Source organism: Aureisphaera galaxeae (genome assembly GCF_028561275.1).
In the GTDB taxonomy this organism is placed as follows: domain Bacteria; phylum Bacteroidota; class Bacteroidia; order Flavobacteriales; family Flavobacteriaceae; genus Aureisphaera; species Aureisphaera galaxeae.
This window is the reverse complement of the sequence record NZ_JAQQTF010000006.1, coordinates 576,714-634,384: the sequence shown is the minus strand read 5'-3', so window position 1 is coordinate 634,384 and position 57,671 is coordinate 576,714. Positions and strand designations below refer to the sequence as shown.

54 protein-coding genes (2 of these 54 cut by a window edge) are annotated in these 57,671 nt (G+C 42.5%); 29 read left to right on the top strand and 25 right to left on the bottom strand.

Annotated elements, in window-relative coordinates; translation table 11 throughout:
- A protein-coding gene (locus POV27_RS13215; RefSeq protein ID WP_272863250.1) for a DUF819 family protein crosses the window boundary here: on the top strand, positions 1-291 show its end. It extends 843 nt beyond the left edge of the window; 291 of the gene's 1,134 nt are visible here — the last part of the coding sequence; the start codon falls outside the window, past its left edge; it ends in the stop codon at positions 289-291.
- Here POV27_RS13215 and POV27_RS13210 read toward each other — a convergent pair.
- From POV27_RS13210 to POV27_RS13145, 14 genes are all read right to left on the bottom strand, one after another.
- Entirely contained in the window at positions 288-536 is a 249-nt protein-coding gene (locus POV27_RS13210; protein ID WP_272863249.1) for a DUF6095 family protein, read from the bottom strand. The genes POV27_RS13215 and POV27_RS13210 overlap by 4 nt on opposite strands.
- On the bottom strand, positions 517-1,332 hold the full coding sequence (gene murQ / locus POV27_RS13205; protein ID WP_272863248.1) for an N-acetylmuramic acid 6-phosphate etherase: 816 nt from the start codon (positions 1,330-1,332) through the stop codon (positions 517-519). The genes POV27_RS13210 and murQ overlap by 20 nt, the downstream gene beginning before the upstream one ends.
- Positions 1,333-1,433: 101 nt before the next feature.
- Positions 1,434-2,294: a DUF4249 family protein gene (locus tag POV27_RS13200; protein WP_272863247.1), complete on the bottom strand. Its 861-nt coding sequence runs from the start codon at positions 2,292-2,294 to the stop codon at positions 1,434-1,436.
- Positions 2,294-3,145 carry a DUF4249 family protein gene (locus POV27_RS13195; RefSeq protein ID WP_272863246.1) on the bottom strand — a complete coding sequence of 284 codons (852 nt, stop codon included), beginning with the start codon at positions 3,143-3,145 and terminating at the stop codon, positions 2,294-2,296. The genes POV27_RS13200 and POV27_RS13195 overlap by 1 nt, the downstream gene beginning before the upstream one ends.
- A 3-nt stretch (positions 3,146-3,148) precedes the next feature.
- Entirely contained in the window at positions 3,149-5,515 is a 2,367-nt protein-coding gene (locus POV27_RS13190; protein ID WP_272863245.1) for a TonB-dependent receptor, read from the bottom strand.
- Positions 5,516-5,598: 83 nt separating this feature from the next.
- Positions 5,599-7,827 (bottom strand): NADP-dependent isocitrate dehydrogenase, encoded by a 2,229-nt coding sequence (locus POV27_RS13185; RefSeq protein ID WP_272863244.1) that lies wholly within the window; start codon positions 7,825-7,827, stop codon positions 5,599-5,601.
- Positions 7,828-8,416: 589 nt separating this feature from the next.
- Positions 8,417-8,767, bottom strand: a complete 351-nt coding sequence (gene rplS, locus POV27_RS13180) for a 50S ribosomal protein L19 (protein ID WP_272863243.1) — start codon at positions 8,765-8,767, stop codon at positions 8,417-8,419.
- Positions 8,768-9,046: 279 nt separating this feature from the next.
- Positions 9,047-9,943 carry an RluA family pseudouridine synthase gene (locus POV27_RS13175; protein ID WP_272863242.1) on the bottom strand — a complete coding sequence of 299 codons (897 nt, stop codon included), beginning with the start codon at positions 9,941-9,943 and terminating at the stop codon, positions 9,047-9,049.
- Between the two features lie 21 nt (positions 9,944-9,964).
- Positions 9,965-10,405, bottom strand: coding sequence for a hypothetical protein (locus POV27_RS13170; RefSeq protein WP_272863241.1), 441 nt, complete (start codon positions 10,403-10,405; stop codon positions 9,965-9,967).
- A 21-nt stretch (positions 10,406-10,426) separates the two neighbouring features.
- Entirely contained in the window at positions 10,427-11,104 is a 678-nt protein-coding gene (gene trmD, locus POV27_RS13165) for a tRNA (guanosine(37)-N1)-methyltransferase TrmD (protein WP_272863240.1), read from the bottom strand.
- Positions 11,104-11,598 (bottom strand): hypothetical protein, encoded by a 495-nt coding sequence (locus tag POV27_RS13160; protein WP_272863239.1) that lies wholly within the window; start codon positions 11,596-11,598, stop codon positions 11,104-11,106. Before POV27_RS13160 ends, trmD begins: the two co-directional genes overlap by 1 nt.
- A 7-nt stretch (positions 11,599-11,605) precedes the next feature.
- The gene (locus tag POV27_RS13155) at positions 11,606-12,094 is read right to left on the bottom strand and encodes a hypothetical protein (RefSeq protein WP_272863238.1); all 489 of its coding nucleotides are present in this window, start codon (positions 12,092-12,094) and stop codon (positions 11,606-11,608) included.
- 43 nt (positions 12,095-12,137) lie between these two features.
- Entirely contained in the window at positions 12,138-12,578 is a 441-nt protein-coding gene (locus POV27_RS13150; RefSeq protein ID WP_272863237.1) for a GNAT family N-acetyltransferase, read from the bottom strand.
- 8 nt (positions 12,579-12,586) lie between these two features.
- Positions 12,587-13,858, bottom strand: a complete 1,272-nt coding sequence (locus POV27_RS13145) for a putative periplasmic lipoprotein (RefSeq protein WP_272863236.1) — start codon at positions 13,856-13,858, stop codon at positions 12,587-12,589.
- A gap of 138 nt (positions 13,859-13,996) precedes the next feature.
- Between POV27_RS13145 and POV27_RS13140 the strand changes: the two genes are divergently transcribed.
- Positions 13,997-15,409 (top strand): Gfo/Idh/MocA family oxidoreductase, encoded by a 1,413-nt coding sequence (locus POV27_RS13140; RefSeq protein WP_272863235.1) that lies wholly within the window; start codon positions 13,997-13,999, stop codon positions 15,407-15,409.
- 136 nt (positions 15,410-15,545) lie between these two features.
- Positions 15,546-17,360, top strand: a complete 1,815-nt coding sequence (locus POV27_RS13135) for a restriction endonuclease (RefSeq protein ID WP_272863234.1) — start codon at positions 15,546-15,548, stop codon at positions 17,358-17,360.
- A gap of 99 nt (positions 17,361-17,459) precedes the next feature.
- Here POV27_RS13135 and fusA read toward each other — a convergent pair whose 3' ends face one another.
- The gene (gene fusA, locus POV27_RS13130) at positions 17,460-19,532 is read right to left on the bottom strand and encodes an elongation factor G (RefSeq protein WP_272863233.1); all 2,073 of its coding nucleotides are present in this window, start codon (positions 19,530-19,532) and stop codon (positions 17,460-17,462) included.
- A 522-nt stretch (positions 19,533-20,054) separates the two neighbouring features.
- Here fusA and POV27_RS13125 point away from each other — a divergent pair.
- The 4 genes from POV27_RS13125 to POV27_RS13110 are packed head-to-tail and all read left to right on the top strand — an operon-like array spanning position 20,055 to position 21,881.
- The gene (locus POV27_RS13125) at positions 20,055-20,591 is read left to right on the top strand and encodes an RNA polymerase sigma factor (RefSeq protein WP_272863232.1); all 537 of its coding nucleotides are present in this window, start codon (positions 20,055-20,057) and stop codon (positions 20,589-20,591) included.
- 7 nt (positions 20,592-20,598) lie between these two features.
- On the top strand, positions 20,599-21,042 hold the full coding sequence (locus POV27_RS13120) for a hypothetical protein (protein WP_272863231.1): 444 nt from the start codon (positions 20,599-20,601) through the stop codon (positions 21,040-21,042).
- Between the two features lie 6 nt (positions 21,043-21,048).
- Positions 21,049-21,267: a hypothetical protein gene (locus POV27_RS13115; RefSeq protein WP_272863230.1), complete on the top strand. Its 219-nt coding sequence runs from the start codon at positions 21,049-21,051 to the stop codon at positions 21,265-21,267.
- A gap of 47 nt (positions 21,268-21,314) precedes the next feature.
- A complete protein-coding gene (locus POV27_RS13110) occupies positions 21,315-21,881 on the top strand; it encodes a PAS domain-containing protein (RefSeq protein ID WP_272863229.1) in 567 nt (188 codons plus the stop codon).
- A gap of 253 nt (positions 21,882-22,134) precedes the next feature.
- On the opposite strand, the gene POV27_RS13105 is transcribed toward POV27_RS13110, so the two are convergent.
- The 3 genes from POV27_RS13105 to POV27_RS13095 all read right to left on the bottom strand — a co-directional run bounded on the left by POV27_RS13105 (position 22,135) and on the right by POV27_RS13095 (position 26,182).
- Positions 22,135-23,097, bottom strand: a complete 963-nt coding sequence (locus POV27_RS13105) for a T9SS type A sorting domain-containing protein (protein WP_272863228.1) — start codon at positions 23,095-23,097, stop codon at positions 22,135-22,137.
- Between the two features lie 77 nt (positions 23,098-23,174).
- Complete coding sequence (locus tag POV27_RS13100) at positions 23,175-24,620, bottom strand: glyceraldehyde-3-phosphate dehydrogenase (protein ID WP_272863227.1); 1,446 nt, start codon at positions 24,618-24,620, stop codon at positions 23,175-23,177.
- A gap of 164 nt (positions 24,621-24,784) precedes the next feature.
- Entirely contained in the window at positions 24,785-26,182 is a 1,398-nt protein-coding gene (locus POV27_RS13095; RefSeq protein ID WP_272863226.1) for a S1C family serine protease, read from the bottom strand.
- Positions 26,183-26,320: 138 nt separating this feature from the next.
- On the opposite strand from POV27_RS13095, the gene dapF reads away from it, so the two are divergent.
- The 4 genes from dapF (at position 26,321) to POV27_RS13075 (ending at position 29,558) form a co-directional block, all read left to right on the top strand.
- Positions 26,321-27,091, top strand: coding sequence for a diaminopimelate epimerase (dapF, locus tag POV27_RS13090; RefSeq protein WP_272863225.1), 771 nt, complete (start codon positions 26,321-26,323; stop codon positions 27,089-27,091).
- Positions 27,088-27,624, top strand: a complete 537-nt coding sequence (locus tag POV27_RS13085) for a GNAT family N-acetyltransferase (RefSeq protein ID WP_272863224.1) — start codon at positions 27,088-27,090, stop codon at positions 27,622-27,624. Before dapF ends, POV27_RS13085 begins: the two co-directional genes overlap by 4 nt.
- Positions 27,608-28,657 carry an endolytic transglycosylase MltG gene (gene mltG, locus POV27_RS13080; RefSeq protein ID WP_272863223.1) on the top strand — a complete coding sequence of 350 codons (1,050 nt, stop codon included), beginning with the start codon at positions 27,608-27,610 and terminating at the stop codon, positions 28,655-28,657. Before POV27_RS13085 ends, mltG begins: the two co-directional genes overlap by 17 nt.
- Before the next feature lie 259 nt (positions 28,658-28,916).
- Positions 28,917-29,558: a peptidoglycan-binding protein LysM gene (locus POV27_RS13075; RefSeq protein ID WP_272863222.1), complete on the top strand. Its 642-nt coding sequence runs from the start codon at positions 28,917-28,919 to the stop codon at positions 29,556-29,558.
- 2 nt (positions 29,559-29,560) lie between these two features.
- Here POV27_RS13075 and POV27_RS13070 read toward each other — a convergent pair whose 3' ends face one another.
- The 4 genes from POV27_RS13070 to dnaA are packed head-to-tail and all read right to left on the bottom strand — an operon-like array spanning position 29,561 to position 33,647.
- Positions 29,561-30,277 (bottom strand): SAM-dependent methyltransferase, encoded by a 717-nt coding sequence (locus POV27_RS13070; RefSeq protein WP_272863221.1) that lies wholly within the window; start codon positions 30,275-30,277, stop codon positions 29,561-29,563.
- 6 nt (positions 30,278-30,283) lie between these two features.
- Complete coding sequence (locus tag POV27_RS13065; protein ID WP_272863220.1) at positions 30,284-31,675, bottom strand: PQQ-dependent sugar dehydrogenase; 1,392 nt, start codon at positions 31,673-31,675, stop codon at positions 30,284-30,286.
- A 48-nt stretch (positions 31,676-31,723) separates the two neighbouring features.
- Positions 31,724-32,176 (bottom strand): low molecular weight protein-tyrosine-phosphatase, encoded by a 453-nt coding sequence (locus tag POV27_RS13060; RefSeq protein ID WP_272863219.1) that lies wholly within the window; start codon positions 32,174-32,176, stop codon positions 31,724-31,726.
- 43 nt (positions 32,177-32,219) lie between these two features.
- On the bottom strand, positions 32,220-33,647 hold the full coding sequence (gene dnaA, locus POV27_RS13055) for a chromosomal replication initiator protein DnaA (RefSeq protein WP_272863218.1): 1,428 nt from the start codon (positions 33,645-33,647) through the stop codon (positions 32,220-32,222).
- 206 nt (positions 33,648-33,853) lie between these two features.
- Between dnaA and POV27_RS13050 the strand changes: the two genes are divergently transcribed.
- Complete coding sequence (locus POV27_RS13050; RefSeq protein ID WP_272863217.1) at positions 33,854-34,255, top strand: acyl-CoA thioesterase; 402 nt, start codon at positions 33,854-33,856, stop codon at positions 34,253-34,255.
- Between the two features lie 7 nt (positions 34,256-34,262).
- On the opposite strand, the gene POV27_RS13045 is transcribed toward POV27_RS13050, so the two are convergent.
- The 3 genes from POV27_RS13045 to ribD are packed head-to-tail and all read right to left on the bottom strand — an operon-like array spanning position 34,263 to position 36,789.
- A complete protein-coding gene (locus tag POV27_RS13045) occupies positions 34,263-34,874 on the bottom strand; it encodes an IMPACT family protein (protein ID WP_272863216.1) in 612 nt (203 codons plus the stop codon).
- Positions 34,874-35,746 carry an EamA family transporter gene (locus tag POV27_RS13040; RefSeq protein WP_272863215.1) on the bottom strand — a complete coding sequence of 291 codons (873 nt, stop codon included), beginning with the start codon at positions 35,744-35,746 and terminating at the stop codon, positions 34,874-34,876. The genes POV27_RS13045 and POV27_RS13040 overlap by 1 nt, the downstream gene beginning before the upstream one ends.
- A complete protein-coding gene (ribD, locus tag POV27_RS13035) occupies positions 35,743-36,789 on the bottom strand; it encodes a bifunctional diaminohydroxyphosphoribosylaminopyrimidine deaminase/5-amino-6-(5-phosphoribosylamino)uracil reductase RibD (RefSeq protein WP_272863214.1) in 1,047 nt (348 codons plus the stop codon). The genes POV27_RS13040 and ribD overlap by 4 nt, the downstream gene beginning before the upstream one ends.
- Positions 36,790-36,901: 112 nt before the next feature.
- On the opposite strand from ribD, the gene POV27_RS13030 reads away from it, so the two are divergent.
- The 17 genes from POV27_RS13030 to POV27_RS12950 all read left to right on the top strand — a co-directional run.
- Entirely contained in the window at positions 36,902-37,387 is a 486-nt protein-coding gene (locus POV27_RS13030; RefSeq protein ID WP_272863213.1) for a GNAT family N-acetyltransferase, read from the top strand.
- 2 nt (positions 37,388-37,389) lie between these two features.
- Positions 37,390-38,241, top strand: coding sequence for a peptide chain release factor N(5)-glutamine methyltransferase (gene prmC, locus POV27_RS13025; RefSeq protein WP_272863212.1), 852 nt, complete (start codon positions 37,390-37,392; stop codon positions 38,239-38,241).
- Entirely contained in the window at positions 38,234-38,824 is a 591-nt protein-coding gene (locus POV27_RS13020) for an LOG family protein (protein WP_272863211.1), read from the top strand. Before prmC ends, POV27_RS13020 begins: the two co-directional genes overlap by 8 nt.
- Before the next feature lie 98 nt (positions 38,825-38,922).
- Entirely contained in the window at positions 38,923-39,624 is a 702-nt protein-coding gene (aqpZ, locus tag POV27_RS13015; RefSeq protein WP_272863210.1) for an aquaporin Z, read from the top strand.
- Between the two features lie 189 nt (positions 39,625-39,813).
- Entirely contained in the window at positions 39,814-43,143 is a 3,330-nt protein-coding gene (locus POV27_RS13010) for a fibronectin type III domain-containing protein (RefSeq protein ID WP_272863209.1), read from the top strand.
- A gap of 130 nt (positions 43,144-43,273) precedes the next feature.
- On the top strand, positions 43,274-45,268 hold the full coding sequence (gene ligA, locus POV27_RS13005; protein ID WP_272863208.1) for an NAD-dependent DNA ligase LigA: 1,995 nt from the start codon (positions 43,274-43,276) through the stop codon (positions 45,266-45,268).
- Between the two features lie 70 nt (positions 45,269-45,338).
- A complete protein-coding gene (locus tag POV27_RS13000) occupies positions 45,339-45,845 on the top strand; it encodes a DUF6913 domain-containing protein (RefSeq protein WP_272863207.1) in 507 nt (168 codons plus the stop codon).
- Positions 45,842-46,717, top strand: a complete 876-nt coding sequence (gene dapA / locus POV27_RS12995; RefSeq protein ID WP_272863206.1) for a 4-hydroxy-tetrahydrodipicolinate synthase — start codon at positions 45,842-45,844, stop codon at positions 46,715-46,717. Before POV27_RS13000 ends, dapA begins: the two co-directional genes overlap by 4 nt.
- Positions 46,718-46,851: 134 nt before the next feature.
- Entirely contained in the window at positions 46,852-47,661 is an 810-nt protein-coding gene (locus POV27_RS12990; protein ID WP_272863205.1) for an outer membrane protein assembly factor BamD, read from the top strand.
- Positions 47,662-47,666: 5 nt separating this feature from the next.
- The gene (locus POV27_RS12985) at positions 47,667-47,996 is read left to right on the top strand and encodes a DNA-directed RNA polymerase subunit omega (protein ID WP_272863204.1); all 330 of its coding nucleotides are present in this window, start codon (positions 47,667-47,669) and stop codon (positions 47,994-47,996) included.
- A gap of 9 nt (positions 47,997-48,005) precedes the next feature.
- Entirely contained in the window at positions 48,006-49,217 is a 1,212-nt protein-coding gene (gene coaBC, locus POV27_RS12980; RefSeq protein WP_272863203.1) for a bifunctional phosphopantothenoylcysteine decarboxylase/phosphopantothenate--cysteine ligase CoaBC, read from the top strand.
- Entirely contained in the window at positions 49,210-50,100 is an 891-nt protein-coding gene (gene porD, locus POV27_RS12975; RefSeq protein ID WP_272863202.1) for a type IX secretion system protein PorD, read from the top strand. Before coaBC ends, porD begins: the two co-directional genes overlap by 8 nt.
- Before the next feature lie 72 nt (positions 50,101-50,172).
- Positions 50,173-51,825: a DNA repair protein RecN gene (gene recN / locus POV27_RS12970; protein ID WP_272863201.1), complete on the top strand. Its 1,653-nt coding sequence runs from the start codon at positions 50,173-50,175 to the stop codon at positions 51,823-51,825.
- 60 nt (positions 51,826-51,885) lie between these two features.
- Positions 51,886-52,701: an enoyl-ACP reductase FabI gene (locus tag POV27_RS12965; protein WP_272863200.1), complete on the top strand. Its 816-nt coding sequence runs from the start codon at positions 51,886-51,888 to the stop codon at positions 52,699-52,701.
- A 174-nt stretch (positions 52,702-52,875) separates the two neighbouring features.
- On the top strand, positions 52,876-56,571 hold the full coding sequence (locus POV27_RS12960; RefSeq protein WP_272863199.1) for a T9SS type A sorting domain-containing protein: 3,696 nt from the start codon (positions 52,876-52,878) through the stop codon (positions 56,569-56,571).
- Positions 56,572-56,644: 73 nt separating this feature from the next.
- A complete protein-coding gene (locus POV27_RS12955; RefSeq protein ID WP_272863198.1) occupies positions 56,645-57,646 on the top strand; it encodes a glycosyltransferase family 2 protein in 1,002 nt (333 codons plus the stop codon).
- Positions 57,647-57,655: 9 nt separating this feature from the next.
- Positions 57,656-57,671, top strand: the 5' end (the start) of a protein-coding gene (locus tag POV27_RS12950; RefSeq protein ID WP_272863197.1) for a YbbR-like domain-containing protein. It continues 932 nt past the right edge of the window; the window shows 16 of its 948 coding nt (coding positions 1-16); the start codon lies at positions 57,656-57,658; its stop codon lies beyond the right edge, outside the window.

The following is a 57,671-nucleotide window of genomic DNA, read 5'->3' as shown; positions in this document are numbered from 1 at the left end:
GAAATAAGTTCCGTTATTGAGCTTAAAAGCATAGGAGCTACACTGCTTGTTTTTGCTTCACTTACGGTATTCATACACGGAATTATCCTTATTCTATTAGGAAGTCTTTTTTACAAGGATTGGGAAATGATCTCCATAGCTAGCCAAGCAAATATAGGAGGCGGGACTACAGCCATTGCTTTAGCAGAAACCTTTCAAAGAAAGGAATTGATACTTCCAGCGATTTTGGTAGGGACATTGGGCAATGCACTGGGAACCTATCTAGGATTTTTGGTGATAGGTATCCTCTAACCAAATACAGATTTCAGAATAATCTTAATCCCACCAAACATTAGGAATACCGTGGCAACGACGCCAATAATCCCCAAGGGCAATACGATGTATAAAGGAAGGACTTCCTTATTCAAAAAGGCAAAGGTGAGGGCATAGGTAGTAAGCACCAAAACGGGAATGGAAAGCGCCAAACGTTTTAATCCCTTTACCAGTAATTTCTTATCCGTGAATCTCTGATTTGTTTCATCCATTTTTATAGGCATCTATAGCTTTTCGAACACTGCCATATTGTTTCAGTAAAAACTCGGCTTCATCTTCTTTAATTTCCAACGCATCCATGACCATGCGTGTTCCACGATCGACAAGCTTGTTATTACTAAGCTGCATGTCCACCATTTTATTTCCTTTCACCCTTCCCAATTGAATCATGGCCGTGGTACTGATCATATTCAATACCAATTTCTGGGCGGTTCCTGCCTTCATTCGGGAGCTGCCCGTTACAAATTCCGGTCCTACGACGACGACGACCGGATACTGTGCGGTATTGGCCAGTGGACTGTTTTCATTACAGGTAATACATCCCGTGGCAATTCCCGCTTCATTACAAGCTTCTAAAGCGCCAATTACGTAGGGAGTAGTTCCCGAAGCGGCAATACCAATAACGATATCATTTTCGGAAATGTCATATCCCATAAGGTCTTGCCAGCCTTGATCTTTAGAATCTTCAGCAAATTCTACAGCTTTTCGAATGGCAGAATCCCCTCCGGCAATCAATCCAATAACCAAATCATGGGGTACTCCGAAAGTGGGAGGGCATTCACTGGCGTCCACAATTCCTAAACGGCCACTGGTTCCAGCACCCATATAAAAAAGGCGTCCTCCATTTTTTAAAGCTTCGGATACTTTCTCTGCTAAAATTTCAATTTGAGGGAGTGCACGTTCAACCGCCAAGGGCACCGTTTTGTCCTCACGGTTCATATTTTCCAATAAATCCCGAACACTCATGTTTTCGAGATTGTCGTAATGGGAATCCTGTTCTGTGGTCTTTGTGAACGACAAGGGTCTATTTTTTAGGTTTTTCAAAAGTACGCATTAATACTGCATCCCTTGGCATCTTGATTTCAAAAAAACAAAGATTTATAGTGTATTGAAAGGTCAATTTACTCAACCACAAAAGTCGTTTTATATTCTTCGGCAATGGCGAAATAACCCAAGGCAAAATTGTTCGGATCGCCTACATTGTTGAAGGTTCCGTCGTTATCGATATCGGTCGCATTAATGAAATTGCCCCGTACCGTAACCACAGGGGTCTCAAAAGGACCAAAATCACCTTCGCTCTGCTCAATAAGGGTAGTCATATAATTGAAAAACTCTTGGTCTATTCCCAATATGCTGATTTCTGCTTGCTCACCCACTTCCAATTCCTCATCGTAGAAATAGGAAAACTGAAAGGTTTGTCCCTGATAAAATTCATCTTCAGTGGCCAGAAAATTTCCGAAATCGAAATCGAATAGATAGAAATCATTACGTTGTTCTTCGTCCGTAAACGTGACGATGACTTCCGTATCATCTTCATCGAATATGGATCCGTCACCCTGCTCAACACCGTCTATAGGTACAGAGGGGACAAACTCTGCAAAAGCAACATAAATATCACCTTGATAATTTACTTGCAACAACCACCGATCTTGAGAAATCTCTGCGGTAGTGAAAAACTTGGAGTATACTCCGGGAGCAACTTCATTAAGAACGCCCGAGTCGGGACCCGAAGATCCTGGATTGTCCACATTCAACATCGTGATTTGGTCTACGGAGACTGGGGTAGGACTTTCAAAGAAAGAGCTTGTCAGGGTAATGAATACCCTAGCTTCTGTAAATTGTTCCGTGTTATCTACTCGAATTAAGGCATCGATGATAAGCCGTGGTTCTTCGGTAGGGGGATCCACTTCGATAACGTCCTCGCAGGAGGTAAACCCGAGGCTCATAGCTAATAGGAGTAGGAAGACAAAAGGTCTTTTCATTATTCTTGAATGGTAAATGTTTGTTTGTGTTCTTGTACTATGGCAAAGTAGCCCAAAGCAAAATTGTCGGGGGAGTTGACATTATTGAAAATTTCAATATTGTCTATATCCGTCGCATTAACGAAGTTTCCACGTACGGTAGCTGCAGGTGTTTCAAACAACCCAAAGCCACGATCACTTTGTTCTATCAGTTTATCCATGTAATTATATAGCTCTTGATCCACTCCCATGATGCTTATTTCAACTTCATCGCCCGGATTCAATTCTTCTTCATAGAAGTAGGAGAACTCAAAATTCTGTCCTTGGTAAAACTCGTCTTCCGTTACCAGGTAATTTCCAAAGTCGAAATCGAACAAATAGAAATCGGCCCGGTCACCATTGTCGGTAAACGATACGATTACCTCGGTGTCATCTTCGTCGAAAACACTGCCGTCTCCTTGCGTAATACTTTCAATAGGAGAGGTAGGTTGGAAGGTGGCAAAGGCCACAAAAATGATCCTATCGAAATTGATCTGTAATACCCAAGTATCTTGCATAAGGGTTTCTGTGGAAATAGTGGTCGCATACAAACCAGGTTCTACCTCACCAAAGAAAATGGCTGGCATAGGATTGTCCATATTGAGTAAGGTCATCTGAGACAATTCGGTAGGAGGCAAGGCCTCGAAAAAGGAATTGGTCTCAGCCACCCTCACGAACATTTGTGTGTTCGCCTCACTGGTATCTACCCGAACCAAAGCATCGATAATTAATCGGGGTTCTTCGGTGGTAATATCTACATCCACAACATCTTCACAGGAGCTGAAAACCAACAATCCCGTAAAAATGAAGATGGAGAGGAGTAACTTTTTCATCTCCTAAAATTTAAAATTATAGGTTACCGCAGGTACGATTCCGAAGATGGAGGTACGTACGGCTTCATTAATTCCGGTATCCGCATTTTCCCTAAAGTTGATGGAAGCGGCATTTCTTCTGTTGTACACATTGTATACGCTAAATACCCATTCACTTTGCCAATTACGGCCTTTGTTTTTTCTGGGTTTTAGTACGGCTGAAATATCAATACGATGATAGCTCGGTAAGCGTTCAACATTTCGTAAACCAAAATAAGGCACAACTACGCCTTGAAATTCAAATTGCCCAATGGGGTAATTGGTCGGGCGTCCTGTTTGAAAGACAAAATTGGTGTTGAAACTCCATTTGTCGTCCAGTTCGTAATTGGCGTACATGGAAATATCATGGGGTTTGTCGTACGGTGTATTGTACCATTCCCCAAAGTTGATCCCTGTTTCATTCTCATTTCTCGGGAGCGTTCGTTGTTCGGATTTGGAAAGGGTGTAGGCCAACCAACCCTGCAGTCTTCCTGTGTTTTTCCGAAGGAGGAACTCGAATCCATAGGCTCTAGCTTCTCCGTTAAGGATGACCTGCTCAATAGCGTTGTTGGCGATAAGGTCGGCTCCGTCTATATAATCGATTCGGTTTTGAATGTCTTTATAGTACACTTCAGTTTCTATGGTGAAATCCCCATCGCTCAGATTTTTAAAAACCCCAAAGGCATACTGATCCAACAGTTGTGGTTTTACAAAGGGTCCACTAGGCGTCCAAACATCCAAAGGAGTAGGGGAGCTGGTATTGGAAAGCAAATGCAGGTATTGGGACAATCGCGTATAACTTCCTTTGATCGAGAAATCGTCATTAAAAGCGTAGGATGCCGATATCCTAGGCTCGAAATTCGTAAAGGACTCTAACTGATCGCTTCTACTGGATGCTACTACATCTATAGGTTCGGCTTCTTGATAAATTAGTAGGAAAGGATCGAATTCTACTGGATTGTTATCACGGTATACATTCAGTTCATCTTGTCCCAATCGAATAAAATGACTCAAACGCAAGCCATATTGTACACTAAGTTTATCGGTGATGTCATGCTCTACGTCTACATAGATAGCTGACTCATTCGCATACTTCTTAATAAGTTGCTCTTCCACTATCCCCGAATCGGGGTTATTCGGTTCAATCTTTCCGGGATTGAAACTGTAGTAAATGTTATTGGCTCCGTAATTGATCTGAAGCTTATCGGTTAAGTAGTGCTTAAGGTCGTATTTCAGGTTGAAATTCTGAATGCCCGAATTCCATTCGAAGCCTACGAAATCGAGTTCCAATCCGTAGAAATAATCGGAATAGATTAAGGAGAGGTTGGAGAATAATTTATCGGAAAAGATATGGTTCCATCTAAAGTTACCTACCGCATTTCCATAGATATTGGTGAAGCTGTCGTTAATATCGAATAAGTCCCTACCAAAGTAACCTGAAAGGAAAATACTGTTCCTATCGTTGATGCGGTAATTGATCTTGGTGTTGAGATCGTAGAAATAGGCGCTGTTGTCTATATCGAACAAGGGGAGAAATAAATGGGCATACGAAGCACGACCTCCTACCAAGAAAGCCGATTTGTCCTTTACAATGGGGCCTTCGGCCAAGAGTCGGCTGGCTACGGCTCCAATTCCACCATTGATCTTAAGTTCTTTCATATTCCCTTCTTTCTGAAAGATTTCGAGTACTGAAGAAACCCTACCCCCATATCGGGAAGGAATTCCTCCTTTGTACAGTTTTACGTCTTTAATGGCGTCTGGATTAAACACGGAAAAGAAACCGAAAAGGTGGGAGGAATTGAAGATGGTTGCTTCATCCAATAAGATAAGATTCTGGTCTGCTGCCCCTCCACGCACATTGAATCCCGAGGAACCTTCCCCAGCATTGGTGACTCCCGGTAGAAGCAAGATGGATTTTATCACGTCGGCCTCTCCCAGTACCACAGGAATGCTTTTTATGGTTCCTGCGGTAAGCGTATTGACACTCATTTGTGGTGCTTTGATATTGGCCCGTTCCACATCGGCACTAATTACGACCTCGTCCAATTGTTCGGTGTCGTTGTTCAAGGAAATATTCTGGGTAATATTTTCCGTAAGCGATATGTTGAGTCGTTCTGCAACAAAGCCTAGGCTGCTGAATACCACCTCATAATTCCCTTGTGGCAAGGTGATAGAATAGAAGCCGTATTCGTTGGTGATGGCTCCGGTTTGCAATGCAGGAATAATAACACTAACACCGATGAGGGTTTCTCCGGTAGCAGCTTCAGTTACAGTTCCATTAATTGTGTATTTCTGTTGGGCGGTAACGGCGAATGTTACCAACACGAAAGCGAGGGTAAAAATTCTTTTCAAATGGCAAAAGTTTTTATAAAGATAAGTTACAAAAAAAAGCCCACCAATACGGTGGGCTTTGATTTAACATATATTTTGGAATATTATTGGATACTTTCCAAGATCGAGTTGAACGTTTCGCTGGGTCGCATCTGACTGGAAGCCAGGGTTTCAACAGGATCGTAATATCCTCCAATATCGACAGCGTCTCCCTGAGCGGCATTCAATTCGTCCATGATTTTGGTCTCGTTTTCTAAGAGTTGAGAAGCTACAGGAGCAAAACGCTCTTTAAGGGCAGCATCTTTATCTTGATTGGCCAAAGCCTCCGCCCAATACAAAGCCAAATAGAAATGACTTCCGCGGTTGTCAATTTCATTTACCTTACGGGAAGGTCCTTTTTTGTTTTCCAACAATTTCTCTGTGGCATCATCCAAGGCTTCCCCTAGAACGATGGCTTTATCGTTATTGAAAGTTTCTCCCAAATGATCCAAGGAAACGGCCAAGGCTAAGAATTCACCTAAGGAATCCCAACGTAAATGCCCTTCTTCGTTAAATTGTTGTACGTGCTTTGGAGCCGATCCTCCTGCGCCCGTTTCGAACAATCCACCACCATTCATTAATGGAACGATGGAAAGCATCTTCGCGCTGGTTCCCAGTTCTAGAATTGGGAAAAGGTCGGTTAGGTAATCCCTTAGTACATTTCCGGTAACGGAAATCGTGTTTTCCCCATTCTTAACACGTGCTAGGGTATAGTGCGTGGCTTTTTCAGGGGATAGTATTTTAATCTCCAATCCAGCGGTATCGTGATTGGGTAAATAGGCATTTACTTTTTGAATAAGTTGCGCATCGTGGGCACGGTCTTCGTTCAGCCAGAATACTGCGGGCCATCCAGTAGCTTTGGCGCGACTAATGGCCAACTTCACCCAATCCTGAATAGGAAGGTCCTTTACTTGACACATACGCCAGATGTCTCCGGTTTCAACATTGTGCTCCATCAAAACCGTTCCATCCTGGTCGATTACGGATACGGTTCCATTTTCTGGAATTTCGAAGGTCTTATCGTGGGATCCGTATTCTTCTGCTTTTTGAGCCATCAATCCTACGTTAGGCACGGTACCCATGGTAGAAGGATCGAAAGCGCCATTCTCTCTACAGAAATCGATGGTAGCTTGGTATAAAGCAGCATAACTGCTATCGGGAATAACGGCTTTGGTGTCTTGCTGATTTCCCTCAGCATTCCACATTTGTCCCGAAGTACGTATCATAGCAGGCATAGAAGCATCGATGATTACATCACTTGGTACGTGCAGATTGGTAATCCCTTTGTCGCTATTTACCATGGCCAGGTCGGGACCGTTTTCGAAAGCACTTGTTATATCGGCTTCTACTTCTGCTTTTTTATCGGCAGGAAGCTCGTCCAATTTGGAGATCAGATCCCCAAATCCATTATTTACATCCACTCCGATTTCTTCGAAAGTAGCTGCATGTTTATCGAACAAGTCGGCGAAGAATACACGAACGGCATGCCCAAAAATAATGGGGTCGCTCACCTTCATCATGGTCGCCTTCATGTGTAGGGAGAACAAAATCCCTTGGTCTTTGGCACTTTTCACTTGCTCTTTAAGGAAAGCCAATAGTGCATTTTTACTCATGTAAGTAGCATCTACAATTTCTCCTTCCAATACAGGAACGCTTTCCTTTAATACAGTTTTATTTCCTCCAGCGGACGTCAATACAATTTGCAAACTACCTGCCTTGGCAATGGTAACCGACTTTTCGTTGCTTCGGAAATCCCCGGAAGACATGGTCGCCACGTGTGATATAGAATCGGAACTCCAAGCACCCATTCTGTGTGGGTTTTTCTTGGCATAGTTTTTTACCGCTTTAGGAGCACGACGATCACTGTTTCCTTCGCGAAGGACAGGGTTTACAGCACTCCCTTTTATTTTATCATATTTCGCCTTGATTGCTTTTTCCTCGTCATTTTCTGGCTCTTCCGGATAATCGGGAAGGGCATATCCTTTTGCCTGAAGTTCTTCGATGGCAGCGTTAAGCTGAGGAATGGAAGCACTAATGTTGGGAAGCTTAATGATATTGGCCTCTGGCTTTTTGGCCAGTTCCCCCAATTCGGCAAGGGCGTCATCAATGCGTTGATCTTCGGTAAGGAATTCCGGGAAATTGGCAATGATTCTACCGGCTAGGGAAATGTCGCGGGTTTCGATTGCGATCCCAGAGGGCGCGGTATATGCTTTTACGATAGGAAGTAGGGAACGGGTTGCCAAAGCTGGTGCTTCATCGGTCTTAGTGTAAATGATCTTGGCGATATCTGTCATTTGTTTCTGAATGTTTAATGAAGTTATAATTGAGGTGCGCTTCGCGCACAGGCTTGCAAAGATAATGAATTGAAAGGCGGTTTAAAAAGCGAAGATTACTTTTCTACAGGAGGTTAGGAAAGGGCCAAAAACAAGAAAAGCCATATGTCTGTATTGCTACAATCATATGGCTCCTTGTGAAGGAAATCGTTACCGGCCAGTCCCTCACATTGCTGCTTGGTCCTGTGTGCAAGTTGATTAATCCCTTGCGACCGTGATTTTCTCCAAAGATGAACAGTAGTTTCGAATCTATTGATAATAACCAATCTATGTTCCGTCTGTACTGCTCCTGTTTTTTTCATCTAGTGGCCTGGGTACAGGTACCCTGATCATTTCAGGCAATTCAAAAAACAGTTTTAAAGAACGTTACTTTAATATCTCTGCGGGGGTTAGCCCGTTTCGATGGTACTAAAGTAGTTGAAGAATTTTAATTTCCAAATAATCTAAGCTCCTAAAGATTAACAATTTACTAACGCGAGTTATTAACAATTGTCAATAAAAAAGGCGACCCCAGTGGGAGTCGCCTTTTCCGTATGCTCTTGGTGGACTTTTAAGCTCTCTTTTCTTTGATTCTTGCTTTCTTTCCAGTAAGTCCTCTGAAGTAGTAAATACGTTTTCTACGAACGCTACCCTTCTTATTGATTTCAATTTTTTGCAATGCTGGCATGTTGATTGGGAAGATACGCTCTACTCCAACGGTTCCAGACATTTTTCTAATGGTAAAGGTTTGGGAAGTTCCTGTTCCTTTTACCTGAATAACAACTCCTCTAAAGTACTGGGTTCTTTTCTTGTCACCTTCACGGATTTCATAGTAAACCGTGATTGTGTCCCCTGCACCAAACTGAGGGAATTCTTTTTTGGTTACAAATTCGTCTTGAACAAATTTAACTAACGCTTCCATTTTTAATGTTTTGATAGTGTTACGTTTACAACAACATTCACGTCTATCGCCAGAGGTTGGGGTAAATCGACTGCAAAAATAGGTCTTTTTTGCAAGTTGGCAAGGGGTTAGGGGGCTTTTTCTTTCTATTTTGACTTCTCGATACTTTCTGCCTTTGGCAGAACACTCGAAGTCCGTTAGCTGCACAAATTCAAAACTGTAACGATCTCCTTCCAAAATAGCTGCTCTCTGGACTCCGAGTGTTTCAAACAAAGTTTGGAATGTATCGAGGAGTCGTAGCTATTCTCCCAATAACGTATGCGCCTCAGGAAATATTTTCAAATACTTCTTTGGCAAGCGGGCCGAACAAAATATCGCTTTCTCTGTGATGGGATGTTGAAAGGAGAGCGAATAGGCATGTAGGTACAGGCCTTTTCCCTTCAGAAGTAGCGCTTCTTCTGTGTACAGCGAATCCCCTAAGATGGGATTGCCCATCCCAGAAAGGTGTTTGCGCAACTGATGCCGCCTTCCCGTATGTGGTTGCAACAACACCAAATTCAATGCCTTAAATCGTTCTGAATTGACCATATCCAATTTCTGGAATTCCGATTTGGAAGCTTTTCCGTCAATTTCGGTTTCAATAAAACCTGCTTTCTGCATGATCCCTTGGGTTACGGCCACATACTGCTTTTCAATCTGCCGATTTTCAAAAAGAGCATTGAGCTGTATTACGATACTTGCCGTTTTTCCAATCAACAACGCACCTGTTGTAGGATAGTCCAATCGGTGAATGGGTTCAGGACGCTGCAGTGCATCGAGTTGACTGCTTTTTTTCAAATTGAAGGAGAGGGCATTTTCTAATGTGAAGCGTTTGTTACCACTTACCAAGACGCCAGCAGGTTTGAATACCACGGCCAAGTAGTCATCTTCAAACAATACATCTAAGGGAATATTCAATTTTGGTTTCTTGGACACCACAGCTTCGTACAGACATATTTCTTCTCCGCCTTTGATCCAATCGCCCGTATGCCCCTTAATTCCATTTACAAAGATGCGGCCTGCCTTAATAGCTTTTTTGGTGCCCTTTCGGCTGATAATCCTCTTGAAAATTCCAACAGCATAATCCTGCAAGCGCTGTTTTTCGGATAGTTCGGGAACTCGGTGTGTCTCTAGTATAGTGGGTGTAGTTTTCGTCATGACTGTCGAAACCTCCCTTCTTTATGCCTTTTTTAAAAAAGTAAGTGTTTTCTTCTTGCAAGTGAATTGGACTTGTTTGAAGTCTCCCTGTACAATACGTTTTAATTCATTCCTTGTGACTTCAAAACTAACGTCCGTCATATAACGGCGGGAAACATTGGAATATTCACTTTTTATTTCTAGGGTGTCGCTTTTTAGGTCCAAATCACTCTTGCCGCCGGTAAAGGATAAGTGACTTCCTTTTTGGGTCTTAAAACCCAAACTGCTTAAAAAGGTAGCTTCCAGAAAATAATAGCCATTTAATTCTTGAGCGCCTACAAATAATTGGCCCTCGGAAGATTCTGCGATTAGGTCTCCTGGGATATTTTCAATTAAGTTTTCGGTATAGGTATCTACATGTAATCTTTCCATAGCTCTAATATTACCCAGAGCTGCCATTACTTTATCTATTTTTTTAAGCATTAAAGTTGGTTTAATAGTAAATTAATCATTCAGTAAGTCGGGACGGCGTTCTTGGGTGCGCTTCAATGCGTGTTCCTCACGCCATTCTTCGATCTTACCGTTATGCCCGCTTAATAATATGTCCGGAACTTTCCAGCCTTTGTATTCGGCGGGACGAGTATAGATTGGTGGTGCCAAAAGATTGTCTTGAAAGCTATCCGTTAAGGCACTGGTTTCATTGCTCAGTACACCGGGAATCAATCGGATGACAGAATCGCACAAGACAGCCGCAGCCAATTCGCCCCCGCTCAATACGAAATCCCCAACGGAGATTTCGCGGGTAATGAAATGATCCCGTACCCGCTGATCTACGCCTTTATAATGTCCGCACAATATGATCATATTGCCCTTCAACGAAAGTTCATTGGAAATGCCTTGGTTAAGTGTAGTACCATCTGGGGTCATATAAATGACCTCGTCATAGTCCCGTTCGGCCTTCAATCCGGAAATACATTTGTCGATGGGCTCGATCATCATGACCATACCCGCGCCCCCACCAAATTGGTAGTCGTCCACTTGCTTGTATTTATTGGACGCATAATCCCGAAGGTTGTGGAAATGAATTTCTACCAATCCTTTTTCTATGGCCCTTTTTAAAATAGAAGCTTCGAACGGACTCTGGATGAGTTCCGGCAGTACGGTAATGATGTCAATGCGCATTAAAACAATTCTTTCTTCGACTTACAACGCTCGATAGAGGTTTTGGCACGATCCAGCACTCCTTTATCCAAGGTGCTCAATCCTGTCTGACGGTAGTAATCGATGGCCTTGTCCAACTCGCCTTGCTGTTCGTACATAATGGCATATTCATTCAGAATGGTGGACTTGGTAATCCCAGGAATGTTCAAGGCTTTGTCCAATAGGTCCTTTAAATCATTCCATTTTCCAAGGGTGGAAAGCAGGATGGCATAGTTATAATAGACACTGGGGTACATAGGTGTTTTTTCGATACAGAGTTTGTATAGGGTTTCTCCCTTTTCGTACTCTTTGAATTTTACCTCGTACAGGTACCCTAAGTGGTTATAGGCTTTTCCGAAGTTAGGATCGATATCAATAATTTTTTCAAGCTTGTTCGAAGCTTGCTCGTACAATCCATCTTTAATGTCCAGGTTAGCCTGGTCCAACATCTCTTCAAGTTTGGTTAGGTGATCCATAGGTGATTTAATTAAAACGGTTATCGCAATTATTTGCTTCTAAAAAATATTTTATGGGGTTGAATTTTGAATAGGATTGACCCTTAGCCATGGCACAGAACCTACCCGTGTCCTTAGCTATGATATCTTCCAATTCCTCTATATAATATTCGCCAAATTCCCCATCAGCAAAACTAGCCAATCGCAAGGAGGCGGTATAGAAGGCTTTTTTCTCAGGCACAAAGGCCTTTTCAAATATCTTTCCAGATACATCATAAAAGAATTCATATCCAAATTCTTCCAGTTCTTCGGCCGATCTGTAGTAAAAGGTAGAAAATTCTTCATCCGAATAAGGAACCACATCCAGCAGTATATCTTCAGGTATTTCCAAGCCATTTATATAGTACTCACAGGCCATGTCGAAACGAAAATCATAATCGATTTCCTCGGCACGCAAGGAGGAACTTACGGTCCCAAGAGTAAGACATAAGAAAAGAAGGGAAAACCTGATTTTCATAATGTGGTTCATTCGTATACAAAAATACGGGAAATGGATCAGTTTACGCCTTCCAAGTGTAATGAAAAACGTCGGTATCTTTTTCCCACCCCAAACGTTCGTACAGTTTTTGGGCCGGGTTGTCTGTAGCGGTTTCCAAAGTAAGCCCTTTGGCCCCTTGTTCCTTCGTAAATTGCTTAGCCCGTTCCATGATGGCAGCACCCACTCCTAGACCTCGAGCAGTGGGATCCACATAGAGATCGTTTAAGATATATACCCGTTGCATGGATACGGAAGAAAAGCTGGGATAGAGTTGGGTGAATCCAAGGCCTTTTCCATGTTCGTTTAAGGCAAGAAAAATAATGGAGTCTTCTTTTTTGAAACGTTCCCTCAGGAAATTCTTTGCAGCTTTCAGATCGGAATCTTGTTTGTAAAAGACACGGTAACCATCAAAAAGTGTGGTAAGTATATCCAAATGTTCCGAAGTAGCCTTTATAATTTTCATGCCTTGTTTTATAAGGAGCAATCACCATCCAAAATATCTTGTTGTGTAGGATTGTAATTATTGCCCTGCATTATATAGTTCTGTTGTATGCCAGCATTTTCAATGAGATTGATAAACGCACAAAAATCGCCTAAGCCGCTATTGTTTACCATTTCGAAATTACCTCCTACAAAGGTAAGCCCTTCTACGCCAGAAATTGCAGTCACAGCGCTATTACTTGCCACAGAAAAATCCCCTTGTACAGTGGTCAAACTGGGAAGGGCAATCGTGGGTGCGTTAGGGATTTTATGGAAATTGATATGATTTCCCACTTCCCTTAGACTGCTCATAAAGTCAAGGTTTGAAAGATTGGGGTTGTTTATAATGAGCAAATCCCCACTCATGGTTTCCAAACTGCCAAAGGCGGTAATATTAGATAGGAAGGCATTCTGAATGATCGATATCCCTTCAACTTGGGAATTTCCCCCAAAGCCTTGAATGGACAATAGCCCCGCATTTTCACTTATGGTAAGAGTTTCTCCTACTGAAATAGTTGGTGCACCTATCATATCCACGATACTATGGTTTCTGTGTATAACAAAATCGCCCGTCACCGTAAGGTCCGAAAAAGGGGTGATATCGTTCAGGGCATCGTTGTTCTCAATCATAAGGTCGCCCACAGATTCCAAAGTTTCCAAACCATTGGGAGTGGGCAATTCATCTGCATTTTCTATGGTTAATATGCGGCTTACATTTTTTAGATCCCTCAAGGCGAGTAGATTGGTAATGGGTGTTTCTCCGTCGGGAACCGTACCGCCAATGGTAAGGTCTCTAGCGATGGATTCGTACCGATTGCTTCCAAAGAAATCCACCCGTTCTTGGGATGTGAGTTCCACCTGTCCGGGAAATTCCCCTTCCAACTCAAGATTGGTGATGTTGATGGTTAATAGGACCCTTTCAATCCGTGCCCGTACCGATACCCGGATATTAAATACCAATTGCTCATTGAGTTCGAAATTGAAATCTGTAGGATCGTTTACGGTGAATTCGCCCGTATCTTCATTCAGGACTAAGGCCTCTGGGAAATCGGTAAATTCTACTAAAAACCGGAACTCTCCATCTATATTGCTGGTCGCTTGTAGTTGACCGAGAAAGGCACCTTCTTCAGGATTTTCATTTATGGTAATAGTGAGATCCTGTGCAGATAGTTCCACTCCATCTCCTTGTTGGGAGCTGGAATCATCGTTACTGCAGCTACCCAGTACCAAAGGAATTATAAACAAGAATATTAATCGTTTCATATATCGCATGGCTCGTGTTCGAAATTAAAAGTATAAAATTAAGCGTACTTCATGCCCTTGATTTATGAAAACTGAGAAGGAGAAATAGAAACCCTTAATTTTCATACCTTTAGGAAATTCAACCAAAAACACTTTCCCATGAAACGACGTTCTTTCCTCAAAAAATCGGCCGCTGCAGGAGCGGCTTTTACGATTGTCCCCAGTTTTGTTTTGGGGAAAACCCATGTACCACCCAGTGATACACTCTATATGGCTGGGATTGGCGTGGGCGGACGAGGTGGCGGTGTGTGCAATAATCTCTTCGAGACCCAAAAAGTAAAATTCGTTGCCTTGTGCGATGTAGATGCCAAGCGAGCCGCTAATACGTTTGCTGCCCATCCCAAAGCGAAGATCTATAAGGACTTTAGAAATATATATGACAACCATCTTTCTGAAATCGATGCCATCATGGTCGCCACTCCAGATCATACCCACGCCGTGGCGTCCTTACCTTTTATGAAGGCCAAAAAGCATGCCTATGTAGAAAAACCGTTGACCCACAATATCTATGAAGCTCGACTCATGGCGAAGGTGGCTGAAGAAAATGGTATTGTCACCCAAATGGGGAACCAAGGAGCATCTGGGGATGGCATTCGACTGGCTCAGGAAATTATCAATGCGGGAATGTTGGGGAAAGTCAACCGAGTGGATTGCTGGACCAATCGACCCGTTTGGCCACAGGGCTTTAAAAGCATCACCGAAAAAGAAACCATTCCCGATACCTTAGATTGGGACTTATGGTTGGGCCCCGCTGCTATGCGCGATTATAACTCCAATTATCTACCCTTTAAGTGGCGTGGCTTTTGGGACTTTGGAACAGGAGCCATGGGAGATATGGGTTGCCATATCATGGAAACGCCCTTTAAGACCTTGGGACTGCGCTTTCCCTATGAAGCCGAAGCCAGTTGTACGACCGTGTGGTCGGGTGACTTTGTGGAAGCGAATTACAAAGGAACCTGCCCGCCGTCTTCCATTGTCCGCTTAAAATTCGACACTGAAGCTCATGGGGATGTATCCTTGAACTGGTACGATGGTGGTATTATGCCCGATCTCCCTTCTGAATTGAAAGATGGAGAAATGCCCGGGGATAGCGGAGGAGGTAGTATCTTCTATGGGGATAAGGGTATTATGGTGACAGGTACCTATTCACGAAATCCCACCTTGTTGCCTTCAGATAAAATGCAAGACTTTGTGCCTCCTACCCAAACCATACAACGTGTTACCACAGGACATGAAGGCGAATTTGTGGAAGCTTGCATCAACGGAAGCAGTACTTCGTCACCCTTCTCCTACGGAGGCCCATTAACGGAAGCTGTGTTGATGGGGAATTTGGCCATTAAGGCCTATCAATTAAAGGTATTAAAGGAAGGGAAAGAAGCCAACCAATGGGCGCCTTATAACTATCCCGGTCGTCGCACCATTAAATGGGATGGAGAAAATATGAAAGTAACCAATTACGATCCCGCCAATGCGTGGGTGAAAAGAGAATATCGAGAGGGGTGGGGGATATAGAAACAAGGAAAACCTTGTGAGATTTTAGTTTGAAAACCGATAACTTAGCCTAAAGACAGATATAGTTAATTAAAACTAGTGATATCTTACTTTATATCATTTAACCAAATGTGGCATGAAGATTTAATGATTAATTATGCCAGGAAAACCTAAAGACAAATTACAATATTTAGAAGGAATTAATGAGCTTGATTTTCCCTTTCTAATTGGAGATATCCTTACCCAGCATTTTAATCATAGGAATGTGAAAATTGTTGATGGGACTGGTGATGGAAAAAGAGATGTGTTTTCTATTAACCTTAGGGGAGAAGAAGTAGTAACCCAATGTAAGTTTCATTACGACTTCAATAAGACATCAGGTACAAGAGAGACAGATGAGATTGTTATAGCTCTTAATAAATTTAAATGCTCAAATGGTTTTTTTTGTACTTCTGGAAAACTATCTCCACAGAGTAAAAGAGAATATTTAGATAATTACCCTGATTTTGATTTAAAATGGTTGGAAGGACATGAAATTGTAGATATTGTACTTGAAACTCCGATACTAAGAAAGATTTGGTTTAAAGGTGAAAAAATTCACCTTTTGAAAAATTCAGTATCTATCCCCTTCATCGTAAGGAAACTACCGCAGGATGTTAGCTTTCCATTAGAAAAGTTGCCCGAACTTAATTTAGATGAGGGGACGGAAATTAGAATAAATGAGAAAAGCTTATATACTCCAAATCAATTTCGTCCATTTAACAGCTTAGATATAAGAAATTCCGGTAGTCATTTTGGTAGCGTATTTGCTTTTGAAGCGGTTCTAAATGGAAATGTCTATTTAAATTCAATTGATAGGTTAAAGACCGAAGTATTGAAAGTTTTGGTTTCTCAAATATCTCAAACATTAGAAAGTGAATATATTGCAGTTCGATTCGGAATTCCATATTTCACTGATAACAAAGATTTATATAGGAGGTATAAGATTGAGAAATTCAGTTTACCTATAAACAGTGAAACATTTATTTTAAGAAATAGTGAGATAATTAAAGAATACGACTTCCTTATCGGATTAAGTAATCATTGGGAAAGACCAGAAAGAATTCATATGTCTCAACTCAATGACTTCTGTTTTTATAACAAAGAAAATGATCTAGCACTCTACATTTATTATTCATGTGTAGCTCAAGAAGATTTGCATCCACATGTCACACGCCAGATGGAAGTTGATAAGATCATTTGGAAAAAATCTCTCTTTTTAACCGGTGATGTAGGAATCCAGCAATATTTTGAAGATTATCCACCAAACAAGGTTTATTCATTTGGTCCAAATGCTGAACTTGCTTGTTGGATGCATCCACGCCCAATGATGTATTCTGCAGACATATCTGAATTTGAAAAATCATTATTTCATGAAGAGTTTGAAGGCGAAAAGAAAAAACTGTTGGAATATGCTGAGTCTCTTAGTCTGGATTGCGTAGATTGGGAGAAAGCAAGTAAGATCGCCGCGTTAAATGATGAGGACCCATTTCCAAATGACCCTGAAACGTCATATCGCATAGTAGATATTTTAGAAGAATTCCATACTATCCCATCTCCAATAAAACCTGATAAGAGAGAATTCATTTTTGAGTGCGTTTGGAAAATTTCAAGCCATGATGATAAATCCTTTGAAAGTAGAATAAACAAATTCAGTGATAGAATGGATGATATGAAAATCACAGAAAAACTTAATTTCACTATTGACAATGGGGTCAGCGGTTTAATTTATCTGAGAGTTGCATATACTCCTGAATTTATTGTTCATCTCTCAACATCAGAAAACCTTGATAACTTAACAGTAGAAGTAAAGGAGGTGTTTAATGAAGTTGAGCAATGTCTTTCTGAAAGCTTTTCCGAAACCAAAAGAGCCACTAACTTTTATTGGTTGGCAGAATTGGGAGTGTTTCTTAGCAGAATAGAAAAAGATTAAAAGCTTCTAGTCTAACAATTCAAAACTAAAATAATTTTCCAAAAACTAATTGTCCAAAACAAAAGCTACCCAATTCGAAAATCGGGTAGCTTCTTTTAATTAAACGTCTATCGTTTCAAGTATACCTTGTGGAACCGGTTTGTAAGAATCCATATGGAGACTTACAGAACCACGGCCACTGGTTAGGGTTCTCACGGTCGATATGTAACCAAAGGTTTCCTTTAAAGGTACCTCGGCCACCACGGTCTGCTTCTGTCCACTTTCGTGAATGGACGTGATCATTCCCCGTCTTCGATTGACATCCCCCGTTATCTTTCCTAAAAATTCTTCAGGACAGGTGATTTCGGCAATCATGATGGGCTCCAATAATTCCACTCCCGCTTGTTGGGCAGCGGCTTTAAATCCGTGTACGGCGGCAATTTCAAAATCATACCCATGGGAATCCTGTTCGTGCGTTCCGCCGTCGAACAAGATGACTTTCATGCTCTCCACAGGATAGCCCAAAAGGACACCGTTTTTCATGGCTTGAATGAATCCCTTTTCTACATTGGAAATAAATTCCTTAGGAATCACCCCGCCTTTTATTTCATTGATAAACAATAATCCTTTTTCGGCATCGTCCCTAGGTCCAATTTCAAAAGAAATATCGGCATACTGACCATCACCACCGGATTGTTTCTTGAACACTTCGCGATGGGTGACCGTCGATGTCAATTGCTCTCGGTAGGACACCTTTGGGTCTCCTTGATTCACATCCAGTCCAAACTGGCTCCGTAGGAGTTCCAAACGTACTTCTAGATGCAATTCTCCCATGCCAAGTAATAGGGTCTGTCCTGTCTGTGGGTCAACCTTTACTTGTAAGGAAGGATCTTCACTAGCGATTTTAGCCAAGGCCTCACCAAACTTCTTTTCATCATTTTTAGCTTTTGGCTCTATGGCTAAACTAATGACGGGATCTGGGAATTGAATGGCTTCCAATACAAAAGGAGCATTCAATTCGGTCAAGGTATCTCCCGTGGTTACGTTCTTCACACCAATCAAACCACAAATATCTCCGGCAACAGCACGGCTCATTTCATCCATCTTATCCGCTTGGATTCGTATGATACGACTGATGCGTTCTTTCTTTCCGGTTCTAGGATTCAGTAAAAAACTACCCGGAATAATACTTCCAGCGTATATCCGAACCATAGCGATCGTTCCTACATATTTATTCGTAAGCACCTTGAAAGCAAATGCCGTGCATACTTCGTCTTCGTTTCGATTTCTTGTCTGTTGGATATTTTCTTCTGGATTGTATCCTTCTACAGTGTCAAGATCTAAAGGCGAAGGCAAATACCTGCTTACCGCATCTAATAAAGGTTGTACTCCAATATTCTTAAATGCAGAACCACAAAGTATAGGTATGGCACTTCTCTCTAGTGTGATCCGTCTTATAGCATCATGAATCATTTCCTCAGTAATGGGAAGTTCTTCAAGAAACGCTTCCATGAATACATCATCATACCCAGCAATCTGCTCCAGTAATTGATTTCGATGTTCTTCAGCATTCTGAACATATCCGTCAGGGATGGCTTGGCTCGTCCATGTATTTCCAGCATCGGATGTATTCCAATACATCGCTTTTTGGGAAACAATGTCTATGATGCCTTCAAATTCATCACCGCTTCCTATCGGTATTTGAAGGACCAAGGTTTGTATACCAAAGGTCGCTTCAATTTGCTGAACGGTCTTCTCGAAGTCGGCCCCAATACGATCCATCTTATTAATGAATCCTATTTTGGGAACTCCGTACTTATCGGACTGCATCCAAACGGATTCCGACTGCGACTGTACACCAGAAGCACCACAGAATATAGCGATGGCACCATCCAATACCCGTAGGGAACGTTCCACTTCCACAGCAAAATCGACGTGACCAGGCGTATCTATGATATTGATGTCATACAACTGGTCATTCAATTGCCATTGGGTAGAAACTGCCGATGACGATATCGTAATGCCTCGTTTCGCTTCTTGAGGATCACTATCGGTTACCGTATTACCGTCGTCTACGTTACCTAATTTATGGGTCAGTCCGGTATAATAAAGCATACGTTCGGTTACGGTCGTTTTTCCTGCATCTACATGTGCTATGATTCCTATATTTCTAAGATTTAATGTGCGTTTCATCTTTATAAAATTAAAATTAATAAAAAAGCCTCTCGGGAAGAGAGGCTTGCAAATAAGTGGGTTAATTAAAGACAATAGCTACCTCTCCCGAATGTTTCGGATTGAAAAAATTAGTATTGAGAATAGTAGCTTTAACATGATGTTTTAATTGTCTTTGAAATAAATTAAATAAGGGTTTCCGGAAAATAGGTAGCACAAAAAAGCCTCTCTAAACGAGAGGCTCTATCTATGTTATAAAGATGATTCGTCGTTTAGATCTGCATTTCGGTACTACCAAAATACACAGCTCTTATAGCTCCGTTTAAGGCAGTTACATTCATATGTTTTGTAAATAGTCTCATTTCAAAAAATGCTAAATCGTTGCAAATGTATTAAAAATAGGGAGGTATGCTACTTTTTTTTTCAATCGCTGGGAAATTGACTTTGGACTACCTTTATATTTTTCAAAAAATATTCCCCAAAAATGCAATAGATTAAAAAAGCTTCGTCTTTTTAATCGAAAGCCCTTTGCAAAAGGTGTACATGGAATCGGAATCAGAAAATAGTAAAAAACTAAGCGACTTTTTCGGCAAGGAGTACCAATCCCTCAAAGGGTATGTAAATGCCAAAATAAGTGACACCATCGATAGCAATGCAGAGGACATTGTACAGGATGTGGCGTTGAAACTATTTTCGGGAGCAGACCGGTACGCTCCCATCCACAATGTGGCCGGGTTTGTCTACAGATCGTTGAAAAACCGGATCATCGATCTCATGAGAACCAAACCACGAACCGATTCCGTAGACGTAGAGCATGCACTATTGGAGTTGACCGAAATGGTCGGTGCACCGACCAATCGGTATACATCGGACGAGATGATCGCAGTCCTTAAGGTCTGTATAGAACGGCTAAAACCTGCCTATCGCAGTATCATCATTGCGGTCGACTTTGAGGGGTACACCTATAAGGAAATTTCAAAAGAAACAGGCATTCCCGAAGGAACGCTCATGTCCCGAAGGCATAGAGCCATAGGGATCTTATACAAAGAAATAGAACAAGAATTTAAAAAACATAAATAGATAGATCATGACAAATTTTTTCACCCATAAATTCAGGGAAAAGTCGCCCGCTGAGATCATAGGAACGATCATTTTCGGGGGAATCTTCATCGCCGGACTCGCCACACTGTTCGCTTATATCGTAATGCGATTGTGGAACTGGCTCATGCCCGAACTTTTCGGATTGACCACCCTTAGCTTTTGGCAAGCAGTAGGACTCATCATTCTCTTTAAACTTTTGTTGGGTTGTAGCGGATTTGGAGGGAAGAGTTCTTCCAAAAAGTCCAAGCACCATTCCAAGAAGAAGTCGAAGACTGATTTCTCCAAATGGAAGCATTACGATCAGTTTTGGAAAGAAGAAGGAGATGAGTACTTCAGAAAGTACATAGAACGCCAGAACCAACAAAGCAAAGAAGGCGAAGAAGATAAAGAAGAAAACAAATTAGACGAATCAGAACCCGATAATTCATAACCATCTATGGGGCTACTTGTGTTTCGAACGGATATAAAGTCGAAGAAGAAAGTAAAGTCGTTAAAGCTATTGTTCAATAGAAACGTGGAAATCCTTCGGTGGAATGTAGACTTGGAAGACATCGACAATGTATTGCGCATTGAAGCTACAGAATACATTTCGGAACGGGATGTTATGGAAATGGTTTCGCTCAAGGGCTTTTATATTCAACCCTTGCCAGATTAGGATAGTCCTTATATCTTTGACAACTACAAACCTATAAATGCTACCCTATGAAATACGATCTTTCTGAAATGGCCTGTTTGGACGTTTATCTATCTACTTTAAGTAAGGAGGAACAAGAAGAGGTTAAGGATAAGATAGGGCCTTCTAAGGCTATGGTCATGCCTCTTATGAGCTGGGACATTTTCAGTGAACATCATTACAGAAGACTTCATAAAGCGAAAAAGGCAACGGATATGAAGGCGGTGGAATTCCTAGCCAAGAAGCACCAATGGAAAAATGATTTGGAAGCGATTCTTACGGCTCACGAATTTGAAGCCATTGTAATTACGGATGATCAACAAAAGATTATTTGGGTGAATGATGGCTTTTCGAACATGACAGGGTATCCTAAAAGTTTTGCCCTTAATAAATCCCCTAAATTTTTACAGGGACAAGGGACCTCTCCAGAAATTCGCGAGAGGATTAAAACCCAGTTGAAAAAGGACAAGCCTTTTATGGAGGTAATTACGAATTACAAGAAAGATAGTGAAGCCTATGAGTGTGAGGTAAAGATATTCCCCTTGCACAATAATGGCACCACGCACTACTTGGCGTTAGAACGTAAAGTAGGCTAATAAGATATAAGCACTAGAAATGAAAAACCCCATCCAACTGGATGGGGTTTTTTATGTAATAATCTGTCGGTTCGAGCGCAGTCGAGAACTAGCAATTAAAGAGTAAAGCTTTATAAACCTCTCGACTGCGCTCGAGGAGACAAACGACTGCGCTCGACCTGACATATGGACCGGTGTTCGACCAGACAATGGTGCCCGAATAGAACTACTAGTAGTATGTATAACGTCTCAGGCCCTGTAAGGATTTTCCCAATTATTGAATTATGAATTTAAAGCTGGACGTATTCCCTTGATTGTTAATACTCAATATATATAAGCCCGATTGGAGGTTTGAAAAATCGATCGAGTTATTTTCTGTGTTCATGGAATTGGAACTGAAAACTTCTTTTCCAGTAATTTCATAAACCGAAACAAAGACATTTTCTTTTGGCAGATTTTTAAGGGAAACAAGACCATCGTGTTCCACAATTACTACGTTGTTTACATTTAATGGATCCCCAGAAGATAGGGTAGAACAGTTTCCGTCGAGGTTGTACAACAAGGAAACTTCGTCTGCTGTTAATGCCCTCCGATACGCCCGTATGTCATCCACAGCACCAATAAAATAACGCCCAATTTGGTAGTTTAAGATGTTAGTGCCAATATTGAAACCATCGCCTGTGTAATCGTAAGTGTTTCGCAATATATTGTCCCTGTATAGCTTTACGGAAGTATTGCTAATTACCATGACAAAATGATGCCAATTTGTAATATCTGTTGGCAGGTCAGGATCTGAGTTCCAGTCATAATCCCAAATGCCCAATCCATTGGTAATGTCTCCGATAACGGGGGTATTTAAATCGAAAAGTGCCATTTCAAATCCAGATGTAGTAGAATTTCCTTTTATGAATAGTGTCTCATAATTTGCTGGATCAACATTGTTCATTTTAAACCATAAACTTACCGTTACCTCATCACCTTGTACAAAACCATTGTCTGCCGTTCCGGGTATAATAATATATTCATTTGCACTGCCCGAAAAACTAACTGCACAGGCAGCATTGCCGTCTCTATCTTCCACAAAGGTCTCAAGCCCTGAAGGGATAGGAGTAACATTTTCAGTAATATCCGTTATTTCGTTGCTAAAGTTGAGTTGTAACACCAGATCGCTGGTTATGTCCTGCGCCTCTAATCCCAAACTTCCCAGTAAGAGAGCAAAAAGTAATTTGTATTTCATATGATTTTTTAAATGAATTCAATGATAAAAAAAACCGCTGAGTTATCAGCGGTCTTTTCAAGTATCTTGATATATTTCTAGTAATACGTGTACCTTCGTACGTTACTAATGTACTTCGCCAAGCGGATTACCTGATGGCTGTATCCATATTCATTATCATACCAAACGTATAGCACGGCGTTTCTTCCGTCTGCCGTTACGATGGTCGCATTGCTGTCGAAAATGGATGGGGCAGAAGAACCAACGATATCACTGGATACCAATTCGTTGTTTAAGCTGTACTTAATCTGCTCTACCAAATCCCCTTCCAAGGCATATTTCTTCATGATGGAGTTCAATCCGTCTTTGGAGGTTGGTTTCTCCAATTCCAATTTCAAAATGGCCAAAGAACCATTCGGTACAGGAACACGGATGGCGTTTGAAGTCAACTTTCCTTCAAAAGAAGGTAGTGCCTTGCTTACTGCTTTTCCAGCTCCGGTTTCGGTAATAACCATGTTCAAGGCAGCAGCACGACCACGACGGTATTTCTTGTGCATGTTGTCTACCAAGTTCTGGTCGTTGGTATAGGCGTGGATGGTTTCTAAGTGTCCTTGTACCACTCCTAAGCTGTCTTCTACGGCTTTCAATACTGGCGTTATCGCGTTGGTTGTACAAGACGCAGCAGAGAAGATGTTCATGTCTTTAGGATCGTTCTCCAAGTGGTTTACTCCGTGAACGATATTCGGTACTCCTTTTCCAGGAGCCGTTAACAACACTTGAGAAGCTCCTTTTACCAAGTGACGGCTTAAAGCTTCCTTATCACGGAAGGCTCCGGTGTTATCGATGACCAATGCATCTTCGATTCCATATTGTGTGTAATCTACATCTTCTGGCTGATTCGCAGAAATAATGTGTACGGTAGTTCCATTGATGATCAAAGCGTTGTTCTCTACATCGATACCAACAGTTCCTGGGAAGTCACCGTGAACAGAATCATATTGCAATAAGGAAGCACGCTTTTCCAAAATTGTTTGGTTAATGGCACCGCGGGTTACGATGGCACGCAAACGCATTTGGTTCCCTTTTCCAGTACGGGACATCAACTCACGGGCCAATAGACGACCAATACGTCCAAATCCGTAAAGCACTACGTCTTTTGGCTGAATGTTCTTGTGGTTGTTAGCGTCCTTTAGCTTATGGCTTACAAAAGAAACCGCATCTGGATATTGGTTGTCCTCCAAGTGGTATTCGTAGGTCAATTTCCCGATGTCCAACTTGGCAGGAGGGAAGTCTAGGGTTTTGATGGCTTGTGCAATCTCAACACTATCGAAAATAGAAATCGGCTTCTGAACAAACTCCCCGGCGTATTCATGAAGGTTTAGGATTTCACTCACGTTTCTGTCAATCAGTTGATTGCGGAACAGCACCAACTCGATCGATTTGTCGTACCAAAGGTCACTTACGATTTTAATAAACTCGACAGTGGCCTTGCGGCGGTCGGTCTGAAAAGAAAGCTCTTTTTCATACACTTCATCAAAACTCATAGTTATGTTGTTTTTTAGGGCTTCCTGATAGCTCAGAAAGTAGGGTTTTAAATTTTTTGCAAAAGTAGAAAACTAAAACGTTTTCGGGAAGCATATTGGCAAAAAATAATGACCCGTTACAGAATACACTATAACGGGCCACCTCTTCAAGAAAAACTACCTGTCTATCTGAAGATGAACGAGTTTAGTTTTCCATCACGATCCACGAAGGTCATCTTAATAGGATCGTCGTAATCGCGATTCCTCATGATGCGCTTCGCATCGTCGATATTGGAAACTTTGATGTCATTTATTTTAATGATCATAGCGCCGTCCAAGTCATAACGCGACATGTCTTCGCTAATGATTCGATTGATCTTCACACCTTCTTCGAGGTCACGGCGTCTCAATTCTTTTTCGCTGGCATTCTTTATTTCAATTCCGAGTTCTTCAATCTCGTATACTTCCAACTTGATCAAAGTCACCGGAATGGTGCGTTGCCTTCCGTCACGCAATACCGTAACATCTACCACATCGTTAGGGCGCTTGGAACCTAAGTATCCTGTAAGGTCGGAGAACTTGGCAATTTTATAACCGTCGATTTGTTTAATTACATCCCCTTCTTGGATACCTCCTTTATCGGCACCACTGCCTTCTTCAATGGCTGCTACATATACACCTTCGGTTTCATCGATGCCATAGTATTCGGCACGGGCGGAATTCAATCCACCGCCTTGAATGCCTAAAATACCGCGTTGTACGTTTCCATACTCCATTATATCCTCAACGATCTTACGAGCGGTGTTAGAAGGTACTGCAAAAGAGTATCCAACATAGGATCCCGTTTCAGAAGTAATTGCGGTGTTAATACCGATCAATTGTCCTTGGGTGTTTACCAAAGCTCCTCCACTGTTTCCACGGTTTACGGCCGCATCGGTTTGGATGAAGGACTGCGACTGAGCATCGAATTCATTCAAATCACGGGCTTTCGCACTTACGATTCCCGCTGTAACGGTTGAGGTTAGGTTGAACGGATTTCCTACGGCCAATACCCATTCTCCAATCTTTACATTGTTGGAATCGGCAAAGGGTACGAAGGGTAGACTTCCGTCTGGTTCTATTTTAATGAGGGCAATATCGGTTTTGGGATCGGTCCCAATCAATTCGGCCTCGAAGCTTTTATTGTTGTTAAGGGTTACCTCCAATTCGGTCGAATTCTCGATCACGTGATTGTTGGTAATGATATATCCATCGGGAGAAATGATGACTCCACTTCCCGTTCCAATCAAGGGACGGGAACTTCCACCGCCAAAGAAAAAGTCACGCATACTGGTAGGACCTTTGCTCATGGTCGTATTTTTAACGTGCACTACGGCATGTACCGTTTTTTCGGCTGCTTCGGTGAAATTAATGGGCTCATTGCTGCCCGTTTCCGTATTGAATGTGGTCGGAATGAATGATGGGGTGGCTTCCTGCTGGGTTACCGCTATTTGGGGGGTATCTTCAACAAAGAGTTTGTAGCCTCCAAGCGTGATGGCACCTGCCGCCAACGCCACTGCAAATAAACGAACTGTTTGTGTCATAGATAGATTCAATTAAATTACACTCAAATTAACAATCTAAAGACTTACCTATTGTCTAAGGGTTTCATAATTAACGTGTATTTAACACCTTAATTATCCGCCTTCAAGTCCCTTGTTTTTTTAACTTTGTCACCTACTATGGCGATCCCATTCTACAAATATCAAGGAACAGGTAATGATTTTGTCTTAATTGACAACAGGGACTTACATTTCAACAAAAATAATACCGATCTGGTGAAGCTGCTCTGTGACCGAAAATTTGGCATAGGAGCCGATGGTTTAATCCTTTTGGAGCCTGACGCTGAGGCGCATTTCAAAATGGTGTACTATAATGCCGACGGAAGGGAAAGTTCCATGTGTGGCAATGGAGGACGCTGTATCGTACATTTTGCCCGTTTTTTGGGTATTGTTGAAGACGAAGCCACCTTTACGGCTATCGACGGATGGCATGAGGCCACAATTGAAGGGGATATCGTGTCCCTGAAGATGACCAATGTGGAAGGGCTTACCGAAAAAGAAGATAGTATCTTTCTCGATACCGGTTCACCCCATCATGTGACCCAAGTGGAAGGCTTGAAGGACTACAATGTCTTTTCTGAAGGAAGAAGCATTCGTAACGACGTATATGGAGAAGCCGGGGCCAATGTGAATTTTGTGGAGCCCTTGGCGAAAAATACCTTTTCCGTGAGGACTTACGAACGTGGAGTGGAAGATGAGACCCTTTCCTGTGGTACGGGAGTGACGGCGGTTGCCATTGCGATGCATGCCTGGGGAAAGGCGGGAGAGGCAGTGACCATTGAAACTCCAGGGGGTACTTTGGAAGTTTCATTTGAAAAGCAAAATGGTCATTACGAAAATATTTGGTTGAAGGGACCTGCCAAACAAGTTTTTAAAGGAAGTTGGGAATGAAAGCACTGCAGGGAGAACATGTATATCTAAGAGCTTTAGAGCCTACCGATTTGGAATTGTTGTATGAATTGGAAAACAATGAGTCCATCTGGGAGGTAAGCCATACCCAAACGCCATATTCCAAATACGTGTTGAAACAGTACTTGGACAATGCCCACAGGGATATTTTTGAGGTGAAACAATTGCGCTTGGTTGTTTGCCCTGTTGGTTGGGAGGAAGGAGTAGGCCTTATCGACTTCTTCGACTTCGATCCCAAGCACAGAAGGGTAGGGGTTGGTATCGTAATCTTTTCAGATTCCGATCGGCAGAGAGGGTACGCAACCGAATCCTTGGAGCTCCTTTGCAACTACGCACGAAAACATTTACAAGTACATCAAGTGTATGCCAACATCACCGAAGATAATACCCCTAGCATTCGACTGTTCGAAAAACTAGGTTTTGAGAAAGCTGGCACGAAGGTGGATTGGATTCTTTCGGGCGGGGTGTACAAGAATGAACTTTTATATCAGAAAGTATATGAAGAAAAATCTTAAAAGAGTTATATGGGCAGTGGTATTCATAGGCCTTATTTTTATGGCTGGGTTTGCCTATTTTGTATATACCAGTGTATTTACGTCCAATACGGCCTTCAATAATGAAGAGGCCCATGTATACATTCCTACGGGTGCTAGCTTTAGCGATGTATTGACAGAGTTACGTCCCCTATTGAAGAATGATGTTTCGTTTGAAGCAGTTGCGAATCGCAAAAAGTACCCTGCCAACATCAAGCCAGGGCACTTCATTATTAAGAAGGGAATGAATAATAATGATATTGTCAATGCGATTAGAATTGGCAATACCCCTATTAAAGTGAAATTCAACAATCAGGAACGTCTTGAGAATTTAGCGGGGCATTTGTCACGTCAATTAGAAGCTGATAGTCTTTCCTTGTTGAATGCCATGAAGGACGCCTCCTTTTTGCAGGAATCCGGTTTTACAGAAGCTTCTGCCATTGGGATGTACATTCCCAATACCTATGAAATGTATTGGAATATGTCGCCCGACGGATTTACCGAAAAGATGCTGGAGGAGTACAATCGGTTTTGGAATGCTTCCCGTAACCAAAAAGCTAAGTCCATTGGTTTAACACGCGATCAGGTGATGTCTTTGGCGGCCGTGGTGCAAAAAGAGACCGCTAAGGAAGAAGAACGCCCTAGGGTAGCTGGATTGTATATGAATCGCATTAATAAAGGCATGATGTTACAGGCAGATCCTACGGTGATCTTTGCCAAAAAGCATAGTGAAGGCGATTTCGACCAGGTGATTAAAAGAGTACTCTACAAGGATTTGGAAAATCCGTCATTATACAACACCTACAAACATGTGGGTGTACCCCCCGGGCCTATTACCATGCCCGATATTTCTTCTATCGATGCAGTGCTTAACTACGAAAAGCACGATTATTTGTACATGGTGGCCAATGTGAAGGACTTCGGCTATCATAAGTTCGCCAAGAGCTTGGCACAGCATAACCGCAACCGCCAAGAGTACGTTCGGTGGATTAATAGTCAAGGAGTAAATCGGTAAGAATTTTCCACTTTTTTTGAAAGAAATGCAATAAAAGGTGCTGTTAATAAGTTAGTTAACTACTTTTTTAACACATTTTAATTCGTATAAGCTTTTAAAACTACATTTGTTACAGATTTGTTAACGAAACCATCGGTTCAACGATTTTTGTTGACGTTTTAACAAAGAAAGACCAAAATCACTGAAAATTCGTGAAATAGGTTGTATTTTTGCACGCTGAAATGAAAGTAGGAATTTTCTACTTGAAATTTTGTCAGAAATGAAACGTAGTTTTATACAAATCGGTTTATTCGTTCTTGTTGTTTCTTTAGTCTCGACAGGATTTTCCTCTAAAAATGGAGTGGATCTTTCCCACTATATTTTTACCGAGGAGTCGGTATGCTACAACGTGCCCAATGAAGATGAGGTCGTTGAAGAAGAGGCTGAGGATTTCTTCCAATTGTATTTAGGAAAAACGTATGTAGGGTTTAAAGAAGCCATTGGCTTTAAAGAATCCCAAGGACGTTATCGTGTCATTAATGAATTCGGTTATATGGGGAAGTACCAGTTTGGTAAATCGACCCTGAAGATGATCGGAATTTACAACACCCAAGATTTCCTTACGGATACCCGTTTGCAGGAAGAGGCTTTTACGGCCTATGCTTCCCGAAACAAGTGGATCCTGAGACGCGATATTAAAAGATACGTAGGAAGAAGCATAGGAGGAGTGAAGGTGACCGAATCTGGTATTCTTGCTGCTGCGCACCTAGCAGGGGCAGGAAATGTGAAAAAGTACCTGCGAAGTGGAGGTTCTGTTAATTTTCAGGACGCCTTCGGAACTTCGATTCGGTACTACTTAAAGAAATTTTCCGGATACGATACGTCATTGATCGTTCCGAACAGAAAAGCGAAGGTGCTATAAGCTTATCCTTTGTGTATGATAAATAAGGTGGGTCTTTTGTTTAGGTCCACCTTTGTTTTTTTCCAGCTTTCCGAAGATTGTGTCAAGATATATTCTGAAGGCAAAGTAATATCGCAAGCCACACACAGCTGCGTTTGTGGTTGCAATACGCTCGTTAAACTCTCCAACAACTGATTATTACGATAAGGCGTTTCAATAAACAGTTGCGACTGATTGGCCTCTGCCGAAAGACGTTCCAAACGTTTTATTTCCTGCCGTCGCTCGCGTTTGTCTATAGGCAAATAACCGTTGAAGGCGAAGTTCTGTCCATTGAACCCACTGGCCATCATGGCCAATAGAATGGAGGAAGGGCCTACCAAGGGCACCACTTTCACTCCTTTTGAATGTGCCTGCGCTACCACAAGGGCACCCGGGTCTGCTATGCCCGGACAACCTGCATCGCTAATAATGCCCACATCATACCCTTCAAAACAAGGACTGAGCATATCAGGTATTTCTGAAGGGTCGGTAAACTTATTGATGATAGAAAAGTGAAGGTCGGGTTGCGACTTTCTAGGGACGATGCTTTTAATGAAGCGCCTAGCGTCCTTTTCATGTTCTACAATATAATGGTCAATCTCTTCGACCGCTTTTTTAACCAACAAGGGCAATACTTCCAACGGAGGAGTATCGCCCAAGGTATTAGGAATTAAATATACGTTTCCTATCGGTTGCTCCATAGGGGATTACTGTTTCACAATCTTCTGCACCGCCGATCCCTGTTCTGAAGTGATTTTTGCGAGGTATAGTCCAGAAGCAAAGGAACTGGTGTCTAGATTCAATGGGGTTTGTCCGGTGTGTCTTTCTGTATGCAAGATACTACCTTTCATATCTTGAATGGTAATTTCGAAAGGAATATTGTTGTTAGAAATCACAGACAAACGGTTGGTTACTGGATTGGGAGCTATGGAAATGTTCAACGCTTTAAGGTCGTTTACTCCCAATACAGTTTCTCCTGTAACACGCGAAATGCTTCCAGAAATATTGGCAATGAACAATTCGTTGTTCATGTTTTCCCCGAAGGAAACCCAAGATCCGCCAAAGGTGCCGTAGTCTACTACGTCATTGGTAGCTCCAATATTTTCGATTCCTCCTATCATTCCACTACACACATCGGCAAAGAAATAGATGCCCTGCATGTCAGGATAGTCAGATCCGCGGTAAACATATCCTCCAGTAATAGAACAATGCGGTGTAGCGTTGCTAGAAGAATACACTCCGATTGGGAAAGTCAATTCATTATCTGGAGGACAGTTGGATGTGTTGAAAGGATCGTTCCCTTCATAACATCTCCAACCGTAGTTAAGACCTGCATCGGTATAAGGAGCTCTGTCAATTTCTTCTACATTTTCCTGCCCTACATCGCCAATCCAGATATCGCCATTGTCACTATCGAAAGTAAACTTCCAAGCATTTCTCAGTCCGTAGGCCCAGATTTCTTCAGCATCCGTTGCACTACCTGCAAAAGGATTGTCTGAAGGAATTGCGTAGTTAAGACCTGGGTCGGTATTGTCTATATCGATACGTAATAATTTACCCAATAAAAGGGTTGTATTTTGAGCGCGGTTTCCAGGGTCACCACCACTTCCTCCATCACCCCAGGAAATGTAAAGCATCCCGTCAGGTCCAAAATTTAGGGAACCTCCGTTGTGATTCGGGAAAGGCTGATTGGAATCGATGATTTCCAATTCGGAAGCGCCATCTGCCACATCGGGATCGCCACTTACCGAAAAACGGGAAACTTGAGAATCTCCACTGTTGTCCGTATAACTTACAAAGAAATAGCCGTTGGTAGCATAATCGGGGTGAAATGCGAGACCTAACAATCCTTGCTCACTTCCATTGGAAACTTGACTGGAAATATCCAAGAATGGAGTAGTGTTTACAGTTCCATCGTCTTGTACGATTTTAATTCTTCCTCCTTGCTCCACCACGAATAAGCGATCATCGCCTGCATGGGCAATATCTACAGGGGAACTTAATCCGGTAGCAAAGGGTTGAAGACTCACGTTGATACTCTGGGCATATACAAGGCCACTTAAGAGTACACATAACATAAATAGGGTTTGTTTTTTCATAGGACTTAGTTTTCCACTAAAGTAGTGAAAATTAGAGCAACCCTTTCATTACAGCCAACTCACAATTTTCTCACAAGCCTCGTCGAGCATATTGTAAACATTCTCGAATCCCTGATCACCACCGTAGTAGGGGTCGGGGACATCTACATTTTCTCCAGGAAAAATTTCGTTTAAAATCATCTTCACTTTTGCTCGGTCACTATCGTCATTGGCCAATCTAACGACATCCCGATAATTGGAATTGTCCATCACGAAGATATGGTCGTACTGTTCGAAGTCGTACGTAGAAAATTTACGCCCGCGTTGGTCGGTTATATCCAATCCCATTTTTCGGGCAATGGCTATACTTCTGGGGTCGGGTCTTTCACCCACATGCCAACCACCGGTTCCGGCAGAGTCCACCTGAACTTTATCGGGATCTACTTTGGATTTCAGAATACCTTCGGCCAATGGGGATCTGCAAATGTTGCCAAGACAGACCATGAGTACACGGGTTTTCATAAATAAGGATATAAAAAAATCCCGCCAGGGCAGGATTACATAGTTATAGTGTTAGTTTCTTGTTTAGGTCTTCCACGTATTTGCGGAATTGCTTGTCGGTACTGGAGAGGTTGTCTACCGTTTTACAGGCATGGAGTACCGTAGCATGGTCCCTTTGTCCAATCTGCGAACCAATGGACGCCAAAGAGGCCTTGGTGAATTTCTTCGCAAAGAACATGGCCAACTGACGGGCTTGTACAATGTGGCGTTTTCTTGTTTTCGATTGTAGGGTCTCTACATCCATCTGGAAATATTCGCTCACCACTTTCTGGATGTAGTCTATGGAAACTTCCCGCTTGGTATGCTTCACATAATTGTCTACAATCTTCTTGGCAAGATCGATGGTGATTTCCCTTTTGTTGAAAGAGGAATGCGCAATCAAGGAAATGATGGCACCTTCCAATTCACGGATGTTGGTTTTAATGTTATTGGCCAAAAACTCAATAATGTCTTCTGGCATTTCAACACCGTCACGATAGAGCTTGTTTTTGATGATCGCCACACGGGTATCGTAATCCGGATGGTTGAGTTCGGCAGAAAGTCCCCATTTAAAACGGGAAAGCAATCGCTGTTCGATATCGATCATATCCACAGGCGCTTTATCACTCGTAAGGATCACCTGCTTTCCATTTTGGTGCAAATGGTTAAAGATGTGGAAGAAGACATCCTGTGTTCCCGCTTTTCCGGAAAGCAATTGGATATCGTCCACGATCAATACATCGATGATCTGGTAAAAGTGGATGAAGTCGTTACGATTGTTTTTCTTAACGCTTTCGATGTATTGCTGCGTAAATTTTTCCGCAGAAATATAAAGTACCGTTTTTTCGGGGTACTTGTCTTTTATGTCTACCCCTATGGCGTGGGCCAAATGAGTCTTACCCAAACCAACACCTCCAAAAATAAGAAGTGGATTAAAGGAAGTTCCCCCCGGTTTGTTTGCTACAGCCAATCCAGCAGAGCGTGCCAAGCGGTTGGATTCCCCTTCCAAGAAATTCTCGAAGTTATAACTTGGATTAAGTTGGGATTCTATCTTTACATTTCGGATACCTGGAATCACAAATGGATTCTTCAGCTCCGGACTTTTGTTCTTAACAGGAACGTCTACCTCTTGCGACTTTACCTGCGTGCGATTTGCACTCGGAATTTTTTCCGTGAAAGGCTGCTTGTTGCCATAGGTGTTTTCCATCTTAATGATGTACACCAATTTGGCCGTACCACCCAATTCTTTGGTAAGGGCTACTTTGAGCAACTTTACATAATGCTCTTCCAGCCACTCATAGAAAAATTTACTCGGAACTTGTATGCTCAGGGCATTGTCGGTGAGCTTCACTGCCTTAATGGGTTCGAACCAGGTTTTGTATGCTTGTGTCGAAATATTATCTTCAATAAAGGACAAGCAATTTTTCCAAACCAGTTCGGCAGTTTTACCCATAGTTGTAGTCAGAGGTTGAGTTAGTTAATTGTCTTGTTAAAAAAGCAGGAAAGAGGGTTTTTCCTAACGATTTCCTAACAATGCAAATATGTGAACAAATAACTGAAAAAAAAAATGGTTTAGGTATTGATTTTCTAGTTTTTTTTTCTCATGTTAAGTTAAAGCCTTGGGAGCAAAAAAGTTCTCCCTTTTTAGCCTTAAATTTTGTGAAGAAAAATACTACTAAACTGCGCGTTCGTTACGGTGAAACCGATCAAATGGGCGTGGTCTACTACGGAAATTATGCTCAGTTTTTAGAACAGGGAAGAACCGAATGGCTGCGTGAATTGGGCTTTTCTTACAAATGGATGGAAGAAAACAATGTGCAACTTCCTGTAACTCATTTGAGTATTGATTTTAAGTATCCCGCACGATACGATGACCTCATTTATGTTACGACAACGTTAAGGAAAATTCCTACTTTCAAAATTGAGTTTGACTACGAAATTCACAACGAAGAGGGGCAACTGTTGGTCACTGCCATGACTACCCTTTGTTTTATAAATACTACCACCAAAAAGTTGATGAAAGCACCTTCTTACCTCATTGAAAAGTTGAGCGAATCGTAAGCGCTTTTTAGAGCCGTTTAATACTTACTTTGTAGGTGTCCTGAAAGAGTTGGAAAATTCGTTCAGAATCCTTCTTGCGCACCGATAATGTGAATGCGCAATGTAGGTTCATTTCCTGAGCGATGATGTTGAGGTTTTGCTCTTTGATCATTCGCATGACCACATTCATTTCTGGATAATCGAATTTCACCAAGAACTCTTCGTCGATTGTCTTTTCCACAATTTCTGAAGCTTCCAATGCCATTTGGGCCCCGGCGCGATAGGCTTGTATCAATCCTCCCACCCCTAATTTTGTACCTCCAAAATAACGTACAACCACTACCAGGGTATTGGTCACTTCAAACGCCTGTAATTGACCGTAAATAGGCATTCCGGCACTGTTGGATGGTTCCCCGTCGTCATTCGCCCGATAACTGCTGTAGTCTTTTCCCAACTGCCAAGCGTAACACCAATGGCGGGCGGAGTGATGCTGTTTTTTCAATTGTTCGATACACGCTCGAATATCATCTTCATTCTTTACAGGGAAAGCATAGCCAAAAAACTTACTGCCTCGATCCTTGAAGAGTGTCTCGGGCGAAGGTTTTACCAAAGTTTTGTACGTGTCCTTTATTGTATCCATTAGAGTTGGCCCAAAGCTACCAAGAAAATACTAACCACGGCCAAGAAGATGCCCAGCCAGTTTTTTAGGAGGATGCGTTCGCGAAACAACAGTATGCCCACTAGGGTTGAAAGCATTACGATACTTACGTTGTTCACCGTAAAGATGCCGGAACTCTGAAAAAGTCCACTACGGAGCGCCTTCACCAAAAAGTAAATGGAAAAGTAATTGGGAATTCCTAGGGCGATTCCACCAATTACATTTTTTAGTTCGAAAGTGACCTTGCCTCTAAGTTTAAGATACAACAACGTGAGGATGCCCACACTGGCGGCAGCACCAAAAATCGTGGCCGAAAAAACAGGAACGTCGTTTTCCGATACAAAGGCATCTTCCAAGAATTTAATACTGGTATCTATAATCCCACTTCCCAAGAACACCAAGGCGGGCAACAACCACTGTTTCATTCCCAAAGAAGCAGAACCCTTGCCTTTCGAAGAGGTGAGGTAAACAGCCACCAAGGCCATGAGGATGCCCAAAGTTTTGAAGATTCCCAAACTCTCGCGATAGTATACCAGCCCGAAAATAATAGGAATGACCACACTCATCTTTGTAGCTACAGAAACAACGGAAAGCCCACTACGCTGGGTGGTGATGGCCATTAAATTGAAGACTGTAATAAAGAGAATCCCCAAGCCCAAAGTGTAGATAAACCAAGGCGCTGTAGTAATGCTTTCTACTGTCGGACTTCCATTGAAAGCAATAAATCCCGTAATACACGCTGTGATGTAGTTAACAACAATGGCCTGCAGTGTATGTATCTTAAACCGATCGAAAAGCTTAAAAACCACAAAAATGCAGGTGGAAGCCAATATGCTTAAAATCAATGGGGTCACAGGCGGTTGTTTTTATAGATGGTTAAAATATCTCCCTTTACATTTCTTTCACTTTGCATCGCTCCTGAAACAAGGGAAGGGGCTGTAATACCTTTTTCAAATCGAATAGCACCTTTAAACACCCAAGCTTCGTCCCAGAGATTTGAGTCGATAAATGTTTGAAGGGTTTGTGCACCACCTTCTACAATGAGGCTTTGTAATTGATGTTCGTAAAGCACACGACAAACTTCTGAAGCAAGATTTTCAGAAAAATCGACTTTTTCGAAATGTAGATGTCCTTCCTGACTTTGTGTTTGGTCGTTCAAAATTAGCGTTGGGGCATCCTTGTTGAAAACCTTGCTTTCCCTTGGAATTCGAAGGCTACGGTCTAAAATCACTCGGATAGGGGACTCACCTTTCCATGAGCGGGTAGTCAAGGATGGATTGTCGTCCAATACGGTTTGCGTTCCGACTAAAATAGCTTGTTCGTTTGCCCGCATTTTATGCGCTAATTGTTTGGAATGGGCATTGGTAATCCATACGGGTTTTTGCTCTGATCGCTGTGCAGGAGCTAAAAAACCATCGGCAGATTGTGCCCATTTTAAGATGATATACGGTCTTTTTTCGGAATGAAATGTAAAGAATCGTTTGTTTAGTTCGCTGCATTCTTGTTCAAGAACACCGCTCACTACTTCGCAACCCGCTTCCGTCAATTTTCGGATGCCAGCTCCAGCGACTTTCGGATTGGGATCTACCGCACCGATAACCACCTTTTTAATGCCTTTTTCAATGATAAGATCCGAACAGGGAGGCGTTTTTCCGAAGTGACTACAGGGCTCTAGGGAAACATAAATCGTGGCATCTTTCAGCATGGAAACATCCTGTACACTGGCAATCGCATTGACTTCCGCGTGCGGTTTGCCTGCTTGTTGGTGCCACCCTTCTCCAATGATTTTGTCATTGTGAACAATCACACTTCCTACCATAGGATTGGGGTAGGTAGTCCCCAAACCATTTTGGGCGAGTTGAATGCAGCGGCTCATATAACGCTCGTCGGGAGTCATTCGGCAAAAATACGAGTATCTTCCAAGAAATTGGAGGGGATTATTCCCTTAATATGGTTAATTTTACTTTTTAAATCTTTTTGATTTTTCTTCGCCAATAAATCCTGTGTACATGAGCGGACCTGTTATTCGACCCATTCAGAAAAAAGACAATGAACAACTCGGCAAAATCATCCGTTCTGTGTTGATCGATTTTGGGGTTCCGAAAGTAGGAACCGCCTATGAAGATGTTTCTTTGGACTGCATGTACGAAACCTACCAAAAAGAAGGTGCTGCGTATTTCGTAGTTGAAGAAAATGGTACGGTCATCGGTGGTGGTGGGGTAGCGCAATTGGACAATTACAACGGACCGGTATGTGAACTTCAGAAAATGTATTTCTTACCCGAAGCTAGAGGCCGTGGTTTGGGAACGCAGATGATCGATACCTGTTTGGCATCGGCCAAGGAACTCGGTTATGAACAGTGTTATTTGGAAACCATGTCCTACATGGAAGCCGCCCAAAAACTATATCACCGATACGGATTTAGCCATTTGGAAGGCCCTATGGGTGATACGGGTCATTATGCCTGCGGGGTACACATGCTTAAGGAACTATAGTCGTGAAGCTGGGCGAACTCAAAACGTATTTCCAGTCGGAACTTGCCGATTTATATCCTAAGGAAGAGGTGCAATCCTTTTTTTCCATCTTGCTGGATCACTATTTGAATTATACGCGCTTGGATGCCGTAACACGTGCTTCAGAAGAAGTTTCGAAAGAGGTACTTGAGAAATTTAAAAATACCTTGATCCGACTTCGGAAAGAAGAACCCATACAATACATAGTTGGCGAAACCGAATTCTATGGCTTGCCCTTTAAACTGAACGAGCATACGCTTATACCCAGACCGGAAACTGAAGAATTGGTGGAGTGGATATCGGAAACCCTGGATGCCAATGAAAATACAAGTATCTTGGATATCGGTACGGGTTCCGGATGTATAGCGATTTCCCTTGCTAAGCATGTATCGAAAGCAAAGGTATCGGCCATGGATATTTCCGAAGGAGCCCTGAAGATGGCCAAGGAGAACGCAAGACAGTTGGAGGTAACGGTCAATTTCATTCAGAAAGATATTCTACATACTTCACCCGGGGGAACTGATTTCGATGTAATCGTTTCCAATCCGCCCTATGTTCGAGAGCTCGAAAAAAAGGAAATGAAGCCCAATGTACTACAGTACGAACCTGACGGAGCGTTGTTCGTTTCCGATGAAGATCCACTGGTTTTTTATAGGGCTATTGCCCGTTATGCCAAGGCTTCCTTGAAGCCCGACGGATTTCTCTTCTTCGAAATTAATGAGTATCTTAGTGAGGAAATGATCGCAATGCTCTCTACTGAAGGGTATGTTGATATTGTCGTCCGAAAGGATATTTTTGGTAAAGACCGAATGATAAAATGTACTCCCAATGACTAAGCTGAATAAAATATGTGTGTTTTGTGGTAGCAGTGCCGGCAACGATACCACCATTACAAACGATGCCCTGCAATTGGCCCGTATTTTTGTTGAAGAAGAAATCACCTTGGTGTACGGTGCTGCCAAGATTGGAGTTATGGGTATCATTGCTGAAGAAATGCTGAAATACCATGGAAAGGTCATAGGGGTGATCCCCCAATTTCTGAAGAAAAAAGAAGTAGTTCACTTAGGGCTCACGGAGCTCATGACTACAGAGAATATGCATGAAAGAAAGTTGATCATGCAGGAAATTAGCGATGGTTTTATGGTCTTGCCCGGAGGTTTCGGAACTTTGGAAGAGTGTTTCGAAATCATTACCTGGTTGCAACTGGGATTGCATTCCAAGCCTATCGGTTTGCTGAACACGAATGGATTTTATGACCACTTGCTGAAACTTCTGGAAACCATGGTAAAAAGGGGCTTTCTGAAGATGGAAAACTACGAACTCTTGCAAGTAGATACTACAACGGAAGGCTTACTTCGAAAGATGGAGGCCTTTAAAGCGCCACAAATTCCAAAATGGTTGAAACCGGAACGGACTTAAGATCAACTTATTAACTTTTCAAGTCCTTTTGTTAACATTTTTACCATCCCCTTCAATTAATGGCTACCTTTTAGTCATTAACCATTAAATTTCACGTAATGAATTCAACTAAGAAGTATGCTGCAGAGGCCTTGGGGACCTTTGCACTGGTCCTGTTCGGATGTGGGGCTGCGGTCATCGCCGGAGTAACTGGAGCAGGTCCTGAAGGAATTGGATTGCTAGGGATTTCCCTCGCATTTGGTTTGGCTGTAGTCGCTATGGCTTATACCATTGGTCCTATTTCGGGATGCCACATTAATCCCGCCATCTCAATCGCTATGCTAGCGGCAGGGAAACTATCTGCCAAGGACACCGTAGGCTACGTTATTTCGCAATGTATTGGCGCTATAGCGGCAGCTGGTTTGCTCTATGCAATAGCCTCAGGAGCCTCAGGTTTCACGATGGGCGAATGGGCCTTGGGAAGTAATGGATGGGGCGATGGTTATGGAGGTGGATACAATATGCAATCTGCTTTCATTGCCGAAGTAATCTTCACCTTTTTATTCTTAATGGTCATCTTTGGAACCACGGCAAAAAATGCTTCTCCACAAATGGCCGGATTGGCCATCGGGATCACTTTGGTGCTTATTCATTTGGTAGCCATTCCCATCACAGGAACTTCTGTAAATCCGGCTCGAAGTTTGGGGCCAGCTTTGTTTGCAGGAGGGATGGCTTTACAACAACTTTGGTTGTTTTTTGCGGCGCCTATCGTCGGAGGATTATTAGCTGCTTTTCTACGGAAACTTTTTATCGAAGATTAACCGGAAAATATTTTGTAAAGGCTTCATTATGAAGCCTTTTTTTACTGTTATGTGGTGGTCGGTTTACGGCTAAACCATAGATTTTTTCTTTTCCATTACCGTTCATCGAAAACGTTTTCGAAACACTCTGCTGTGTCAAATTAATTTGTAGCTTCAATAGCAATATTAACAAATCTAACATCAATTATTATGAAGAAAATCCTTTTATTAATTGCCTTTTTCATCGGCTTTGGCGCCGCTGTCCAAGCACAAGAAAATGTGCGGACAAAAGCCAACTATCACGGTAAGATTTCCTCGGTAGAATACGTTTCTCCCATGGTAGATCGACCGAATGATCTTATTCCTTCCGATAACTCTGTTAAAGAGGCCAAAGACAAGCGTTCTATGGTACCAAGAATCGTTGAGGGACAAGACCCCCAAATTGAAGACGACTACTTTGTTAGAAACCGACACGAAATGGAGCAAAGCGTTCGCAGAGCCCCTGCTAGTCTGGTTTTCGATGCCTATAACTCAGGATCGCAACCTACGGATCCTTCATTAGCAGTAGGTCCAAATCACGTAATGGTGGTGTTCAACACTGGATTTACCATTTACGACAAGTCCGGAAACCAATTACTAGGGCAAACCGCACCGAATCCGGCGATCTTCCCATCGGGAGGATGTTGTGACCTTACGGTTACCTACGACAATGTTGCAGACCGTTGGGTACTTACCTTCTTGGGAAGTGGTGCCCAGATTGCTGTTTCGGATGGGCCAAATCCATTAACAGCCGGATGGTATGTATATAACATTTCGGCCATTAACGATTACCAAAAGCTTTCCATGTGGAGCGATGGGTATTACATTACAGATAATACCAGTAGCAACAATAAAGTGTGGGCTTTGGAGCGTGATGCCATGCTTACGGGAGACCCAAATGCACAAATCATTGGGTTTAATCTTCCTGGTATTGTAACCAGTGGTTTTTTTAGTCCACAGGTGTTAAATGTAACCAACAACAACTTGCCTGCGCCCGGTGGAGCCACGGTGGTGTATATGCAGGATGATGCTTGGGCAGGAGTCTCCAATGACCACGTAAAATATTGGACGATTGATGTGGATTGGAACAATGCGGGTAATTCTTCTGTTTCGGCCGCTACCGAAATTCCGGTGACTCCTTTTATTGGAGTGTTCGATAACGGAAGTTTCTCTAACCTTACGCAGCCCGGAGGAGGTGTTGCCATTGACGCATTGCAGGCCACGATTATGAATCAGGCACAGTTCAGAAAATTTGGAACGCACAATTCTGCCGTATTTAACTTTGTGGTAGATACCGATGCTTCTGGAGGGGAATTGGCCGGTGTGCGTTGGATGGAATTCCGTCAAACAGCCGATAATCAGCCATGGACCCTGTATCAAGAAGGAACCTACACTGCACCTGACGGGCGTCATGCATGGAACGCCAGTTTAGCTATGGACGGTCAAGGGAATATCGGTATGGGATATACCTCCATGTCCGGACCTACGACACCTTCTACCGTTAGGGTAAGTTCTTACTTTACGGGACGATTAAACGGAGATCCTTTAGGAACCATGACTGCTGCCGAAGAGTTGATTGCCAACGGTAATTCGAATTTCTCTGGATTGCGTTATGGGGATTATAGTAAGATCGATGTAGATCCTAATGACGATTCCACCTTCTGGTTCATTAATGAATATATTAATGGTAGCCGTGGAGGAGTTGTAGGTGTATTCCAAATGCAAGCTGGACCACCGGATAACGATCCACCAACGGATCCAACAAACCTAACGGCTTCCAATATCACTTCGACCGGTGCGACACTCAATTGGACAGCTTCTACGGACAATGTAGGAGTAACTCAATACAATATTTCAATTGACGGAACTCAAGTAGGGACTTCGGGTAGCACTTCCTTTAATGTAACAGGATTGTCTCCTAATACTACCTATTCTGCTTCTGTGACCGCGCAGGATGCTGCAGGTAATGTATCTGGAAGTGCGACTACTTCGTTTACGACCCAAGCAGGTGGTGTGACTTATTGTGCATCGGCTAGTACCAATGTGAATGATGAGTTTATTAGTCGTGTTCAGTTGAATACCATTGATAACTCTTCGGGCGCTCAATTCTATTCTGATTTTACAGGCATTTCTACCAACCTATCCGAAGGTCAAGGCTATACCATTACCATAACTCCGACGTGGACGGGTACCATTTATGCAGAGGGGTATGCTGTATGGATTGATTATAACAATAATGGGGACTTTGATGATACGGGAGAACAGGTATTCTCAAAAGCGCCTTCTACAGATACACCGAATAGCGGCTCTTTCACTGTTCCAAGTGGAACTTCACTAACGTCGGTTAGAATGCGTGTTTCCATGAAGTACAATGCCATTCCAACCTCTTGTGAAACCTTTACTTGGGGTGAGGTAGAAGATTATACCATTAATTTAGAAGCCGGTGGTGGCGGGGACACCCAAGCGCCAACGGCACCAACAAACCTAACTTCTTCTAATATTACCGATACGACCGTAGATCTTTCTTGGAACGCCTCTACCGATAATGTAGGCGTAACGGGCTACGAAGTGTTTGAAAGTGGTAGCAGTATTGGTACGGTAACTGGAACTGGAGCTACTGTGACGGGATTAACCGCAAATACTTCCTATTCCTTCACAGTACGAGCGTTCGATGCCGCAGGTAACAACTCTGGTTTCAGTAATACTGAAAATGTAACCACGACAGGTGGCGGCGGAGGTCCAGGACAGATCGCTGGATACTTCTTCGAAACTGGTTTTGAAGGATGGAGCGATCCGGGAAGTGACTGTGCGCGTATCAATAATGCCTCGAGAGCTTTCGAAGGGAACTTCTCTATCCGACTGCGTGACAACACCAGTACATCGAATACGGTATCGCCAGTATTGGACTTGACTGGTAATTCGCAGATTACCTTCGAGTTCCATGTATTCCCGAACAGTATGGAACCTGGGGAAGACTTCTTTGTAGAGTTCTTCAACGGGACTTCGTATCAGGTAATAGGAAATTATGCCAGTGGTACCGATTTCACGAATAATGTATTCTTTACAGATACCATTACCTTAGATTCTGGAACCTATAACTTCAATGCAAATAACCGTTTCCGTTTCCGTTGTGATGCGAGTGGAAATGGAGATCGTGTGTATTTTGATCAAGTGATTGTTAGTGGAGACAATGTAGCACCGCTACAACAAACAACTCCATCCTTGATCGATCACGGTGAAGCTTTGAAGTCGTTCACAAGAGTTTCAACAGAAAACATCAAATTGTATCCGAATCCGACACAGTCTCGACTCAATATTGAGATTTTGAACGGTGCGTTTGATGAAATCGTAATATTCTCGTCCGCAGGACAAATTGTGCATGAGGCTGAAGGAGGCATTGACAAATTTACTGTTGATGTATCCCAATTTGCTTCGGGTATGTATTTCGTCCGATTTGTTTCCAACGGTAAAGCAGTTACCAAACGCTTTATTAAGGAGTAATCTAGAGAGTTTATTAGTTTAATTGTCTGAGACCTGCCCTTAGGGGCGGGTCTTTTTTTGTTTATAAGCAGTGGATTATTCCCACATTAGCGCGTCGGGAGTACTTTCATATTTTGTTAGCTTTGTTCGTATGAATCCGGAACAAAAAATAAACGCCCTCCGCGACGAATTGCGCGAGCACAATTATAACTACTACGTACTCGATAACCCCACCATTTCCGATTACGAATTCGACATGAAATTGAAGGAGCTACAGGAACTGGAAACGGCTCATCCTGAGTTTTATGATGCCAATTCGCCAACCTTGCGGGTAGGGGGAGAGGTAACCAAAAATTTCGAAACCATTCCCCATACCTATCGCATGTATTCTTTGGATAATAGCTACTCCAAAGAGGATTTGGAAGATTGGGAAAAACGCATTAAAAAGTTAGTTGATGGAGACATTCAATATACCTGTGAGCTAAAGTATGACGGTGCTTCCATGAGCCTTACCTATGAAAATGGGAAGCTCTTGCGTGCGGTAACCCGTGGTGATGGATTTCAGGGGGATAATGTGACTACGAATGTGAAGACCATTAAATCGGTGCCGTTACAATTGAAAGGAGATTACCCGCCTTTGTTTGAAATTCGAGGAGAAATTGTGTTGCCTTTTGATGGATTCAATAAAATGAATGAGGAACGAGTGGCTGCGGGCGAAGAACCCTATCGAAATCCAAGAAACACAGCTTCGGGAAGTTTAAAGCTTCAGGATAGCAGTGAAGTGGCCAAGCGTCCGTTGGAGTGTCTTTTATATAGTATAAAAGGAGAACGATTAGGGATTACAACCCAATTCGAAAACCTGGAAAAAGCCCGAGCTTGGGGATTCAAAGTGCCTAACGAAGCGAAGCTAGCAAACAGTATTGATGAAGTGTTGGAATACGTGGCTTACTGGGATGTGCATCGTCATGACTTGCCTTATGAAACCGATGGAGTGGTGATCAAGGTGAACAATTTGCAGCAGCAAGAGGAATTGGGGCATACGTCTAAAGCGCCCCGTTGGGCCATGGCCTATAAGTTTAAGGCAGAACAGGCTAGTACGGTGCTGAACGAGATCACCTATCAGGTAGGGCGTACGGGAGCCATTACTCCGGTTGCGAATCTAGAACCTGTAGAGTTGGCTGGTACCATCGTGAAACGAGCTTCTCTCCACAATGCCGATCAGATTGCCAAACTGGATATTCGTGAAGGCGATACCGTGTATGTAGAAAAAGGAGGGGAGATCATTCCCAAAATTATGGGTGTGGACCTTTCTAGAAGAAAAGAGGGGATCGTCCCAACACAATACATAACCCACTGTCCGGAATGTCATACGCAACTCATCCGCAAGGAAGGGGAAGCACAGCATTATTGTCCCAATGTCTCCGGATGTCCACCACAAATTGCAGGAAGAATTCAACATTACATCTCCCGAAAGGCGATGGATATTGAAGGTTTAGGAGGAGAAACGGTGGTGCTTTTGGTGGAGAATCAGCTGATAGAAAATTACGCCGATCTCTACGAATTAACTGCAGATCAGGTTATTCCGTTAGAACGTATGGCGGAAAAGAGTGCCGAAAATTTGGTGCAGGGGATTGAGGCTTCAAAACAGATTCCTTTTGAAAGGGTGCTCTTTGCTCTGGGGATTCGTTATGTAGGGGAAACCGTGGCCAAGAAACTGGCAAGACATTATAAGACCATCGATGCGTTGATGGCTGCTTCGGAAGAAGATCTGGTAGCCATCGATGAGATTGGTGATCGTATTGCGGAAAGTGTGGTTTCCTTTTTCGATTCCGAAGAGAATAGAGCTTTGGTGAATCGATTAAAGGCGCATGGCGTTCAATTACAGATTTCGGAAGAAGTGCTGGCGAATCAAACAGATACCTTACAAGGGAAAACGTTTGTGGTTTCTGGTGTTTTTGCCAAAGTATCCCGTAATGAATTGAAGAAATTGATAGAAGATAACGGTGGAAAAGTATCCGGATCCATCTCTGGAAAAACCAGTTTTGTGGTAGCCGGTGAAAATATGGGGCCGAGCAAACGTACTAAGGCAGAAAGTCTTGGCGTTCCTATTATATCCGAAGATGATTTTTTGACAATGATTGCCTAAAATCCTATCGGATTTAACAGGAGATAACGTATTTTTGTTGGGCTAGCTTACTACGTTTATGTTTGAAAAATTGAAACGAAAGTCATTGCGAAAATTGACCGAAAAACAACTGGTCGATCGGGACGTGTCCAAGGTAAACGCCCCGGCCAAAACCCTAGGTTTTTTGGTAGATGAAATGCTCCTTTCCGATTTCGAAAAGCTGTACCATTTTTCTGCAGACTTAGGAATGCAGCCCAAAGATGTGCGTGTGTTTTCCTTTATCGAAACGAAACGGAAAATACCCTCGCTTCGCCAAAATCAGGTACAGTGCAAGGATTTTAACTGGAAAGGGGAGATGCACAACCAGAATGCCCAGGAGTTTTTGGATACAGAATTCGGGGTGTTGGTGGGATATTATAAAGGTACGAATGAGTTCATGGATATGATGATATCGAGAAGCAAGGCAAAATTTAAAGTAGGCTTTGCGGGAGGTGATGAACGATTATATGATTTAATGATTGGTGTAGCCCCAGAACAGATCGACCTTTTTAAAAGTGAATTGAAAAAGTATTTAACCATATTGAATAAAATAGCATGAGAGAATTAGTCGGTACGGGTGTGGCTCTTGTAACTCCATTTACAGCGGAGGGAGTCGTGGACGTGCCCGCGTTAGAGCGCGTTGTTGCCTATCAGATTGAAAACGGAATCGATTACTTAGTAATCCTTGGAACCACAGGAGAAAGTGTGACTCTTACCAAACAGGAGAAACAGGTGGCTATAGATACCGTAAAGAAGGCGAACGCAGGAAAACTTCCCATGGTACTAGGAATTGGGGGTAATAATACCCAAGCCATCCTGGATGAAATTGCCGATAGGGATCTTTCCGATTTTACTGCCATTCTCTCGGTATCACCAGCCTACAACAAACCCACCCAAGAGGGAATTTACCAGCATTTCAAGGCAATTGCAAGAGCATGTCCCATTCCTATTGTTATGTACAATGTTCCAGGAAGAACAGCTAGTAATATGTTGCCGGAAACCGTAGCCAGATTGGCCCAGGATTTTGATAATATCGTTGCCATCAAGGAAGCGGCTAACGATATTGTGCAAGCCATGCAAATGATCGATAGTACGCCCGATGACTTTTTGGTGATAAGCGGTGACGACATTCTTGCTTTACCCATGACATTAGCAGGAGGTTCGGGTGTGATTTCAGTAATAGGACAGGGATTTCCACAAGAATTTTCGGATATGATCCGTTTCGGATTGAATCGGGAAGTGGATAAGGCCTATAAATTGCATTACAAAATGGCTCCGTGCATCGATTATATTTTTGCCGAAGGGAATCCAGCGGGTATTAAAGCGGTGTTCCATAAACTGAACATTTGCGAACCTTTCGTAAGGTTACCATTGGTGGGAGTTAGCCCGGAATTGCGTTCCAAAATCGATGACTTCGCTGATAATGTATAATTTGAAACCCTAATTCTTCGTTAAATTTGGAAATAGGGCCATGGATTCCTTACGGGTTCCACTATTTTAGTAGCTTAAATAAGTTTTTGTAATCCCTTATAATTCACTACTTTTGCACGATGTTTTTTAAAACCATGAAATCGAGTCTGTTATTACTTATGATCGCTTTGGTATTTAGTTCTTGTAGCGACTACCAGAAGCTTTTGAAGTCGGATGATGCTGCGAAAAAGTATTCGATGGCAGATTCATTATACAAACAAAAGAAGTTCAAGAAATCCCTTCGATTAATGGAGCAGATTGTTCCTGTGTATCGAGGGAAGCCGCAGGCAGAGCCATTAATGTTCCGCTACGCCAATACCTTTTATCAGTTAGAAGATTATTATTTGGCGGGGTATCAGTTTGAGCGTTTTGCGAGTTCCTATCCCAAAAGTGATAGTTTGGAATTGGCGGCCTACCGTTCGGCCAAAAGTTACTACGAGCTGTCTCCAAGGTATTCCTTGGATCAGACCGATACGCAAAAGGCGATGGAGAAATTGCAGGCATTCATTGATGAATTTCCGACTTCCGATTACAAAGAGGAAGCCAACCAATTGGTTTTTGAATTGAGAAGAAAACTGGAAAAGAAGGATTACGAAGTAGCCAAGCAATACTTGCGTATTTCAGATTATAAAGCTTCTATTGAGGCCTACAGTAACTTCATTAGTGATCATCCGGGGTCCAAGTATAGACCCAACGCTTTTTACGAGCGGATCGAAGCAGCGTATCAGTTGGCAATTAACAGTGTGCCTTCTAAAGTTGATGAGCGATTGAGAGCTGCCAAAAAACATTACGACAGCTTTAAAAAATATTACGGAGAATCCGATTTCCGTTCCAAAGCAGATGAAATGCTAGAGGACATAGACAAGCGATTATCGGAATCGGAAACTGAAACAGCAATTAATTAAGGATTATGAGCGATATTAAAAACAGCGATGCCCCTATCAATACTACGACGATTGATAAGAACTTGGTAGATGCCCCTACCAGCAATATTTATGAGGCCATCTCTATCATTTCTAAAAGAGCGACCCAAATCAATAGCGACATTAAGAAAGAGCTATTGGAGAAGTTGGACGAGTTTGCTACCTACAATGATAGTCTAGAAGAGATTTTTGAGAACAAGGAGCAGATCGAAGTTTCCAAGTTTTACGAAAAGCTTCCAAAACCACACGCACTTGCGGTACAAGAGTGGTTAGAGAACAAAATTTACTATCGTAACACCCAGGACGAAGAACTATAAGTTTAGGGTATGTCTGTTTTAAGCGGAAAAAAAGTATTACTGGGCGTTACTGCCGGTATTGCCGCTTATAAGAGTACCTATCTGGTTCGATTGTTAATTAAGAAGGGTGCCGAAGTAAAAGTGGTCATGACCCCCTCGGCTAAGGAGTTCGTTACTCCGTTAACCCTTTCCACACTTTCCAAAAACGAAGTTTTTTCTTCGTTCACGAACGAAGACGATGATAATGCCCAATGGAATAACCATGTCGAGTTAGGCCTTTGGGCAGATTTTTTTATCATAGCTCCCGCTACTGCCAATACACTTTCCAAAATGGCGCAGGGACAGAGTGACAACCTTTTGGTGGCTACTTATCTGTCTGCAAAATGCCCGGTGTATATTGCTCCAGCGATGGATTTGGATATGTACAAACACCCCAGTACGCTGGAAACCCTTTCGAAATTGGAGTCCTTCGGAAATGCGATCGTCCCAGCCGAGCATGGCGAATTGGCCAGTGGTTTGGTAGGCAAAGGACGCATGGCGGAACCCGAAAACATAGTAGCGTTTTTAGAAAAAGACATTGCCGACCAGCTTCCGTTAAAGGGCAAGAAAATCGTAATTACGGCAGGCCCCACCTATGAAGCTATAGACCCTGTTCGATTCATAGGAAATCACTCCAGTGGCAAAATGGGCTACGCCATCGCAGAGAAAGCTTCCGAATTAGGCGCTGAGGTTGTGTTGGTTTCAGGGCCAACAAGCCTACAACTCCAAGCTCCCAATGTATCAATAGTTCGGGTAACCTCTGCTCAGGAAATGTACGATGCGGTACATCTGTATTATCCACATTGCCATACGGCCATATTGAGTGCTGCAGTGGCCGATTACCGACCGAAAAATGTAGCTTCCGAAAAAATAAAGAAAAAGGAAGGGGAGATGACGATAGAGTTGGAAAAAACACAGGATATTCTGGCTTCCTTGGGAAAAATAAAGGACAAACAATTTCTGGTAGGATTTGCATTAGAGACCCAAAACGAATTGGATAATGCAAAAACAAAACTGGAAAAAAAGAATTTAGACTTAATTGTATTAAATTCGCTCAAAGACAAAGGTGCCGGTTTTGGAACCGATACCAATAAAGTTACTTTTATTACCCGTAACAATAAAGTAATCCCTTTTGAAGTTAAGAGTAAGAAAGAAGTAGCATACGATATTTTACAACACATTATAGATCATATAGATGCGTAGAGTTTTATTTTTAGTGGCCGTGTTGATGGGCTTTGGAACCATGAATGCCCAGGAATTGAATGCCACCGTTACCATAGATGCACAACAGACGGGACAACCCAATTTTCAGGTGTTTCGAACCTTAGAGCAACAATTGACCGAGTTTCTTAACAACACCAGTTGGACCCAAAGGGAGTTTAAGAATCAGGAACGTATCGATTGTAATTTCACCTTAATTATTACCGCTTTCGAATCGACCGCATTCGAAGGGCAATTACAGGTACAGGCGTCGAGACCCGTGTATGGATCTATTTACGATACACCTATATATAATTATAACGATCGTCAATTCAGTTTCGATTACAACGAATTCCAACCTTTGGTATTCAATATTAATACCTTCGATTCCAATTTGGTTTCCGTATTGGCCTACCATGTATATACCGTGCTAGGATTGGATGCCGATACTTTCGAATTGAATGGAGGAAGGGAGTATTTTGATATCGCCAAGCAAATTGTGAACACCGCTGCTTCTAGTAACTTTGCGGGATGGAAAGCAACTGACGGAACCCAATCGAGATTCCGTTACAACGATGCTATAATTTCGAATGTGTATCAGGAGTTTCATGATGCCATGTACAATTATCATCGTTTGGGGATGGACGTTATGGAGTCCAATGCAAGAGACGCCAAGCTGAAGATCATCGAATCCATTTCCAATCTGAAGAACGTAAACGATCGCAGACCGAATTCCTTTCTGTTGCGTACGTTTTTTGATGCAAAAAGCGACGAGATTGAAGCTGTTTTTAGTGGAGGTCCCAGCGTAGACATCAATACCTTAATGGAACATTTAAACAGAATTGCTCCTACCCGTAGGGCGAACTGGAGCAAAATAAGAATATAAATTTCTGATCTTGCAGGAATCCCAAAACTCCCTTACTTTAGAGGGAGTTTTTTTATCATCTATAACACGCCTTTGATCACATCACTTTCTATAAAAAATTATGCACTTATTGAAGATATTAAGGTAGACTTCAATAGAGGACTTACTATCATTACTGGTGAAACCGGTGCAGGTAAATCCATTTTGTTGGGAGCCTTGGGCTTGGTTTTAGGGAACCGTGCCGATTTAAAAGTGATGCGGGATATGGCGAGTAAGTGCATTATCGAAGCCCAATTTTCTATTGGAAACTACGCCTTGCAGGACTTATTTGCTGAAAACGATCTGGACTATGAAGAGGAGACCATTGTGCGAAGGGAAATTCTACCTAGTGGAAAGTCCCGAGCCTTTGTGAATGACACGCCTGTGACCCTTCAGCAAATGCAGGTATTGGGCGAAGAGTTGATCGATATTCACAGTCAGCACGAAACCCGTACGTTGGCCACAGAAGGCTACCAGATGGAAGTAGTGGATGCCCTGGCTGGAAATCGGGATTTGTTGGATGTCTATAGAAGTAATCTTCGGTTGTTTAAGGAGCATAAACAGCAATTATCCCAATTGATTTCTGAACGGGATCAGGCACTTAAGGATTTAGACTACCATAGTTTTTTATACAATGAATTGGTAGAAGCCAATCTTGCTTCCATTCAGCAAGAAGAGTTGGAAGAAACTTACGAGAAATTGAACAACGCGGAAGAGATTCAGGAAGTGTTGGCAAAGGTTTCCCAATCCCTTTCCAATGAGATGTCGGGAAGTATAACTTCCTTGAGGGAAGCCCTTCAGGAACTGAATAGAATCAGAAATTTCTCAACGGACTACGAATCTCTTTGGAATCGTGTGAATAGTACTATTATCGAATTGGAAGATGTAGAGAGTGAAGTGTTGAAATCGGCAGATGTTTTGGAGGTAAATCCGCAACTGCTTATGGAGGTGCAGGAAAAGATGCAAACGCTCTTTCGATTGCAGCAAAAGCATGGGGTTTCGGAAGTAAGTGAGTTGCTGAAAATTCAGGAGGAATTGGAGGAGAAGGTGGTAGCTTCTTCCCAGATCGATGAAACCATAGAAACTTTGGAGACCAAGGTAGAAACGGCTAGGAAGAAGACATTGGAAATTGCACAGCAAATAAATAACAAGCGGGAAGCTGCAATACCTATATTAAAGGAGAAACTAGAAGCATTTTTGCTAGGGTTGGGCCTTCCTAATGCGCAATTTCAATTTCAATTGCAGGAACAAGAGGCATTTAGAACTGACGGAAACGCTCAATTGGAATTGCTGTTTACTGCTAATAAAGGAGGTGCGTTCGGCTTGCTTCAGAAAGTAGCTTCGGGAGGAGAAATGAGCAGGATCATGTTGGCCATTAAAGCTGTTTTGACAGAATACAAGGACCTACCCACCCTTATTTTCGACGAGATCGACACTGGGGTTTCTGGGGAGATTGCACATAAGATGGCAGAAATTATGGCGTCCATGAGTAAAAAGATGCAAGTGTTAAGCATTACGCACCTGCCGCAAATCGCTGCCAAAGGCGACTACCACAAAAGGGTATTCAAAAGAGATGAAAACAATGTCACTACTACCCATATTAAGGAACTTACCCAAGAAGACCGAATTATTGAAATCGCCCAAATGATAGGGGGTAGCACACTAAGCGATTCGGCCATTGCACACGCCAAGCAATTGTTGAATTAGTGTATCTTTGCACTTCGACCAAATTATCTTAGTTACAAGAAAATTAACCATTAAGGAATTATGTCATACAACTTACTAAAAGGAAAACGAGGAATTATTTTTGGAGCATTGGATGAAAACTCTATTGCTTGGAAAACGGCAGAGCGCGTTCACGAAGAAGGGGGCGCTATAGTACTTACCAATGCACCGATCGCTATGCGTATGGGGCAGATCAATCAATTGGCGGAAAAAACCAATTCTGAGATAATTCCTGCGGATGCCACCAATTTGGAGGACCTGGAAAACCTTGTTGAGAAGGCAATGGAAATTTTGGGAGGCAAGTTGGATTTTGTGCTTCACTCCATCGGGATGTCTGTAAATGTGCGTAAAGGAAAGCACTACACGGATCAGAAATACGATTGGACTCAAAAGGGATGGGATGTATCTGCGCTTTCTTTCCACAAAACAATGCAGGTATTATATAAGAAGGATGCAATGAGTGAGTGGGGAAGTATCGTTGCATTAACCTATATGGCAGCACAACGTGTATTCCCAGATTATAATGATATGGCGGATAACAAAGCCTATTTGGAATCTATCGCAAGAAGTTTTGGATACTTCTTTGGTAAGGATAAGAAGGTACGGGTAAACACAATTTCACAATCACCTACGCCAACCACTGCAGGTCAGGGAGTTAAGGGATTCGATGGGTTTATCGCTTATGCAGATAAGATGTCGCCTCTTGGAAATGCTACGGCAATGGATTGCGCAAACTACACGGTTTCCCTGTTTAGTGATCTTACCAAAAGGGTAACTTTACAAAATCTTTACAATGATGGAGGCTTCTCGAATGTTGGAGTGAGCAACGAAGTGATGGAAGCGTTTTTAAAAGAATAGACAAACTACGATTTTAAGAAATGAGCTCGCCGTTCGGCGGGCTTTTTTTGTTTTTAGTCGGCAAAAACGGACTTTTGTCGGTGATGTGGGTTAAGTTCATTTTTTCTTTTGTAGTTCCCTTTTTTTTGGATATTTTTAACGTTATTAACTAATCTATTAATTTAATATCAAATTATGAAAAAATTTACTTTACTAATTGCGATGTTAATTTGCGCGGTTGGTTTTAGTCAAGATTCAGCAGTTCCCGTGAAAGCGGCCCCTACTGCAGTCGTGAAGAAAGCCACCAAGAAAGTTGCGAAATTAACAACTACGCATGCCAACCGTTCTACGGCAGATGTTTCTTTCGGAAAGGCCCCGGCACCTGTTCAGCAGATGGTGTATACTACGGTAAATCAGGTGGCAGATGCAACAATGGCCGAATTAAGTGATGGATCTACTCCAGCAGCTGGACAGATTACCGTTGCTACGGGAACCTACAATGGGGTTTCCTACCAAGGTTCATCAAATGCCGAGTCTCCAGTATTGGCTTATGAAAGTGGGCCATACTTTTCTGTTGCTGGACCACCGCATTTAAGTATCGTTGAAAACGTTACTTTAGGAATGTCTACATACGGTTTCGGTGTACAAATCGCTAATGGTAACAGAATCGCTGAGGACATTGTGTTGACAGATGATTACGATGTTACCTCTATCGATTTTTACGGATACCAAACAGGAGAGCCAACTACTCCTGCTTCAATTAACGAGATCAACGTTCGTATTTGGGATGGTGATCCAGCCGATCCTGCAAGTTCAGTGATTTGGGGTGACGATGTTACCAACGTATTTACAAGTGCTATTTGGAGTGATGCCTATCGTGTATTGGAAGACGATCAAGCTTCCACAGCTAGAGCTATCCAAAGAGTTACTGTAGATACTCCAGGTCTTTCTTTGGCGGCAGGAACCTACTGGGTAGATTGGAGTTATGCTGGTACAGGAGGTTCTGGACCATGGCAACCACCTGTAGTAATTACAGGACAAACTTCAACAGGAAACGCTCAGCAATTCCTTGGTTCTACTGGCGCATGGGGACCAATGAATGACGGTGGAACCGCTACACAATTAGGAGCTCCTATTCAAGTATATGGAGACTGTACTAGTTGTGGTGGATCTGGAGATCCTGAAACAGTATATGCAAGAGATTCTGGTGCTGGAAACTTTGTTTCTTTCGACAGATCTACTCCAGGTACATTCAACGTAATTGGACCTGATGCTGGTGCTGACTTCTTCGAAGGGGTTGGAGCTATCGATCCTAACGATCTTACTACTGCATATGTAATGGATCTTGATGGAGATCTTTACTCATTAGATATTACCACAGGTACTTACACTACATTAGGTGTGATCCCAGTAAACGGAGCTGAGGTATGGCTAGGTTTAACTTGGGATTCTTCAGGAACTGTTTACGGTGTAGGTAGTGACCTTACAAACCCAAGTAACCTATATACTATGGACCTTGTAGGATTAACTGCTACGTTGGTTGGTTCTATGGGTAACGCCGGTGGAGGTATGATCGATATCGCGATTACCAACTCTGGTGACATGTACGGATATGATATTGTAGATGATAGTTTCTACAGTATCGATCCTGCTACTGGAGCCGCTACCCTAATTGGGCCTATTGGTTTCGACGCCAACTTTGGTCAAGGATTAGCCTACAATGCCGCTGATGACATCCTATATATGAATGCATTCGAAAATGGAGTTGCAGGACAATGGAGAGAGGTAGATATTACCACGGGTACGGCTACCTACCTTGCAGACTTCGAAGGTGGTAATCAAGTACCATGGGCTTCTTTCGCAGTAACTGCCGGTGGCGGTGGTGACACTTGTGGAGGAACTATTCCAGATTATGAGAACACTTCCGCAACAGGTGGTGGACCACCATCTCAGATTTTCCCAGACTTCCCAGACTTCGATTGTGAGGCTGTAGATGACTTCATTATCTCTGGAGCTCAAACAGCTGCTATGTGTGAGATTGCTATCATAGGTAGTGGTACAGGTATTCCTGTGGATCCAGCAAACACAGTAGAATTGACTGTATATACAGACAATGCAGGTGTTCCTGGAAGTGTAGTATTTACTGAGTCTTTCTTAGGAACGGATGTAGATCCTGATGGAGACGGTATCTTTACTCTTACTCCAACTTCACTTACGGCATTAAACCCAGGAGTTAGATATTGGGTAAGTGTTGTTCCAGTTATGGAGTTCGGTGTTTCCGGACAGTGGTTCTGGAATAGTGCCGACGACACTAACGACGATGCGGCTCTATGGCAAAACCCAGGTGGAGGTTTCGCAACCTGTACAACTTGGGATACCTTCGCTAACTGTGGTGTAGGTGGCGGATTAGGTCCAGACCTATTAATGGACATTAGCTTCATCGAAGTTACTGCTCCAACTCCAGATGAGTGTGCTGGTGCTATTCCAGTAGCTTGTGATGATGTAATCACTGGAGATACTAGCGACAATACAGACCAAGGTGGAAATAACGACTCTGAAGATGAGTGGTATTCTTTCACTGGAACTGGATCTGCTCAAATAGTAACCGTATCACTTTGTGATCCTGGTACTACATACGATTCAAGACTTACAGTATATGATTCTTGTGGAGGAACTGAAATCGCTACAAACGATGACTCTTGTGGTCTTCAGTCTGAGCTTCAATTCTTCTCCGACGGTACAACTACTTACTACATTGCTGTAGAAGGATTCGCTGCTGGTGATGTTGGACCATTCGTAATGTCTATTACTTGTGAGCCTGTGCCAGACAACGACCAGTGTGATGGTGCTTTCCCAATTGTTTGTGGTGACTCTTTAATGGGAACTACAATCAACTCAACAGACGATACGGCTGCTGCTCCTGATTGTGATACTGCTACTACTACACCTGGTGTATGGTATGTGTATAACGATACTAGTGGATTGCCAACAGATATCCTATTGTCTACTTGTAGCACTAACACTAACTACGATACTAAGATTTCTGTTTACACAGGAGACTGTGGTTCTTTACCACTTACTTGTGTAGCTGGTAACGATGACTCTGGTAACTGTACAGACTTCCAGTCTGAGGTAGAATTCCAAAGTGATGGTAACACTACTTATTACATCTTAGTACACGGATTTGGTGGTGCAACCGGAGACTTCGAATTGTCTATGTCTTGTACTATTGTACCTCCACCAAACGATCCAATTGCTAACGCAATCGACTTAAACGACTTCGACTGTCCTTGGACAGATGAGAACGTAGCAATGCCAGGTGCAACTACAGAAGCTGGAAACCCAACTAACTGTGATATCTCTGGTGCAAATGGTGTATGGTATACCTTTACTCCAATTGCCGATGGATTCATTAGAGGTACGGTTCTTCAGCCAGCTGGAGCTACTTCTGTAACTTTCTACACCGCTCCAGACGAGACTTCTACGGAAGACGAGTTGGTATTGGTAGATTGGTTCGAGAACCAATGTTTCCCGAACGTTACAGCAAGAATCCCAATTGTAACTGGACAAGCTTACTACTGTTTCGTAGTGAATACTGGAGGTGCAACCGACATCGAGTTCACCGAGTGTGATAACACCCTTGGAACTAGTGACGTTGTAATCGCAGGATTCTCTTACTACCCGAACCCAGCTGTAGATGTTGTAAACTTAACAGCTGCTCAGAACATCGAGCGCGTTGAGGTATTCAACATGTTGGGTCAGAAAGTAATCGATCAGTCTGTGAATGCTTCTAGAGGGCAATTAAACGTTGCTCAACTGAACCAAGGTACATACCTAATGAAGGTATATGCTGATGGAGAAATTGGAGCATACCACATTATTAAGCAATAATATATAGCTTATTATATAGGAAAGCCGCCTCGGAATACCGAGGCGGTTTTTTTATTGTGTATTTTTGTTCCCCATGGAATTGAGCTATTCGTTTATCATACCGGTTTACAATCGGCCCCAAGAAATAAAAGAATTACTGGACAGCTTTCTCAATGTTGCTTTCGAGCGTGAATACGAAATTGTCATTGTAGAAGACGGTTCGTCCCTATCCTCAGAGTCTGTTGTAAAAGATTTTGCCGACAGGCTTAACATTTCTTATTACTTCAAACCCAATTCCGGTCCAGGTGATTCCAGGAATTATGGAATGCAGAAAGCCAAAGGAAATTACTTCATTATTCTGGATTCCGATTGTCTGTTACCTGCTCATTATCTCACTACGGTAGATGCTTTTTTACAGAACACCTATGTAGATTGTTACGGGGGAGCGGACGCTGCGCATGATAGTTTTACCTCTTTGCAAAAGGCCATAAATTATGTGATGACCTCGTTTTTTACTACAGGTGGAATACGGGGAAGTGAAAGGAGTGTTTCGAAATTCGAACCCAGAAGTTTCAATATGGGAATTTCCCGTGAAGCTTTTCAAAAAACCAAAGGCTTTGCAAAGATTCATCCGGGCGAAGATCCGGATTTATCCCAGCGCATCCTAAAAGCTGGTTATAAGACCGTTTTTCTTCCAAACGCATACGTATATCACAAGCGTAGGATTTCTTGGAAAAAATTCCATGTACAAGTAAAGAAGTTTGGAGCCGTGCGCCCCATTCTAAATAAATGGCATCCGCATGCTGCCAAAATTACCTATTGGTTTCCATCATTGTTCGTTTTCTTTGTTTTGGCATCCATAGTGGGAGCATTGTTGTATCATTGGATGGTACTTGTTCCTCTATGTGCCTATATCCTACTTGTATTTGTTCACGCTTCGATACAAAATAAAAGTGTGTTTATAGGATGTCTCTCGGTAATAGCATTATTTGTTCAGTTTTTTGGCTACGGTCTGGCTTTTTTGAAGTCTTCATTTTACATCGGATTACTGAAGAAAGATCCCGAAAAGCAATTTCCTCATTTATTTTTTAAGTAATTTTATTTTATGGCCGAGAATAGAA

Bases quoted from the DNA above. Each gene is read 5' to 3' on its own strand.
- POV27_RS12985 (WP_272863204.1), top strand. From the start codon at position 47,667: ATGAGCGATATTAAAAACAGCGATGCCCCTATCAATACTACGACGATT.
- mltG (WP_272863223.1), top strand. From the start codon at position 27,608: ATGAAGAAAAATCTTAAAAGAGTTATATGGGCAGTGGTATTCATAGGC.
- POV27_RS13110 (WP_272863229.1), top strand. From the start codon at position 21,315: ATGAAATACGATCTTTCTGAAATGGCCTGTTTGGACGTTTATCTATCT.
- POV27_RS13185 (WP_272863244.1), bottom strand. From the start codon at position 7,827: ATGACAGATATCGCCAAGATCATTTACACTAAGACCGATGAAGCACCA.
- dnaA (WP_272863218.1), bottom strand. From the start codon at position 33,647: ATGGGTAAAACTGCCGAACTGGTTTGGAAAAATTGCTTGTCCTTTATT.
- POV27_RS13100 (WP_272863227.1), bottom strand. From the start codon at position 24,620: ATGAGTTTTGATGAAGTGTATGAAAAAGAGCTTTCTTTTCAGACCGAC.
- POV27_RS13075 (WP_272863222.1), top strand. From the start codon at position 28,917: ATGAAACGTAGTTTTATACAAATCGGTTTATTCGTTCTTGTTGTTTCT.
- POV27_RS13145 (WP_272863236.1), bottom strand. From the start codon at position 13,858: ATGAAACGATTAATATTCTTGTTTATAATTCCTTTGGTACTGGGTAGC.
- POV27_RS13010 (WP_272863209.1), top strand. From the start codon at position 39,814: ATGAAGAAAATCCTTTTATTAATTGCCTTTTTCATCGGCTTTGGCGCC.
- aqpZ (WP_272863210.1), top strand. From the start codon at position 38,923: ATGAATTCAACTAAGAAGTATGCTGCAGAGGCCTTGGGGACCTTTGCA.
- POV27_RS13020 (WP_272863211.1), top strand. From the start codon at position 38,234: ATGACTAAGCTGAATAAAATATGTGTGTTTTGTGGTAGCAGTGCCGGC.
- POV27_RS13065 (WP_272863220.1), bottom strand. From the start codon at position 31,675: ATGAAAAAACAAACCCTATTTATGTTATGTGTACTCTTAAGTGGCCTT.
- POV27_RS13105 (WP_272863228.1), bottom strand. From the start codon at position 23,097: ATGAAATACAAATTACTTTTTGCTCTCTTACTGGGAAGTTTGGGATTA.
- ribD (WP_272863214.1), bottom strand. From the start codon at position 36,789: ATGACTCCCGACGAGCGTTATATGAGCCGCTGCATTCAACTCGCCCAA.
- POV27_RS13125 (WP_272863232.1), top strand. From the start codon at position 20,055: ATGGAATCGGAATCAGAAAATAGTAAAAAACTAAGCGACTTTTTCGGC.
- fusA (WP_272863233.1), bottom strand. From the start codon at position 19,532: ATGAAACGCACATTAAATCTTAGAAATATAGGAATCATAGCACATGTA.
- POV27_RS12955 (WP_272863198.1), top strand. From the start codon at position 56,645: ATGGAATTGAGCTATTCGTTTATCATACCGGTTTACAATCGGCCCCAA.
- POV27_RS13170 (WP_272863241.1), bottom strand. From the start codon at position 10,405: ATGCTTAAAAAAATAGATAAAGTAATGGCAGCTCTGGGTAATATTAGA.
- POV27_RS13150 (WP_272863237.1), bottom strand. From the start codon at position 12,578: ATGAAAATTATAAAGGCTACTTCGGAACATTTGGATATACTTACCACA.
- POV27_RS12990 (WP_272863205.1), top strand. From the start codon at position 46,852: ATGAAATCGAGTCTGTTATTACTTATGATCGCTTTGGTATTTAGTTCT.
- POV27_RS13160 (WP_272863239.1), bottom strand. From the start codon at position 11,598: ATGGATCACCTAACCAAACTTGAAGAGATGTTGGACCAGGCTAACCTG.
- POV27_RS13085 (WP_272863224.1), top strand. From the start codon at position 27,088: ATGAAAGCACTGCAGGGAGAACATGTATATCTAAGAGCTTTAGAGCCT.
- POV27_RS12960 (WP_272863199.1), top strand. From the start codon at position 52,876: ATGAAAAAATTTACTTTACTAATTGCGATGTTAATTTGCGCGGTTGGT.
- rplS (WP_272863243.1), bottom strand. From the start codon at position 8,767: ATGGAAGCGTTAGTTAAATTTGTTCAAGACGAATTTGTAACCAAAAAA.
- POV27_RS13060 (WP_272863219.1), bottom strand. From the start codon at position 32,176: ATGAAAACCCGTGTACTCATGGTCTGTCTTGGCAACATTTGCAGATCC.
- POV27_RS13155 (WP_272863238.1), bottom strand. From the start codon at position 12,094: ATGAAAATCAGGTTTTCCCTTCTTTTCTTATGTCTTACTCTTGGGACC.
- POV27_RS13070 (WP_272863221.1), bottom strand. From the start codon at position 30,277: ATGGAGCAACCGATAGGAAACGTATATTTAATTCCTAATACCTTGGGC.
- POV27_RS13030 (WP_272863213.1), top strand. From the start codon at position 36,902: ATGAGCGGACCTGTTATTCGACCCATTCAGAAAAAAGACAATGAACAA.
- POV27_RS13210 (WP_272863249.1), bottom strand. From the start codon at position 536: ATGCCTATAAAAATGGATGAAACAAATCAGAGATTCACGGATAAGAAA.
- POV27_RS12965 (WP_272863200.1), top strand. From the start codon at position 51,886: ATGTCATACAACTTACTAAAAGGAAAACGAGGAATTATTTTTGGAGCA.
- dapA (WP_272863206.1), top strand. From the start codon at position 45,842: ATGAGAGAATTAGTCGGTACGGGTGTGGCTCTTGTAACTCCATTTACA.
- POV27_RS13120 (WP_272863231.1), top strand. From the start codon at position 20,599: ATGACAAATTTTTTCACCCATAAATTCAGGGAAAAGTCGCCCGCTGAG.
- POV27_RS13095 (WP_272863226.1), bottom strand. From the start codon at position 26,182: ATGACACAAACAGTTCGTTTATTTGCAGTGGCGTTGGCGGCAGGTGCC.
- dapF (WP_272863225.1), top strand. From the start codon at position 26,321: ATGGCGATCCCATTCTACAAATATCAAGGAACAGGTAATGATTTTGTC.
- POV27_RS13140 (WP_272863235.1), top strand. From the start codon at position 13,997: ATGAAACGACGTTCTTTCCTCAAAAAATCGGCCGCTGCAGGAGCGGCT.
- ligA (WP_272863208.1), top strand. From the start codon at position 43,274: ATGAATCCGGAACAAAAAATAAACGCCCTCCGCGACGAATTGCGCGAG.
- POV27_RS13195 (WP_272863246.1), bottom strand. From the start codon at position 3,145: ATGAAAAAGTTACTCCTCTCCATCTTCATTTTTACGGGATTGTTGGTT.
- trmD (WP_272863240.1), bottom strand. From the start codon at position 11,104: ATGCGCATTGACATCATTACCGTACTGCCGGAACTCATCCAGAGTCCG.
- coaBC (WP_272863203.1), top strand. From the start codon at position 48,006: ATGTCTGTTTTAAGCGGAAAAAAAGTATTACTGGGCGTTACTGCCGGT.
- POV27_RS13045 (WP_272863216.1), bottom strand. From the start codon at position 34,874: ATGGATACAATAAAGGACACGTACAAAACTTTGGTAAAACCTTCGCCC.
- POV27_RS13115 (WP_272863230.1), top strand. From the start codon at position 21,049: ATGGGGCTACTTGTGTTTCGAACGGATATAAAGTCGAAGAAGAAAGTA.
- POV27_RS13200 (WP_272863247.1), bottom strand. From the start codon at position 2,294: ATGAAAAGACCTTTTGTCTTCCTACTCCTATTAGCTATGAGCCTCGGG.
- POV27_RS13175 (WP_272863242.1), bottom strand. From the start codon at position 9,943: ATGACGAAAACTACACCCACTATACTAGAGACACACCGAGTTCCCGAA.
- POV27_RS13135 (WP_272863234.1), top strand. From the start codon at position 15,546: ATGCCAGGAAAACCTAAAGACAAATTACAATATTTAGAAGGAATTAAT.
- porD (WP_272863202.1), top strand. From the start codon at position 49,210: ATGCGTAGAGTTTTATTTTTAGTGGCCGTGTTGATGGGCTTTGGAACC.